This is a genomic window from Ureibacillus sp. FSL K6-2830, assembly GCF_038004145.1.
Taxonomy (GTDB): Bacteria; Bacillota; Bacilli; order Bacillales_A; family Planococcaceae; genus Ureibacillus; species Ureibacillus thermosphaericus.
In genome coordinates this window covers 1,384,119-1,441,789 of the sequence record NZ_JBBOQR010000001.1, presented here as the reverse complement: position 1 = coordinate 1,441,789, position 57,671 = coordinate 1,384,119, and the positions used below count along the sequence as shown (strand labels likewise).

The 57,671-nt window shown below is 37.8% G+C and carries 50 protein-coding genes, 1 tRNA gene, 3 rRNA genes, 5 pseudogenes and 2 riboswitches (1 of these 61 only partly in view); of the genes and pseudogenes, 39 read left to right on the top strand and 20 right to left on the bottom strand.

Going from position 1 to position 57,671, the window contains the following annotated elements; all coding sequences use genetic code 11:
* The 19 genes from rplF to rpsI (NSU17_RS07035) all read left to right on the top strand — a co-directional run.
* Positions 1-490 carry the 3' portion of a 50S ribosomal protein L6 gene (rplF, locus tag NSU17_RS07125; RefSeq protein ID WP_016839383.1) on the top strand. Its footprint begins 50 nt before the window's first position, so only the last 490 of its 540 coding nucleotides appear in the window; the start codon falls outside the window, past its left edge; its stop codon occupies positions 488-490.
* 31 nt (positions 491-521) lie between these two features.
* On the top strand, positions 522-881 hold the full coding sequence (gene rplR / locus NSU17_RS07120) for a 50S ribosomal protein L18 (RefSeq protein ID WP_016839384.1): 360 nt from the start codon (positions 522-524) through the stop codon (positions 879-881).
* A gap of 21 nt (positions 882-902) precedes the next feature.
* Entirely contained in the window at positions 903-1,403 is a 501-nt protein-coding gene (gene rpsE, locus NSU17_RS07115; RefSeq protein ID WP_016839385.1) for a 30S ribosomal protein S5, read from the top strand.
* Between the two features lie 12 nt (positions 1,404-1,415).
* On the top strand, positions 1,416-1,598 hold the full coding sequence (gene rpmD, locus NSU17_RS07110; RefSeq protein ID WP_016839386.1) for a 50S ribosomal protein L30: 183 nt from the start codon (positions 1,416-1,418) through the stop codon (positions 1,596-1,598).
* Positions 1,599-1,633: 35 nt separating this feature from the next.
* Positions 1,634-2,074, top strand: a complete 441-nt coding sequence (gene rplO, locus NSU17_RS07105; RefSeq protein ID WP_016839387.1) for a 50S ribosomal protein L15 — start codon at positions 1,634-1,636, stop codon at positions 2,072-2,074.
* Positions 2,074-3,369, top strand: a complete 1,296-nt coding sequence (gene secY / locus NSU17_RS07100) for a preprotein translocase subunit SecY (protein ID WP_340704678.1) — start codon at positions 2,074-2,076, stop codon at positions 3,367-3,369. Before rplO ends, secY begins: the two co-directional genes overlap by 1 nt.
* 58 nt (positions 3,370-3,427) lie before the next feature.
* A complete protein-coding gene (locus tag NSU17_RS07095; protein WP_096550073.1) occupies positions 3,428-4,084 on the top strand; it encodes an adenylate kinase in 657 nt (218 codons plus the stop codon).
* A gap of 409 nt (positions 4,085-4,493) precedes the next feature.
* On the top strand, positions 4,494-4,712 hold the full coding sequence (gene infA, locus NSU17_RS07090) for a translation initiation factor IF-1 (protein ID WP_016839390.1): 219 nt from the start codon (positions 4,494-4,496) through the stop codon (positions 4,710-4,712).
* A 36-nt stretch (positions 4,713-4,748) separates the two neighbouring features.
* Positions 4,749-4,862 (top strand): 50S ribosomal protein L36, encoded by a 114-nt coding sequence (rpmJ, locus tag NSU17_RS07085; RefSeq protein ID WP_000868344.1) that lies wholly within the window; start codon positions 4,749-4,751, stop codon positions 4,860-4,862.
* A 21-nt stretch (positions 4,863-4,883) separates the two neighbouring features.
* Positions 4,884-5,249 carry a 30S ribosomal protein S13 gene (rpsM, locus tag NSU17_RS07080; RefSeq protein ID WP_016839391.1) on the top strand — a complete coding sequence of 122 codons (366 nt, stop codon included), beginning with the start codon at positions 4,884-4,886 and terminating at the stop codon, positions 5,247-5,249.
* A 24-nt stretch (positions 5,250-5,273) separates the two neighbouring features.
* On the top strand, positions 5,274-5,663 hold the full coding sequence (rpsK, locus tag NSU17_RS07075; protein ID WP_016839392.1) for a 30S ribosomal protein S11: 390 nt from the start codon (positions 5,274-5,276) through the stop codon (positions 5,661-5,663).
* A 128-nt stretch (positions 5,664-5,791) separates the two neighbouring features.
* A complete protein-coding gene (locus NSU17_RS07070; RefSeq protein WP_096550075.1) occupies positions 5,792-6,736 on the top strand; it encodes a DNA-directed RNA polymerase subunit alpha in 945 nt (314 codons plus the stop codon).
* A gap of 42 nt (positions 6,737-6,778) precedes the next feature.
* Positions 6,779-7,159, top strand: coding sequence for a 50S ribosomal protein L17 (gene rplQ, locus NSU17_RS07065; RefSeq protein ID WP_016839395.1), 381 nt, complete (start codon positions 6,779-6,781; stop codon positions 7,157-7,159).
* A gap of 369 nt (positions 7,160-7,528) precedes the next feature.
* Positions 7,529-8,374, top strand: a complete 846-nt coding sequence (locus NSU17_RS07060) for an energy-coupling factor ABC transporter ATP-binding protein (RefSeq protein ID WP_340704677.1) — start codon at positions 7,529-7,531, stop codon at positions 8,372-8,374.
* Positions 8,350-9,219: an energy-coupling factor ABC transporter ATP-binding protein gene (locus tag NSU17_RS07055; RefSeq protein ID WP_340704676.1), complete on the top strand. Its 870-nt coding sequence runs from the start codon at positions 8,350-8,352 to the stop codon at positions 9,217-9,219. The genes NSU17_RS07060 and NSU17_RS07055 overlap by 25 nt, the downstream gene beginning before the upstream one ends.
* The gene (locus NSU17_RS07050; RefSeq protein ID WP_340704675.1) at positions 9,216-10,013 is read left to right on the top strand and encodes an energy-coupling factor transporter transmembrane component T family protein; all 798 of its coding nucleotides are present in this window, start codon (positions 9,216-9,218) and stop codon (positions 10,011-10,013) included. Before NSU17_RS07055 ends, NSU17_RS07050 begins: the two co-directional genes overlap by 4 nt.
* 15 nt (positions 10,014-10,028) lie before the next feature.
* Positions 10,029-10,769: a tRNA pseudouridine(38-40) synthase TruA gene (truA, locus tag NSU17_RS07045; RefSeq protein ID WP_340434444.1), complete on the top strand. Its 741-nt coding sequence runs from the start codon at positions 10,029-10,031 to the stop codon at positions 10,767-10,769.
* Between the two features lie 163 nt (positions 10,770-10,932).
* Positions 10,933-11,370, top strand: a complete 438-nt coding sequence (gene rplM, locus NSU17_RS07040) for a 50S ribosomal protein L13 (protein WP_016839400.1) — start codon at positions 10,933-10,935, stop codon at positions 11,368-11,370.
* Positions 11,371-11,392: 22 nt separating this feature from the next.
* Positions 11,393-11,785 (top strand): 30S ribosomal protein S9, encoded by a 393-nt coding sequence (rpsI, locus tag NSU17_RS07035; protein ID WP_016839401.1) that lies wholly within the window; start codon positions 11,393-11,395, stop codon positions 11,783-11,785.
* Positions 11,786-11,833: 48 nt separating this feature from the next.
* On the opposite strand, the gene NSU17_RS07030 is transcribed toward rpsI (NSU17_RS07035), so the two are convergent.
* Entirely contained in the window at positions 11,834-13,048 is a 1,215-nt protein-coding gene (locus tag NSU17_RS07030; protein WP_340704674.1) for a site-specific integrase, read from the bottom strand.
* 83 nt (positions 13,049-13,131) lie between these two features.
* Positions 13,132-14,061, bottom strand: coding sequence for a hypothetical protein (locus NSU17_RS07025; RefSeq protein ID WP_340704673.1), 930 nt, complete (start codon positions 14,059-14,061; stop codon positions 13,132-13,134).
* 299 nt (positions 14,062-14,360) lie between these two features.
* On the opposite strand from NSU17_RS07025, the gene NSU17_RS07020 reads away from it, so the two are divergent.
* Positions 14,361-15,500, top strand: a complete 1,140-nt coding sequence (locus tag NSU17_RS07020; protein WP_340704672.1) for an IS110 family transposase — start codon at positions 14,361-14,363, stop codon at positions 15,498-15,500.
* Positions 15,501-15,788: 288 nt separating this feature from the next.
* Here NSU17_RS07020 and NSU17_RS07015 read toward each other — a convergent pair whose 3' ends face one another.
* From NSU17_RS07015 to istA, 5 genes are all read right to left on the bottom strand, one after another.
* Positions 15,789-16,358, bottom strand: a complete 570-nt coding sequence (locus tag NSU17_RS07015) for a hypothetical protein (protein WP_016839623.1) — start codon at positions 16,356-16,358, stop codon at positions 15,789-15,791.
* 47 nt (positions 16,359-16,405) lie between these two features.
* Positions 16,406-16,864, bottom strand: coding sequence for a hypothetical protein (locus NSU17_RS07010; protein WP_340704671.1), 459 nt, complete (start codon positions 16,862-16,864; stop codon positions 16,406-16,408).
* Between the two features lie 185 nt (positions 16,865-17,049).
* Positions 17,050-18,174 (bottom strand): IS4 family transposase, encoded by a 1,125-nt coding sequence (locus NSU17_RS07005; RefSeq protein ID WP_339287653.1) that lies wholly within the window; start codon positions 18,172-18,174, stop codon positions 17,050-17,052.
* A 1,079-nt stretch (positions 18,175-19,253) separates the two neighbouring features.
* Positions 19,254-20,009, bottom strand: a complete 756-nt coding sequence (gene istB / locus NSU17_RS07000) for an IS21-like element helper ATPase IstB (protein WP_340704670.1) — start codon at positions 20,007-20,009, stop codon at positions 19,254-19,256.
* Entirely contained in the window at positions 20,006-21,538 is a 1,533-nt protein-coding gene (gene istA / locus NSU17_RS06995) for an IS21 family transposase (RefSeq protein ID WP_340704669.1), read from the bottom strand. Before istA ends, istB begins: the two co-directional genes overlap by 4 nt.
* Positions 21,539-21,940: 402 nt before the next feature.
* On the opposite strand from istA, the gene NSU17_RS06990 reads away from it, so the two are divergent.
* Together NSU17_RS06990 and rpsI (NSU17_RS06985) are read left to right on the top strand one after the other, a co-directional pair.
* A complete protein-coding gene (locus NSU17_RS06990) occupies positions 21,941-23,065 on the top strand; it encodes an IS4 family transposase (protein ID WP_340704487.1) in 1,125 nt (374 codons plus the stop codon).
* A gap of 239 nt (positions 23,066-23,304) precedes the next feature.
* Positions 23,305-23,373 (top strand): annotated as a pseudogene (gene rpsI / locus NSU17_RS06985) (30S ribosomal protein S9); the annotation flags it as partial.
* 287 nt (positions 23,374-23,660) lie between these two features.
* Here rpsI (NSU17_RS06985) and NSU17_RS06980 read toward each other — a convergent pair.
* Positions 23,661-25,021: pseudogene (locus tag NSU17_RS06980) on the bottom strand (IS6 family transposase).
* Between the two features lie 294 nt (positions 25,022-25,315).
* A complete protein-coding gene (locus NSU17_RS06975) occupies positions 25,316-25,948 on the bottom strand; it encodes a LysE family translocator (RefSeq protein ID WP_016839496.1) in 633 nt (210 codons plus the stop codon).
* Positions 25,949-26,098: 150 nt separating this feature from the next.
* Positions 26,099-26,298, top strand: a riboswitch (cobalamin riboswitch).
* Positions 26,299-26,439: 141 nt separating this feature from the next.
* On the opposite strand from NSU17_RS06975, the gene NSU17_RS06970 reads away from it, so the two are divergent.
* The 5 genes from NSU17_RS06970 (at position 26,440) to NSU17_RS06950 (ending at position 31,911) form a co-directional block, all read left to right on the top strand.
* Entirely contained in the window at positions 26,440-27,426 is a 987-nt protein-coding gene (locus NSU17_RS06970; protein ID WP_340704668.1) for an ABC transporter substrate-binding protein, read from the top strand.
* Complete coding sequence (locus tag NSU17_RS06965; RefSeq protein ID WP_096550109.1) at positions 27,392-28,462, top strand: FecCD family ABC transporter permease; 1,071 nt, start codon at positions 27,392-27,394, stop codon at positions 28,460-28,462. The genes NSU17_RS06970 and NSU17_RS06965 overlap by 35 nt, the downstream gene beginning before the upstream one ends.
* The gene (locus tag NSU17_RS06960; RefSeq protein ID WP_340704667.1) at positions 28,456-29,847 is read left to right on the top strand and encodes an ABC transporter ATP-binding protein; all 1,392 of its coding nucleotides are present in this window, start codon (positions 28,456-28,458) and stop codon (positions 29,845-29,847) included. Before NSU17_RS06965 ends, NSU17_RS06960 begins: the two co-directional genes overlap by 7 nt.
* Before the next feature lie 37 nt (positions 29,848-29,884).
* Positions 29,885-30,706 (top strand): cobalamin-binding protein, encoded by an 822-nt coding sequence (locus NSU17_RS06955; protein ID WP_096550111.1) that lies wholly within the window; start codon positions 29,885-29,887, stop codon positions 30,704-30,706.
* Between the two features lie 134 nt (positions 30,707-30,840).
* A complete protein-coding gene (locus NSU17_RS06950) occupies positions 30,841-31,911 on the top strand; it encodes a PQQ-dependent sugar dehydrogenase (protein ID WP_340704666.1) in 1,071 nt (356 codons plus the stop codon).
* Positions 31,912-31,976: 65 nt separating this feature from the next.
* On the opposite strand, the gene NSU17_RS06945 is transcribed toward NSU17_RS06950, so the two are convergent.
* Together NSU17_RS06945 and NSU17_RS06940 are read right to left on the bottom strand one after the other, a co-directional pair.
* A complete protein-coding gene (locus tag NSU17_RS06945) occupies positions 31,977-32,642 on the bottom strand; it encodes a GNAT family N-acetyltransferase (protein WP_168412784.1) in 666 nt (221 codons plus the stop codon).
* A gap of 13 nt (positions 32,643-32,655) precedes the next feature.
* Positions 32,656-33,510 (bottom strand): carbon-nitrogen hydrolase family protein, encoded by an 855-nt coding sequence (locus NSU17_RS06940; protein WP_016839504.1) that lies wholly within the window; start codon positions 33,508-33,510, stop codon positions 32,656-32,658.
* Positions 33,511-33,647: 137 nt separating this feature from the next.
* On the opposite strand from NSU17_RS06940, the gene NSU17_RS06935 reads away from it, so the two are divergent.
* On the top strand, positions 33,648-34,325 hold the full coding sequence (locus tag NSU17_RS06935; protein WP_096550114.1) for an SOS response-associated peptidase: 678 nt from the start codon (positions 33,648-33,650) through the stop codon (positions 34,323-34,325).
* A gap of 345 nt (positions 34,326-34,670) precedes the next feature.
* Here the strand turns inward: NSU17_RS06935 and cobT are convergent, their stop codons facing one another.
* Positions 34,671-35,741: a nicotinate-nucleotide--dimethylbenzimidazole phosphoribosyltransferase gene (gene cobT, locus NSU17_RS06930; protein ID WP_340704665.1), complete on the bottom strand. Its 1,071-nt coding sequence runs from the start codon at positions 35,739-35,741 to the stop codon at positions 34,671-34,673.
* A gap of 88 nt (positions 35,742-35,829) precedes the next feature.
* Positions 35,830-36,004: riboswitch (cobalamin riboswitch) on the bottom strand.
* Between the two features lie 196 nt (positions 36,005-36,200).
* Here cobT and NSU17_RS06925 point away from each other — a divergent pair.
* The 4 genes from NSU17_RS06925 (at position 36,201) to NSU17_RS06910 (ending at position 41,905) form a co-directional block, all read left to right on the top strand.
* Positions 36,201-37,940 carry an ABC transporter ATP-binding protein gene (locus NSU17_RS06925; protein WP_340704664.1) on the top strand — a complete coding sequence of 580 codons (1,740 nt, stop codon included), beginning with the start codon at positions 36,201-36,203 and terminating at the stop codon, positions 37,938-37,940.
* On the top strand, positions 37,933-39,738 hold the full coding sequence (locus NSU17_RS06920) for an ABC transporter ATP-binding protein (RefSeq protein ID WP_340704663.1): 1,806 nt from the start codon (positions 37,933-37,935) through the stop codon (positions 39,736-39,738). The genes NSU17_RS06925 and NSU17_RS06920 overlap by 8 nt, the downstream gene beginning before the upstream one ends.
* A 322-nt stretch (positions 39,739-40,060) precedes the next feature.
* A complete protein-coding gene (cwlD, locus tag NSU17_RS06915; RefSeq protein ID WP_016839509.1) occupies positions 40,061-40,774 on the top strand; it encodes an N-acetylmuramoyl-L-alanine amidase CwlD in 714 nt (237 codons plus the stop codon).
* A gap of 78 nt (positions 40,775-40,852) precedes the next feature.
* Entirely contained in the window at positions 40,853-41,905 is a 1,053-nt protein-coding gene (locus NSU17_RS06910) for an Mrp/NBP35 family ATP-binding protein (RefSeq protein WP_096550118.1), read from the top strand.
* A gap of 352 nt (positions 41,906-42,257) precedes the next feature.
* On the opposite strand, the gene NSU17_RS06905 is transcribed toward NSU17_RS06910, so the two are convergent.
* Complete coding sequence (locus NSU17_RS06905; RefSeq protein ID WP_340705490.1) at positions 42,258-43,538, bottom strand: IS4 family transposase; 1,281 nt, start codon at positions 43,536-43,538, stop codon at positions 42,258-42,260.
* A gap of 379 nt (positions 43,539-43,917) precedes the next feature.
* Positions 43,918-44,538: a spore germination lipoprotein GerD gene (gerD, locus tag NSU17_RS06900; RefSeq protein ID WP_340704662.1), complete on the bottom strand. Its 621-nt coding sequence runs from the start codon at positions 44,536-44,538 to the stop codon at positions 43,918-43,920.
* A gap of 153 nt (positions 44,539-44,691) precedes the next feature.
* Here gerD and NSU17_RS06895 point away from each other — a divergent pair, with 153 nt between their 5' ends.
* Positions 44,692-45,366 (top strand): KinB-signaling pathway activation protein, encoded by a 675-nt coding sequence (locus NSU17_RS06895; protein WP_340704661.1) that lies wholly within the window; start codon positions 44,692-44,694, stop codon positions 45,364-45,366.
* 112 nt (positions 45,367-45,478) lie between these two features.
* Here NSU17_RS06895 and NSU17_RS06890 read toward each other — a convergent pair whose 3' ends face one another.
* Complete coding sequence (locus NSU17_RS06890) at positions 45,479-46,129, bottom strand: hypothetical protein (protein ID WP_339287655.1); 651 nt, start codon at positions 46,127-46,129, stop codon at positions 45,479-45,481.
* 246 nt (positions 46,130-46,375) lie between these two features.
* Here NSU17_RS06890 and NSU17_RS06885 point away from each other — a divergent pair.
* The 4 genes from NSU17_RS06885 (at position 46,376) to NSU17_RS06870 (ending at position 51,894) form a co-directional block, all read left to right on the top strand.
* Positions 46,376-47,928: ribosomal RNA gene (locus NSU17_RS06885) — 16S ribosomal RNA — on the top strand.
* Between the two features lie 303 nt (positions 47,929-48,231).
* A 23S ribosomal RNA gene (locus NSU17_RS06880) occupies positions 48,232-51,158 on the top strand.
* Between the two features lie 68 nt (positions 51,159-51,226).
* Positions 51,227-51,342: ribosomal RNA gene (gene rrf / locus NSU17_RS06875) — 5S ribosomal RNA — on the top strand.
* Together the 16S, 23S and 5S rRNA genes with 1 tRNA gene alongside form the textbook arrangement of a ribosomal RNA operon.
* A gap of 477 nt (positions 51,343-51,819) precedes the next feature.
* Positions 51,820-51,894: transfer RNA gene (locus NSU17_RS06870), tRNA-Asn, on the top strand.
* Between the two features lie 275 nt (positions 51,895-52,169).
* Here the strand turns inward: NSU17_RS06870 and NSU17_RS06865 are convergent.
* The 5 genes and pseudogenes from NSU17_RS06865 to NSU17_RS06845 all read right to left on the bottom strand — a co-directional run.
* On the bottom strand, positions 52,170-52,868 hold the full coding sequence (locus tag NSU17_RS06865; protein WP_340704660.1) for an ISL3 family transposase: 699 nt from the start codon (positions 52,866-52,868) through the stop codon (positions 52,170-52,172).
* On the bottom strand, positions 52,787-53,101 hold the full coding sequence (locus NSU17_RS06860; protein WP_340704659.1) for a hypothetical protein: 315 nt from the start codon (positions 53,099-53,101) through the stop codon (positions 52,787-52,789). Before NSU17_RS06860 ends, NSU17_RS06865 begins: the two co-directional genes overlap by 82 nt.
* Positions 53,102-53,113: 12 nt before the next feature.
* Positions 53,114-53,413 carry a transposase family protein gene (locus tag NSU17_RS06855; protein WP_340704658.1) on the bottom strand — a complete coding sequence of 100 codons (300 nt, stop codon included), beginning with the start codon at positions 53,411-53,413 and terminating at the stop codon, positions 53,114-53,116.
* A 242-nt stretch (positions 53,414-53,655) separates the two neighbouring features.
* Positions 53,656-54,861: pseudogene (locus NSU17_RS06850) on the bottom strand (IS110 family transposase).
* A 549-nt stretch (positions 54,862-55,410) separates the two neighbouring features.
* A pseudogene (locus NSU17_RS06845) lies at positions 55,411-55,641 on the bottom strand (IS256 family transposase); the annotation flags it as partial.
* A gap of 228 nt (positions 55,642-55,869) precedes the next feature.
* Between NSU17_RS06845 and NSU17_RS06840 the strand changes: the two are divergent.
* Both NSU17_RS06840 and chrA read left to right on the top strand, forming a co-directional pair.
* Positions 55,870-56,179: pseudogene (locus tag NSU17_RS06840) on the top strand (PadR family transcriptional regulator).
* Between the two features lie 79 nt (positions 56,180-56,258).
* Positions 56,259-57,464: a chromate efflux transporter gene (gene chrA / locus NSU17_RS06835; RefSeq protein WP_340704657.1), complete on the top strand. Its 1,206-nt coding sequence runs from the start codon at positions 56,259-56,261 to the stop codon at positions 57,462-57,464.
* The last annotated feature ends 207 nt before the right edge of the window (positions 57,465-57,671 follow it).

The following is a 57,671-nucleotide window of genomic DNA, read 5'->3' as shown; positions in this document are numbered from 1 at the left end:
AACAGTTGCTGAGGACAACACTGTAACAGTAAAAGGGCCGAAAGGCGAACTAACTCGTCAATTCAATCAAGATATGAAAATCGAGCAAGAAGGCAACGTAATTACTGTTGTTCGCCCTTCTGATTCAAAAGAACACCGTACAATCCACGGTACAACTCGTGCGTTACTTGCAAACATGGTGAAAGGTGTATCTGAAGGATTCTCTCGTTCTTTAGAACTTATTGGGGTTGGGTACCGTGCTCAATTACAAGGGAAAAAACTTGTATTAAACGTTGGTTACTCACATCCTGTTGAATTCACTGCTGAACCAGGTATCGAAATCGAAGTTCCTTCAAATACAAAAGTTGTTGTTAAAGGAATTGACAAAGAACGTGTAGGTGCATTCGCAGCTGACATTCGCGCTGTACGTCCACCTGAACCATATAAAGGTAAAGGTATTCGTTACGAAGGCGAATATGTACGTCGTAAAGAAGGTAAAACAGGTAAATAATTAGCTTGATCCTTAGAAAGGAGTGACCACTGTGATTACGAAACTAGATAAAAATAAAGTTCGTAAAAAACGTCATGCACGTGTGCGTACAAAAATCCACGGTACACCTGAACGTCCACGTTTAAACGTATACCGTTCTAACAAAAACATTTACGCACAAATCATTGACGATGTTGCAGGACATACACTTGTTAGTGCTTCAACATTAGAAAAAGATTTCGAAGGTGCTGGCAACAATAAAGATGCTGCAGCAAAAGTTGGCGAATTGATCGCAAAACGTGCATTAGAGAAAAATATTACTACAGTTGTATTTGACCGTGGTGGTTATTTATATCATGGACGTGTAAAAGCATTAGCAGATGCTGCACGCGAAAACGGTTTACAATTTTAATAAGAAGGAGGGACATACTTCATGAGTCGTATTGACGCAAGCAAACTGGAACTTGAAGAACGCGTTGTAACGATTAACCGCGTTGCGAAAGTTGTTAAAGGTGGACGTCGCTTCCGCTTCTCAGCTTTAGTAGTAGTAGGAGATAAAAACGGTCATGTAGGATTTGGTACTGGTAAAGCTCAAGAAGTACCAGATGCGATTCGTAAAGCTGTAGAAGATGCGAAGAAAAACTTAATCGAAGTACCACGTGTAGGTGGAACTATTCCACACGAGGTAATTGGTCACTTCGGTGCAGGAGAAATTTTAATGAAACCTGCTTCTGAAGGTACTGGAGTAATCGCTGGTGGACCAGTACGTGCAGTACTTGAGTTAGCAGGAATTACGGATATCCTTTCAAAATCTCTAGGTTCTAACACACCAATCAATATGGTACGTGCTACAGTTGAGGGATTAAAACAATTAAAACGTGCTGAAGAAGTTGCAAAACTTCGTGGTAAAACAGTAGAAGAGCTATTAGGATAAGGGGGGATAATCATGGCTAACAAATTAGAAATCACCCTCAAAAGATCTGTAATCGGAGCTAATGAAAAACAACGTAAAACAGTTGAAGCTTTAGGCTTAAAAAAGGTTAATTCTACTGTAGAACATGCAGATAATCCAGCTATTCGTGGTATGATTAATAAAGTGTCACACTTAGTATCAGTTAAAGAAATTTAATGATTTATAAAATGTACAAGGAGGTGCCACCTATAATGAAACTTCATGAACTTAAACCAGCAGAAGGTTCACGTAAAAAACGTAACCGTGTTGGTCGTGGTATCGGTTCTGGTAACGGTAAAACATCTGGTCGCGGTCAAAAAGGTCAAAACGCTCGTTCTGGAGGCGGTGTACGTCCAGGATTTGAAGGTGGTCAAAACCCACTATTCCGCCGTTTACCAAAACGTGGTTTTACAAATGTGAACCGTAAAGAATATGCAATCGTGAACCTAGATGCATTAAATCGTTTCGAAGATGGTGCAGAAGTTACACCTGCATTACTAATCGAAACAGGTATCGTGAGCAAAGAAAAAGCTGGTATTAAGGTTCTTGGTAACGGAACGCTTAATAAAAAGCTTAACGTGAAAGCTCACAAGTTCTCTGCTTCTGCGAAAGAAGCAATCGAGAACGCCGGCGGAACAGCTGAGGTGATTTAATGTTTCAAACATTCGCAAACTTTATGCGCGTTCGTGATATTCGAAATAAAATCTTTTTCACATTATTAATGCTTATCGTCTTTCGTTTAGGAACATTTATCCCTGTACCTAACGTAGATGCAGATGTATTAAAAGTAACGGATCAATTTAACTTAGTTGGTTTTCTTAACGTGTTTGGTGGCGGTGCATTAGCAAACTTCTCAATCTTTGCATTGGGAATTATGCCTTATATCACTGCCTCAATCATTGTTCAATTGTTACAAATGGATGTCGTGCCTAAGTTTGCAGAATGGGGACGTCAAGGTGAAGTAGGTCGCCGGAAGTTATCCCAATTTACCCGCTACTTTACTGTAGTGTTAGCTTTCATCCAAGCCTTCGCTATGTCGTTCGGTTTTAACCAATTATATGGTGGAACATTAATTACAGATACTAGTGTTTTATCTTATTTGACAATAGCGATAGTGCTTACGGCTGGTACAGCATTTTTGTTATGGCTTGGTGAGCAAATTACTGCACACGGCGTTGGTAATGGTATTTCAATCATTATCTTTGCTGGTATTGTCGCTGCAATACCTACAACGGTTAACCAAATTTATGCTCAACAAATTGAAGGTGCAGGGGATCAACTATTCATCCGCATTGTCGTTTTAGTACTTCTTGCATTAATAATGTTGGCTATAATTGTTGGAGTAATTTACGTACAACAAGCGTTACGTAAGATTCCAATTCAGTATGCAAAAAGAGTTTCCGGTCGAGCAATGAATGTTGGTGCACAACAAACGCACTTACCTTTAAAAGTGAACGCTGCAGGAGTTATTCCAGTAATCTTCGCAGTAGCGTTCATCATTACACCTCAGACTTTAGCTGCGTTCTTCGGTGAGAACAAAATCACCACGTTCATTATCAACACGTTTGACTATACTAAACCTGTTGGAATGATTATTTATATTGCTTTAATTATTGCGTTTACTTATTTCTACGCATTTATTCAAGTAAATCCCGAACGCGTTGCAGATAACCTGAAAAAACAAGGTGCATATATTCCTGGAATTCGTCCAGGGAATGATACACAAAACTACTTAACAAAAGTGTTATATCGTTTAACATTTGTTGGTGCTCTGTTTTTGACTGTTGTTTCGATTTTGCCAATCCTATTCATTAATTTTATGAATTTACCGGCTTCTGCTCAAATTGGTGGAACGAGTGTTATCATCGTTGTCGGTGTGGCATTAGAAACAATGAAACAATTAGAAGCCCAACTAGTTAAGCGTCATTATAAAGGCTTTATGAAATAAATGTTGGTTAGGAAACATTATTGTTTCCTATGCCAGCACTTAGGAGGGAAATAACCGTATGAATATCGTTTTAATGGGCTTGCCAGGTGCTGGTAAAGGTACGCAAGCAGAAAAAATCGTGAATAAGTACGAAATCCCTCATATTTCTACAGGTGATATGTTCCGTGCTGCTATCAGTCAAGGTACGGAACTAGGTCTTAAAGCGAAATCCTATATGGATCAAGGTGCATTAGTTCCAGACGAGGTTACTATTGGCATCGTGCGCGAAAGACTTGCACAAAAAGACTGTGAAAATGGATTTTTACTTGATGGGTTCCCACGCACGGTACCTCAAGCTGAATCATTAGATAACATCTTAGAAGAACTTGGTAAAAAAATTGATCATGTAATCAATATCCAAGTTGAAAAAGATGAACTAGTTGCACGTTTAAGCGGTCGTCGTATCTGTAAAACTTGCGGTGCTACTTATCACGTTATTTTCAATCCTCCTAAAGTGGAAGGAAAATGTGATAAGGATGGCGGAGAATTATACACTCGAGCTGATGATAATCCTGAGACGGTTGCTAATCGCCTGGAAGTAAATATGAAACAAGCACAACCTTTACTTGATTTTTATGAATCAAAAGGTTTATTAACAAATATTAATGGTCAGCAAGAGATTGAAAAAGTGTTTGCTGATCTTGACGCTCTATTATTACAGGGCAGTCGCAGCTGATACCCGTCATTCTTTCGAAAGTCATAATACTTTTCGCGAGGGGTAATCGGAGGCAACATAAAATATTGAGAGTTGCAAAAGCATATTAGTGCCCGGTATACACTACTTGCGAAAGTGCTTATACTTACTTAGAAAGTTCTTTTGTGAAGAGTGTTATGGGTTTCGTGGAAGCATCAAATGAACGGGTGTGAATTTTCCATGATATCCGGACATTTTAACAAAGGAATACAGTTTCCTTACCGGATCTGTTCATTCCCTGGATTGTGTGAAGCGAAACCAGACGAGCGTCTTTCGAACATCTCTCATACAATCCAACGTTTGTTAATGGAGTTGCTTCTAACCTGTAAAATCTGTTGCGAGTGTTCTCTAGGGAGAACGATTTAGCACATATAGAAGGGAGACAGGGTTGATGGCGAAAGACGATGTAATTGAAGTCGAAGGAACAGTTGTTGAGACTTTGCCAAACGCGATGTTTAAGGTAGAATTAGAAAATGGGCACACGGTGCTTGCACACGTTTCCGGAAAGATTCGTATGCATTTCATTCGAATTTTACCTGGAGATAAGGTTACTATTGAGTTATCTCCTTATGATTTAACTCGCGGTCGTATCACATACCGTTTTAAATAATCTTTTGCACTCCGAAGACTAAGGAGGTTGAGTTAAATGAAAGTGAGACCATCTGTAAAACCGATTTGCGAAAAATGTAAAGTTATTCGCCGACGCGGTAAAGTAATGGTAATCTGTGAAAATCCAAAACACAAACAAAAACAAGGATAATTTTTAAGGAGGTGCGAATAAATGGCACGTATTGCTGGTGTTGATATTCCTCGCGATAAACGCGTAGTAATTTCATTAACTTATATTTATGGTGTTGGTAAACCAACTGCTCAAAAAGTATTAGCTGCAGCTGGTGTATCTGAAGATACTCGTGTACGTGATCTTACTGAAGATGAATTAGACAGAATCCGTACAGAATTAGATAAGTACAAAATTGAAGGTGACTTACGTCGTGAAGTATCACTAAACATTAAACGTTTAATGGAAATTGGTTGCTACCGTGGTATCCGTCACCGTCGTGGTCTACCTGTTCGTGGACAAAATACGAAAAACAATGCACGTACTCGTAAAGGTCCTCGTAAAACTGTTGCGAACAAGAAAAAATAATAAGTAAAGGGGGTTCCTTCCGTAATGGCTCGTAAACAACAATCACGTAAACGTCGTGTGAAAAAGAATATCGAATCAGGTATTGCACACATTCGTTCTACATTTAACAATACAATCGTAACGATTACTGATATGCAAGGGAATGCAGTTTCTTGGTCAAGTGCAGGTGCTCTTGGATTCAAAGGTTCTCGTAAATCTACTCCATACGCTGCTCAAATGGCTGCTGAAGCCGCTGCTAAAGCTTCCCTTGAGCATGGTTTAAAAACGTTAGAAGTAACTGTTAAAGGTCCAGGTGCAGGTCGTGAAGCGGCTATCCGTGCACTTCAAGCTGCAGGACTTGAAGTAACAGCAATTAAAGATGTTACACCAGTTCCACATAACGGTTGCCGTCCGCCAAAACGTCGTCGTGTGTAATGGGTGCAACTCTTTGGAGTACATCATTCTTGTGCAAGAAGAATTGTACAAATTTATAAAGTCAAGATTTTTTGACTATTATGATGGTATGACCTATACAGTCGATGTTTTGAAGGAGGGTAAATTGAATGATCGAAATTGAAAAACCAAAGATTGAAACTGTTGAGATCAGCGAAGATTCCACATATGGTAAGTTTGTTATAGAACCACTAGAACGTGGATATGGTACTACTTTGGGTAATTCTTTACGTCGTATCCTTCTATCCTCATTACCGGGTGCAGCGATTACATCTGTACAAATTGATGGGGTATTACATGAATTCTCAACTATTGAAGGGGTAGTAGAGGATGTTGCTTCAATCATTTTAAACTTAAAAAAACTTGCACTGAAAATCTACTCCGATGAGGAAAAAATTCTTGAGATTGATGTGAAAGGTGAAGCAACAGTTACAGCAAGTGATATCACACATGATAGTGATGTTGAAATTTTAAATCCAGATTTGTATATAGCAACAATCGCAAGCAACGGTCATTTGCGTATACGTATGTATGCTAAGAGAGGCCGTGGTTACACTCCTGCTGATCAAAACAAACGTGAGGATCTTCCTATCGGCGTGATCCCGATCGACTCTATTTACACTCCAGTTTCACGCGTTAATTATCAAGTGGAAAATACTCGTGTAGGACAAAATTCCGATTACGATAAATTGTCCCTTGATGTGTGGACTGATGGTAGCATCGGTCCGAAAGAAGCGATTTCACTCGGAGCGAAAATATTAACAGAGCATCTAAATATTTTTGTTGGTCTAACAGATGAAGCACAAGCAGCGGAAATCATGGTAGAAAAAGAAGAGGACCAAAAAGAAAAAGTATTAGAGATGACGATCGAAGAATTAGATCTTTCTGTTCGTTCCTATAACTGTTTAAAACGTGCAGGTATTAATACAGTATTAGAACTTACGAATAAGTCTGAAGACGATATGATGAAAGTTCGTAATCTTGGACGTAAGTCATTAGAAGAAGTAAAAGCAAAACTTGCAGAGCTTGGTTTATCTTTACGTAAAGAAGACTAAGCAATCGTTATTTATTATGTTCGAATAAAGGAGGGAACATTCATGGGTTACAGAAAACTAGGCCGTACAAGTTCTCAACGTAAAGCGTTATTACGTGATTTAGCAACTGATTTAATTATTAATGAACGCATTGAAACAACTGAAGCTCGTGCAAAAGAATTACGTTCAGTTGTTGAGAAAATGATTACTTTAGGTAAACGCGGAGATTTACATGCTCGCCGTCAAGCTGCAGCATTCATCCGTCGTGAAGTAGTGACAACTACTGATGAAGAAGGAAACGAAAAAACGAAATTCGCTCTTCAAAAATTATTTGATGATGTTGCGCCACGTTACGCTGATCGCCAAGGTGGTTATACACGTATCTTAAAAGTAGGTCCTCGTCGTGGTGACGGAGCGCCTGTAGTAATTATCGAGTTAGTTTAATTTTTTAGGGGGTGTCCGGGTTTCCGGTTGAACTCGCCCCCTTTTTTACAAATGTGTGATTTATACGACAATAAAATGGCACATGAGCGTTATGATGATCGAATGAAAAATTCGTATCGTCTAGCTCTCCGCACCTCATTCATCAGATTACGGAACGTTAATAAACCGTACTTCTATAAATGTTATTAGCGCATTTCTCCTGAATGAGGTGCGCGCTTTTTTATTCAAACCCAAATCTATTAAAGAGTATGTAAAAATAAAATACGTTTCTTCATGTAATTTTCAAAATTTTTAAACGTGTTTTATTTTTATATATAGGAGATTCATTTAGAACTAGAAATGTAGAGCCCTGGAGAGAGGAGCATAGATGTGACCGAAATTCTATCATTTCATAATGTATCTTTTTCATACACACCTGACAAACCTGATGCCCGTAAAGCTGTTCAAAATGTTTCGTTTTCAATTAATGAGGGTGAGTGGATTGCCATTGTCGGTCATAATGGTTCAGGCAAATCTACAATGGTGAAGATGGTTTGTGGTCTCCTCTTCCCGCAGGAGGGGGAAATTCACGTCATGCAGAGCATATTAAATGAAGAGACTCTTTGGGATATTCGCTCAAAAATTGGAATGGTTTTTCAAAATCCAGATAACCAATTTGTTGGAGCGACAGTGCAAGACGATGTTGCCTTTGCATTAGAAAACAACGGAGTGCCTTTTGAAGAAATGGTTGAACGGGTTTCTTCGTCTTTAAAGAAAGTCAAAATGTATGAGTTTTTAAACCATGAACCCCATCATTTATCAGGTGGTCAAAAGCAACGTGTTGCCATTGCCGGAGCACTTGCAATGCATCCGAAATTATTAATTTTAGACGAAGCAACTTCCATGCTTGATCCACAAGGTCGAGAAGAAGTATTACAAACAGTTCTAGAATTAAGAAAAGAAATTGGCTTAACAGTTTTATCGATTACGCACGATGTTGAAGAAGCACTTCTCGCAGACCGAGTTATTTTTATGAACCAGGGCAAGAAATATGCAGAAGGTTCACCAGAAGAAATTTTTGCATTAGGGGATAAATTGACTGAATTTGGTTTAGAATTGCCTTTTGCAATGAGGATGACAGAGCTGCTCCAAGCAAAAGGTGTACATTTATCAGGCAATAATTTAACAGAAGAAGAGTTGGTGAATGATCTATGGACATCAAACTTCAGCAAGTAAGCTATGCATATTCAGCAGGTACACCTTTTGAGAAGTATGCTTTATTTGATGTGGAGATGGAAATTCCATCTAAAACCTATCATGCAATCATTGGACATACAGGTTCTGGTAAATCAACAATTCTCCAACATTTCAATGGATTATTAAAACCAACAAAAGGAATCGTACATATTGGAGAACGAAAAATCGAAGCGGGAAAAAAGGCAAAAGAATTAAAACCAATTCGTCAAAAGGTAGGTATTGTATTCCAATTCCCAGAGCACCAACTATTTGAAGAAACAGTATTAAAAGACATTATGTTTGGTCCGATGAATTTTGGTGTTTCTGAAGAAGAAGCGGAGAAGAGGGCTCGCGAAGGCATCAAACAAGTTGGATTGCCTGAAGAAGTGTTGGACAAGTCGCCTTTTGATTTATCAGGCGGACAAATGAGACGGGTTGCAATAGCAGGAGTACTTACAATGAATCCAGATGTGATTGTATTAGATGAACCTACTGCTGGGCTCGACCCTAGAGGACAGAAAGAAATTATGGATTTGTTTTATCGTCTGCATAAAGAGAGAGAATTAACAACCATTCTAGTCACCCATAGCATGGAAGATGCGGCGAAATACGCAGATCAAATTTCGATTATGCATGAAGGACGCTGTGTGTTAACCGGTGCTCCACGGGAAATATTTTCAGATAGTGAAACGCTAAAAAAATATCGATTAGAAATTCCTCGTATCGTGAAATTTCAACAAAAGATAGAAAAGTTAATAGGAAAGCCACTTTCAAAAATTTGTTTAACTGAGGAAGAGCTAGCGGATGAGATTGCTCGGGCGTTAAAGGAGCGTGATCATTCATGATGGAGAAAATGATTTTCGGACGATTTATCCCAGGAGATTCCTTTGTACATCAGTTAGATCCACGTTCCAAACTCATATTTACGTTTATTTTTGTAGTTATTGTATTTTTAGCGAACAATGTGGCTACATATGGCCTATTGTTAATTTTTACATTGTTTGTCATTTTAATTTCAAGAATTCGATTATATTTTTTAATAAATGGATTAAAACCGGTTATCATTTTAGTAATTTTCACGTTTCTCATTCACCTTCTCTTTACTAGAGAAGGAGATGTACTACTGAACCTTGGTTTTCTTGAGGTTTATGAAGGCGGTTTAAGACAAGGAATTTTCATATCAATCCGTTTTGTTGTACTTGTATTTGTTACAACGATCTTAACATTAACAACTTCCCCTATTTCAATAACAGACGGACTTGAAGTACTATTAAATCCTTTGAAGAAATTTAAATTGCCGATTCATGAATTAGCATTAATGATGTCCATTGCGTTACGCTTTATCCCAACACTAATGGATGAAACGGATAAAATCATGAAAGCACAAATGGCGAGAGGGTCCGATTTAGGAGCAGGACCAATAAAAGATCGGATTAAAGCGGTTGTTCCCCTTCTGGTGCCTTTATTTGTAAGCGCCTTTAAACGGGCAGAAGATTTAGCAACAGCAATGGAAGTGCGGGGATATCGAGGAGGAGAAGGACGCACTCGATATCGCCAGTTAAAATGGGATGCGAAAGATACAACCTGTATTTTTGCATTAGTATTGATGACTGCTCTTTTAGTGTTCTTCCGCAGTTAGAAAAAGGTGAGAGACTTGCGACGCTTAAAAGCAATTATTTCTTATGATGGAACGCACTTTTCTGGCTACCAAGCGCAGCCGGGAAAAAGAACGGTGCAATCTGAAATTGAAAAGGTATTAACAGTAATGCATAAGGGCGAACACATACGCATTTTTGCTAGCGGACGTACAGATGCACGTGTTCATGCCACTGGACAAGTCATTCATTTTGATACGACTCTTTCGATTCCAGCAGAAAACTATAAAGTGGCATTAAATGCACAATTGCCAGCTGATATTCGAATACTTGATATGGAAGAAGTTTCCCCTGATTTTCATGCTCGATTTGATGCGAAAGGAAAACGATACCGGTATAAATGGAATTGTGATGAAGTCCAAAGTCCTTTCAAGAGAAACTATACTGTTGAAACGAGAGGAAGAAAGCCGGACGTAAGTAAAATGGAAAACGGCGCAGCTTATTTAGTGGGTACTCATGACTTTACTAGTTTTTGTGCAGCGAGTACGCCTGTTGATGATAAAGTTCGCACGATTTATTCCATCGATTTTGAGTGGCACGATCAGGAACTTCATATGGTTATTGAGGGTAGTGGCTTTTTATATAATATGGTTCGGATTATTGCTGGTACTTTATGGGAAGTTGGGATTGGAAAAAGAGAGGCAAAATCTATTAAGGACATGATTGAATCGAAAAATCGCGAAATGGCAGGAACAACGGCTCCTCCCCACGGGCTATATTTAGAAAAAGTATACTATTAATGCGATAACAACTTTTCCTTGTGTTCAACATTTTTCTTGACTTATGTTTTAAATTATAATATTATAACATATGGTATTTTCATTCCACTTATAAGCCCCGAAACTTATTAGTGAGAAAAATGGAAAATTAACGGTTCATGAAATCGATTAGGAGGATATATACATGCGTACAACATTTATGGCGAAAGGTCATGAAGTAGAGCGTAAATGGTTAGTAGTTGACGCAGAAGGTAAAACGCTTGGTCGTTTAGCTTCAGAAGTTGCTGCTATTTTACGCGGTAAACATAAACCAATTTATACACCACACGTTGACACTGGTGACTATGTAATCGTAATTAACGCTGAAAAAATTCATTTAACTGGTAACAAATTGGAAGATAAAATTTACTACCGTCACTCTCAATTCGCTGGCGGTTTAAAGAAACGTACAGCAGGCGAAATGCTTGAAAGAAATCCAGAAAGAATGATCGAACTTGCAGTAAAAGGCATGCTTCCTAAAAACTCTTTAGGACGCAAAATGTTCAAAAAACTTCATGTTTATGCTGGTCCAAATCATCCACATGCTGCACAAAAACCAGAAAGCTTCGAGCTTCGCGGATAATTAATTAGAGGAGGATATTCACTTGGCACAAGTTCAATATACTGGCACAGGTCGTCGTAAAAGCTCAGTAGCTCGTGTACGTTTAGTACCTGGCGAAGGCAAAATCATTATTAATAAACGTGATGTAGAAGAGTACATTCCATTCGAAACATTGCGTGAAGTGATTAAACAACCATTAAAATTAACTCAAACTTTAGGTAGTTACGATGTATTAGTAAACGTTAAAGGTGGAGGTTATACTGGACAAGCTGGCGCTATCCGTCACGGTATCGCTCGTGCGTTACTTCAAGTTGATCCAGATTTCCGTCCAGCTTTAAAACAAGCTGGTTTACTAACTCGTGACCCACGCATGAAAGAACGTAAAAAATACGGTCTTAAAGGCGCTCGTCGCGCACCACAATTCTCAAAACGTTAATATATCTACGTTTCCAGCCTTCTTCTCAATTCGAGAAGAGGGCTGTTTTTATGAAAATCTTGATTTTTGATGATGTTTTGATGATGTCAGCTCATTTTTCGCATTTTTAGAGTTATCTTGATTCATATATTCAATAAATTTATTTTGCACTTCTTCTTTCACGTCATCCGTTAAATGTGTATAAATATTCATGGTTGTATCAATGCGAGAATGACCTAATCTTTCTTGTACTTCTTTCATAGATGCACCTGCGGCAAATAACATAGAGGCATGAGTATGTCTTAATCCGTGGAATTTTATTTCAGTAAATCCGAACCGACGACACATGGAAGTTAGCACCTCGTTTGGATATGCTAAACGTAAAGGTCTAAAACCATCCCTCATAAATAAAAACTTGTCTTTTATTTTATTCCTCATCCCGAATGATAATATCAATTTATTATTAGCTAAAATCAACTTTTGTAATAATTCCCACGTTTCATCATCTAATTTCACTTTTCGAATGGATTTTTTTGTTTTTGGATCTAATAATTCATACACATTTCCTTTTTTCCAATATAAAGTCTTTCGGACATATACCTCTTTAGTATCTTCCAATAAGTCATCTTCTGTTAATGCTAACAATTCCCCTTTGCGTAAGCCTGAATAAAGAGCTAATCGAAATAAAACATAAGTTTTAAATTCAGTATTCACTTCGGCGATTTCTAAGAATCGATTGACTTCGTCTTTTGTCCAAAAACCATCGAATGGTTCATCTTCATTTTCACCATTTTCCTTCCTCGTTTTAGCATAAACAACATATTCCATCGGATTATTATTAATGTAGCGTTTGCGTTTTGCAAATTTGAATACTAAATTCAACTGAATTCCGTAATCACGAGCGCTTTTAATTTCTTTTTCCAATGATTCAATAAATGCTTGGCAATATTCTTCGGTGATTTCATCTATTAATAATTTTTTGAAATTAGGTAATATTCGACTTTCAAATTTAGATTTTTTAATATCAACCGTCGATTTCTCCCATTTCTTTTCCTCTTCTCTCATCCATTCAATATACACTTCTTCAAAAGTTTTTTTCGCTAGTACATTGACACCACTTTTTAATTCATCTTTAAGATTATCTATAAAATCAATCGCCTCCCCTTTTGTTAAAAATCCACGTTTAGTTTTTGGTTTACTCTTTCCTGTCAGTGGATCCTTCACGTAATATTGTACTAACCATCGTTGCCCCTTTTTTGTTTTATATTTTTGATAAGATGCCATGATATCCCCTCCATATTTAGAATGTATGTTCGGTTTTAAGTTGTAATATTTGCCCGCTTAAAACGGGCAAATAGGTTTTATTCTCAATTTTTTATTTTATATCCACCTAAAATCTTTGGAGAAGCCAGTTCTTTTCCGTAGCTATCTTTAAAATAGACCATGACACTTCCGTCTGTTTTACCAGCTCCCTTTACAACCTGTTCGACAGCAGCTCCTACTTGTTCGGCAAACCTTTCCTTTTCGTGTTCTGGAGAGTAGTACCAAGCATCACTTACAAATACATATACAATACCCCAATCGTCTTCAGACTTAGGTATGATATCTAGGACTACCCCACCACTTACGGCTATCATTTCATCTATAGCTTTATTAAACTCTTTATCTATTTGTTCTTTTACAACTGTTTCGCTAGGATAGGCGACAGTACCACCTTCAATAACAGCATTTTTTCCATTCAAATGATTTTCCGAAGTTAACTCTCCAGTTAAATTTTCTCCAAACTCACCATAAACATCTTTGATATGTTGAGGTTGTGGGTGTTCATCCAGATTAAATCTAAACATTGCATTGTAAGCGAAGTAGGATGGTCCCCAATCAGATGGTATTTCAAAGTCATGGACGATCTTGCCGTCTTTAACCTCTAAAAAGTCACTTTTTATATTTAAATTACCATCTATTACACTTACTTCAAAAATCGCACCGTCTAAAGCATTAGTATCTATATTAACAGTGATTTTTCCTTCTGAAGCTGTAGCCGTCATACTTCCGGTAAATTCTAATATATCGGATAGATCTCTATCTTCACTTTCTTCTTCGTTTTCTATTTCTGTTTCTGATTCAAGTTTGTTTTCTTCTTTAACTTCAGGATCTTCGTTTAAAGAAACATTGTCATTAGTAGTTTCATCCGTAGGTGGAACAGTAATGACCATAAGAATAAAAAATATGACAATTGCACTACCGATGTATTTTAAAATACCTTTTCTTGTCGGGTTGTCACTTTTTCTCAATATCAATTTTGGACTAATCAACCCGACTATAAGAACAATTAAAGAAATAAAAAACAATCATGAATTTTCATTCACAACCCTGGCATGAAAATGGATATTTCTTTCCCATAATGTAGATAACACAAACAGTTAACAATACGTAGGCTTTTATGGTGGATGATACCCTGAATAAAAAACTGTTTGAGTGGATTTGGTGAACAACCCATTGTTAGCTCATTCATTTGGAATGATGACTACGTACAGAAAAATGCTTATATTTCAAATTCACTCGCTGTTTGTGAATCTACTTTATGGGAGGGATTATATTGGATGTACTGATGACACGTTGTGCAGGATTAGATGTACATGCTGAAACAATTGTTGCTTGTGTCATGATTGGCGAACAGGACGATGAATTATTCATTGAAACAGAAACTTTCCCCACTTTAACAAAGGATCTCTTTCGTTTACTAAAGTGGTTGGAAAACCATGGCATTACGCACATTGCGATGGAGAGTACTGGAGTTTATTGGAAACCTGTTTATAACATTTTGGAGGATTACTTTGATATTACATTAGCGAATGCTCAAAGAATCAAGAATGTCCCTGGAAGAAAAACAGATGTTTCGGATGCAGAGTGGATTGCGAAGTTATTGCGTTATGGACTGATTGAAAAAAGTTTTGTTCCACCAGAAGATATACGAAACCTTCGTGATTTAACTCGGCTTTGTAAAAAATGGATCGGCCATTTGACTTCAGAAAAAAATAGGATTCTGAAAGTATTAGAATGCTCAAATGTTAAACTAAATTCAGTTATTTCAGATGTGTTTGGTGTTTCTGGAAGAAAACTTCTATCCAAATTAATTCAAAATGGATATGTTGATTCCATTGATGTAGAAAATAGTATTCACGGAAGAATGAAGCACAAAAAACAAATGATTACAGACTCTTTATTCGGTACTTTAAACGATCATCAAATCTTTCTAATCAAACAATCTTGGCAACACATCGTTTATTTAGAATCATTAATCAGCCAAATCGAGGAAAGAATAGATGAAATTCTGAAGAATTATAAAGAAGAAGTGGAGTTATTACTAACGATTCCGGGTATTAAAAAGGATTCCGCAGCAATTATTATTGCAGAGATTGGGGTGAACATGGAACAATTTCCTACCTCTCAACACTTAGCGTCTTGGGCCGGAGTTGCTCCAGGAAATCATGAAAGTGCAGGAAAACGAAAGTCAACTAAAACGACTAAAGGGAATCCTCATATCAAAACTGTACTGTGCGAAGTAGCATGGGCAATCTCTAGAAGTAGGAATCGTTGGTTAGCTGCTAAATATTGGTCGATTGCTGCAAGAAGAGGAAAGAAAAAAGCACTCGTTGCCATATCGCATCGAATGCTTCGAATCATTTACTCCATGCTAATTAATAAGGAGCCTTATAAAGAACCTTTAATTAATTAGTATAACCAAAGAAGAATAAGTTTAAACAAAGTTACCTTCCATTAGGTAGCTCTGCTTTCTTATTGTCTTTTTTAGGTTATTTATATATTACCCTCAATAGATTGAAGCTATTCATGGGCTAAGTGGAATTAAATTATTTTCACAGAAAAAGCCATCTATTAATGAGAGATGATTTTTTATCTATTTATTTAATAGGGACCATTTCACTTTCTGGGCAGCTGCCTCTGCAATTATATATGAAAATAGGTTAGATGGCATTTAAAAAATAGTTCAAATAATAAATAATACTTATTTTTTTCTTAAATATAATCCTTCAGTTGTAGTAATCATCTCAATAAGCTTTCTAGATTTTTCATCTTGATAATATAGAGAAACTATTAATTCATTTACCCAAGCAATCACCTTTAATTCTGGTAAATAGATTATAGTTTGTTCATACCCTCTAAGGCTCAGTTTTAAGAGACATGCTAATTCTATGGGGGTATTAACTTGAATGAATAGATAATCCTTAATTTTTATAAGGTAATTTCTTTCTTCCTCAGAGAGGTAATCTGGTAATCTTTTTGAGAAGTAAAAAGAGCTTTGTACCCATAACGGACTATAGCAGGACAATATTGTTAAAGTATTGATATATTTTCTTTCAACTTCAAAATATTCATTTACTGTTTGCTCTTTTCGAGTAAAAAAAACATCTAGTGGAGAAAACCATTCCATAGTTTTATTAATTATCATTGGAAAACGATCTATCAATACAAAATTTTCTGGATATAAATTGAAAAGCTCTTCTTCATTAATAAATCCATCACTATCAAATGGAATTGAAAGATTAAATGAAGCAATTATTTCTTTATATGTCATATTATTATAGTTCTCTTTCAATTTATAATAAACACCACTTTTCTATCTTAATATCTATTCAATATTTTTCCTTTTTCATCTAATGAAGCAACAGTATTTCCTTTATTATCTTTTAGTTTCCATTTTCTACCTCCATGTCCTGCTGTATTTTTATCTATTTGCCATCCCGTTTTTGGATCTTTATAGGCAGTTTTCCCATTTACTTTATCGGTAAATTTACCCAAATCTACATAACCATCATTATTTAATAGTTTTTTTGGAATTGCTTTGTATGCTATATTAATATTTTCAACTAAAGTTGGTTCTTTCAACCATAATTGATAAACTTCAGCTGCTACAGTTAATCCTGCTGCTGCCCAAACATAATCAGAGATAGCAATTGCTGGTACTACAAGTAATGGTAAAGCAGCAGGCTGTACTGAGTTATCCGTTTCAACTAAGAACTCTTTTTCGTTTACTATGAAAGATTCCTTTTCTAAGTTATTATTTTCCTGAGCATTAACCATTGGAATGTTTGATACTAATAATATTAAAACTGAAAAATATCAATACCGTCGCATAAATGATGTCTGAATTTTCAGTTTTATTTTTTCTGGACTTTAGAGAAAAAACGAAAACACCTAAGCGAGGGTAGTAAACATCCATTTTTTTACTATAACCTATGACTTGTGCAACAACGACTGGCAAACCTTTATGGGACGCCGTTTCCTTCGATTTTTCGTAACCAAATGTGAGCGGATTTCCACAAAGAAGCCTTCAAATAGCGACTAATTTGTAAGTAACTGCGTTCGCTATTCGTGTTCAGCTGAGCTAAAACATTCAGACAGTACACTATCATGGCTACGTACACTTGATTATGTACAGCTTGTTCACTGTGACCAAAAAACTTTTTAATGTTCAGATGTTGTTTCATCCATTTGAAAAAAAGTTCGATTGCCCAACGTGATTGGTAGATTTCTGCAATTTCATCTGCGTCAATGTCAAACCGATTTGTCAGTAAATGAAGCTCATTTCCTTTTGTATCATGCAATTTGAGTAAGCGAAACACGTTTTCAGAACGATTTTGTGGTGTTCCAATGACAACCATTTCATCAGAGAATACGGGTGAATCTTCTGGTAACGAAAAGGATTCTAACACTCGGACAACAGCGTTTTTACGCAAACGGGTCACAAAGAAATAGCCATCTTCCGTCATTTGATCAAAGCGCCCATAATCCAAGTAACCACGATCAAACACGTACATGCATTCTTTGTCATCCACGAATACTTCTAGTTGACCACGATCATGTTCGTTGGCATTCGTGAGTACGGCTTTATCTGGATAGGAGAGTCCTTTTTCCATAAAAACAAGTCGTAAGTGAAGCTTTACTCCTGATTTTGTTTTTCGAAACTCTGCCCACTTATGATTGGTCAAATTAAGCGGTAATGTACTCGAATCAATGATTTTCAAAGGCGTTGTCACTTTTCTTCTTGTTTGGAAATTGGTTTTCCGATGAATTTGTGCCACTAAATCGAGAAAAATCGTTTGAAAGAACTCAGTTGGGATGGTATTGATTCGTCTCCCTAACTGTGAAAAACTAATCGATTCCAATCCCGTTGCTCGTTGTAATTCTTCTAAAAAGACAGCGTCACTCAACGCCCGTAAACTCTCGGTTTCATGGAGTTGGGCATACAAAAGCAGTTTCATAAATGAAGCCATATAAAGCTTCTTGGTATAGTGATTTAATTGATGTGTTTTCACTAGGTCGTCAAATAATGGACGATTAATCGGTGAAAACCATTGTTCAAATGATGTTTTTCGTGTAAACTTATCCATGCTTTTGTCCTTTGTATTGGATTTGGATGGTTTACTACCACCCAACCATTATAAAGGCTTTTTTTGTGTTTGGATTATATTTCAGAAAATTCGGTTTATTTGAAGGTGTTAAATTATTTTAATGCGACGCTAGTGGAAAAATATATTAAAAATTTTTTATTGTACTCATATTTATCTACCACCCTATAAAAATATTTTAGTTATTACTATGCATAGTACCATTTATAACTCGAGTTATTTATATTATAAAATCAACCAGTTAATACAAGGAATAGTATATAATTACCAATTTTGTAAAATATAGATTATGTAATAAAGTGTAAATCATTTTCTAAATAAGGAAAATATTAGTAATAACAACATTTTTATAGTTTTATAGTAATTGAAAGAGTTTCTATTCTTTCAAGTGTGACGGTTAAAATAAGTGATCCAACATTTAAAGTTTACTTATGTGTAGAAATTATTATAAATTTTAAACTTGCCTCCAACAACATTTTGTAGATGGCATTTAGAATGGCATTTGATGTATTTTGATTTGTGCAAAAATACTTCTAATTATTTATTGATCTGTAGTTATTTTGTGTAAAAGTGGTTCGACTCCCGCCGTTTCCATACATTCATGAAAGTTAATTCGTATGCAAAAATAGCTACACTTTTTAGGTGTTTTTTATCCTTAGTTAAAAAACTCACCCATTCCTATAAACATGCTTACTGATATTTTTTGCCTAAAAATTGCACCAATAAGCACCAGAATAGAACGTTAGTTTGAGTTGTTTTTGAGTTATTCTACATAGAGGAGAATAACTCAAAATGTTGAGGGTATTGGGTCTAATGAATTTTGCGTTATCATTCTACAATGAGACGCTAAAATAACCATGTATACGGATATATCAATATATGGGTATATAAATAAACAAGTCTACAAATATATCATATATAGATATGTAAATATACAGGTATAGGATATATAAATGTATGAATATACAGGTGAATTTATGTAACCGTCAAGTAGAATTAAACAATTTTCCACAAATAATTTTAAACAGTTTTCTACAATTAAGATTCAACAGTTTGCTAAATTAAAATAATACCTTTCTGTATTTCATACGAATGCTATCCGTTTCGTTATCGAAAGTGATAATTTCACTCCTATGTAATAAACGGTCAAGTATAGCTATTGTTAAAGTAGGATCACCAAGAAATTTTCCCCATTCATTTGGCCCTTTATTAGAGGTTAGAATGAATGCTGCTTTATCATATAAATCATAGATAAACTGGAAAAATAGATTGGCTTCCTGAGTCTCGTAAGTCATGTACATGACATCATCAATAATAATTAAATCCGAAGCTATAATACGTTTGTAGCGTATTTTAGATTTATTGATATATTCTTTTGTTTTTAAAATATACATAAGCTGATTCATGGAGACAAAGGATACTTTGTATCCTCTCTCCACAGCGTGTATTCCTAATGCAACGGATAAATGTGTTTTTCCTGCTCCTGTTGGTCCCATCAAAATTAAAGTAAAAAATTCTTCAATCCAATTCAGTTCTTTTAATACATTTAGTTGTTTTTCACCAAGAGCTGTTTGTTCCTTCAAATCATAGGTATCAAACGTCAATATTTCTGGGAACTCTGCCCATTTCATTAATCTCTCATTATTTTTCTGCTCTCTACATCGCATCTCATAGCTTAAGATTTCATAAACCAGTTCATGATATGTCCAATTCTTTGCTTCAGCTTCACGGAGTAAATTCGGTAATTCTTTAGCCGTCTCAGCGAGGCGCAAGGTACGACATTTATCTTGTAAAATTTCATAGGGATGATGATTCATTCATTTTCACCTCCAGATAAGACTTTTAAATAAATGTCTTCGGATCGTTCTGGTGCTGATAAATCTTTATACTTCTCATTCAATTCAACGATTTTAGGTGAACTTTTTTGATATTGTACAGATAATGCATGTGCAATATCCCGAAAATCATTTGCACTGGTCATTCCAAGTTTCTTCATTTCAGATAAAGCTTCCTCACAATGATTTGGGTAAATTCTGATGGCTTGTTGTAGTACTTTGAGTTGATCCACTAAATGACGTGGATATCGTTCTTTCAATTTGTGTATTAACCATTGAATATTCTCTTTATCTATGAATGTTTCTTGAATTTGAAGAATTAAAAGATCTCGTTTACTTGTGCTATGTTCCCGATGGGAGGGATCTGTAATAATCAATCCTTTTCCTTCGGATATTCGGTGCTTTGCTAACTCCATCCCAGTTTCTTTCAGTCGAATAATTAACCAACCATCCTCTTCTTGTAAATAAGCAAGATTTGGGGCATCTGCTCTATATGTTCCTTTAGGAACGCTATATCGATTTCCTTCATAACGAATAACATTGTCCTTATGGATATTTCTTGTTATACTTGGAGTTGAAACATTTGCGAAAATGTAAGTACCAGAGACTTTCTTTAAGTGTTGCTTTTCCAGGGCGTGCACTTCAGAAGGTCTCTTTTTCGTATTATGATGAACTTTATAGTTTCCTGTTCTTTTCAACCAAGCGTGGCACGATTGATTCCAATCTGAAAGATGATCGAATACTCGATTTTTGCTAAAATTATTTTTTACAAATTTCACAACCTGTTCAATTTTACCTTTTGATTCCGGATTATTCTTTCTACATAAATAAACATTAAATTTACGGGTATGATGATATTTAGTAAATTCAGCTGTAAGAATTAAATCACCTGCATTTTCACTAACTGCTAATAACGCATCTTGGTCATAGACCATTTCTTCTGGCATTCCTCCAAAGTATTCAAATGCATTTTCATGCATTCGAATCATATCGGAAGTACGAAAAGGTCGATCGAGCCATTCTACATATTTATATCTTGAATGTGATAAAACAAATGCGATAAAATACAACTTTTTATTCTCACCTTGTCTGTTTTTGACGGTAGTTTGTCCAAAATCCACTTGAGCCTGTTTTCCCATTGGTAATTCTGGAACTACACTATATGTCCTCTGAACCTTTACCTTTGGAATCCGATAGTAATCCCTCATTTCGTTTAAATAATTTCGTACAGTGTTCTCAGCGACTTCCCTGAAACCTAACTTTTCTTCCAACCAATCATAAACTTGTGCAGCAGTTAAATCAGGATGTTCCTTCAACCACCCTAGAATTTGATCATGATAAGGGTCTAGTTTCTTTTCTCTTGTACGTAATGTACTTAAAAATTCTTCAAACTCATCAGTACTCATATTCAAATAATCTATCACTCTATTTCTTGAAATATTTAGTTTTCTTGCAATAGCACTCTTGGAGAATCCCTCTTTGTATAAACGATGAATCTCGATGTAAAGCATAAATCTGTTCACTCCTAATTCCTCACTTTCAATAGACTAGTAACAGTATATTTGAAAGTGATTGATGGTGGGGAAACTGTTTAATCTTATTTGGGGAATTCTGTTGAGTTCTATTTGTGGAAAACTGTTGATTCTAGTTTAGCGTTTACAATTTAATATACGTATATATATTTGTGGATATATTAAAATGTCTTTATGTGAATAAAAAGAATGAATGTAGGGGACTATAAATTGAATGTAAATTGACTGTAATTTTTATATTAAAATCACTAGCGTCGCATTAAAATAATTTAACACCTTCAAACAAACCGAATTTTCTGAAATATAATCCAAACAAAAAAAAATCCTTTATAATGGTTGGGTGGTAGTAAACCATCCAAATCCAAAATAAAGGACAATCGCATGGATAAGTCTACACGAAAAACATCATTTGAACAATGGTTTTCACCGATTAATCGTCCATTATTTGACGACCTAGTGAAAACACATCAATTAAATCACTATACCAAGAAGCTTTATATGGCTTCATTTATGAAACTGCTTTTGTATGCCCAACTCCATGAAACCGAGAGTTTACGGGCGTTGAGTGACGCTGTCTTTTTAGAAGAATTACAACGAGCAACGGGATTGGAATCGATTAGTTTTTCACAGTTAGGGAGACGAATCAACGCCATTCCAACGGTTTTCTTTCAATCGATTTTTCTTGATTTAGTGGCTCAAATTCATGAGAAAACACATTTTCAAAAGCGAAGAAAGCTGACAACGCCTTTGAAAATCATTGATTCGAGTACATTACCGCTTAATTTGACCAATCATAAGTGGGCAGAGTTTCGAAAAACAAAATCAGGAGTAAAGCTTCACTTACGACTTGTTTTTATGGAAAAAGGACTCTCCTATCCAGATAAAGCCGTACTCACGAATGCCAACGAACATGATCGTGGTCAACTAGAAGTATTCGTGGATGACAAAGAATGCATGTACGTGTTTGATCGTGGTTACTTGGATTATGGGCGCTTTGATCAAATGACGGAAGATGGCTATTTCTTTGTGACCCGTTTGCGTAAAAACGCTGTTGTCCGAGTGTTAGAATCCTTTTCGTTACCAGAAGATTCACCCGTATTCTCTGATGAAATGGTTGTCATTGGAACACCACAAAATCGTTCTGAAAACGTGTTTCGCTTACTCAAATTGCATGACACAAAAGGAAATGAGCTTCATTTACTGACAAATCGTTTAGATTTAAGTGCAGTTGAAATCGCTGAAATCTACAAGTCACGCTGGGCGATTGAACTGTTCTTCAAATGGATGAAGCAGCACCTGAACATTAAAAAATTCTACGGTCACAGTGAACAAGCCGTCCACAACCAAGTGTACGTTGCGATGATTGTGTATTGTTTAAATGTATTAGCACAGCTGAACGTAAATAGTGACCGAAGTTATTTACAAATTAGTCGTTATCTAAAGGCATCTTTATGGAAATCGGCTCACATTTGGTTACGAAAAATCGAAGGAAACGGCGTCCCATAAAGGTTTGCCAGTCGTTGTTGCACAAGTCATAGGTTATAGTAAAAAAATGGATGTTTACTACCCTCGCTTAGGTGTTTTCGTTTTTTCTCTAAAGTCCAGAAAAAATAAAACTGAAAATTCAGACATCATTTATGCGACGGTAGTGTATTAAAATATAAAAATTATGATTTATTCTACAAAACTATAAAAAATTGATATATCAAGGTCCTGTGTAAGTTTATATAAAGTAGTAAAATTTGCGAATAAAAGAACGTAAAAAATACGGTCTTAAAGGCGCTCGTCGCGCACCACAATTCTCAAAACGTTAATATTATCAACGTTATCAAACCCTCTTCTCGCTTTCGGGGGTAGTGTCAAAAGTTCTATGAAAACTCAGTATTGGAAGGATGTGTTCTAACGAAAATAGAGAAAATGCCGCCGCAATCGCTCTTGACAAACACGTCAATGGTTTGATTTCGAACCAACAAGGGCGAAGGGAACAAAAAGAAGGCACACCAAAGAAGCCCTTGCCAATTCCCATTTTAAACCATTGACTGGTTCGGTTTGTCAAGAGTTCGCTTCGCCGATGCTGGTAAGGGCTCTGCTAAACAAAAAGTTAGGCAGTTTGCTCTACTAGCCATTGTTGAGCTAAACCAATCAGTTTTATCCAACGTGCAGGCATATTCGGCAGTTCTTTTAGTTCTGGAATGACTACAGGCACTTTGCCTTCCAGGGCTGAATGTGGCCGCAAGAAGTTAAAATAAGCCACAAACAAAGTCACATAAGAAACGGATCCGTGATCGGATCCAAATCCGTGTGTCGATCTGTAATTACCCTTAAATGTTCGATTCAGTCTTTCAATAATTTGTTTTAGCGGTCTGTATTCCGTTGAAACCGGGTCTTCGTTGGTTAGTCCAATGACCTGCTTCACATCAAACGTAATACCGTGCTGGGCAAAAAAGTGTTGTGCTAAAAGGTAAATCGGATTGCCATCTACGACAAAGGTGAGGTCTTCAGGAATCTCTTTCATCTTCCATAAGACCTCATCAATCGCGCGAATGGCTGATACTGTATCACGATTTGGAGAAACAGGGTAGGACAGAATAATTTTCTTTACCGCATCAAAAAAGAAAAAAAGATAATGCCAACGGCCATTCACCTTAATGTATGTTTCGTCTCCGCAGAATTGATCAGAAAGCTCGTAAGGATAATGATCCACATAAGGTTTGAGCAGAAGTGCTACGCTGTTTTCGTAATTCAATATACTCTGGTGAGAGATGGGTACACCATGAACATCCTTCATCAGTGCAGCTGTTTTCCGAGCCGATAAGCCATAGTTTACATGGTAGGTTAAAATGACAATGTGTGCGGTGACACATGAAGCCTGGACAAATCCACTTTTGGCTTCTTAGGTGAATGTTTGGCTAACGGCTGATAATCAATTTGAAACTGACGGAATATGTATCGAACTTTAAAAGACTGAGGATCCTTTTCGAACTGCTTTTTCTCTTTTTTAGACATTCCTCGCAGTTTCTTTTTGTAATACGGACAGTCATTGTTTTTGCACTTAAATACGAGAAAATCTTTTCTTTCCTTGATCTTCTCGAGTGTTTTCGAACAGTGTGGACATTTTAGTACAGCCTCCTTGGCATATTGATTCTTTTTATTAAACAGACACGCACACACCTTGCATTGATAAGGTACTTTACCTTTTGAATTGGAGCGTCTCTGAACAGGTTTGAGAGGTTTCCCGTTCTTCTCCAAATATTCTTTGAGAAGAATTTGATAATCAAGCTTTTGTAGAGTTTCAATGATTGGCAGCTCATCCACCTGGAGTTTTTGATAAGGCTTATTGACAGGCTTTTCAGTTGGCTTATCAAACATGTTTTTTCCAATCAGAAGGGTAAGTAATGTTCGAATCATTTGATCTTGGTACTTGATATATTCAAGCAAATAGGTTAATAATTGAGGTAACAACTTGTCACTTCCTTCATTAGGGATTTTTGAGTGTGTGGTTACCTCATAAATACCCTAATTTTAAGGGGGTGGCAAGTTTTTTGTTTATAAAACCTTATATATCAATAAATCATCTAGATTTTATCTATAAATTTTTGACAATACGCTTTCGGGAAGAGGGGTGTTTTTATGAGAAATTTGTTTTGCTGATACCGCTTAAATTTGTATTTTTAACGTGAGCCGTAGACATTCATTTCATAAATTTTTATCCGCTAATAAAACAAAGACCCTCGACTAATTCGAGGGTCTCAATTATTATGGGTTGGCTTTTTCAAGGGCAAGTCTTAAACCAAAACCAATCAAGATGGCACCAGTAATTCCTTCGATAACTTTTTGAGTGCGAGCATTTTTTATAAATGCACTAATATGATCGATTAAATAAATATAGAAAATGAACCACAGGGCCGTAAGAATGGTATAAGTAATTCCCATAATAAGGAACGGCATAAATGTATCGCTACTAGTATTTACAAATTGAGGGAAGAAGGTTAAGAAAAATAGTGCAACTTTAGGGTTTAATATATTAGTTAAAAATCCTTGTTTGAAACAAGATGTATTACTCAATGTACCTTCTTGCACAAATTCTACCTCTACTTCATCTTTCTTTTTTCTCAAAGACCAAAAAGTTTTAATTCCAAGATAAATTAAGTAAATGGCTCCAACATACTTAAAAATAGAAAATAAAAAGGCTGATTTTACAATGAGCGCAGATAATCCTAATATCGCGGCAGTAGTGTGAATTAGCAGGGCACAACAAGTACCTAAAGCAGTTTTCATTCCGCCAAATTTGCCACGAGTAACAGTGTTTTTAGTGACGATGGCAAAATCAGGGCCAGGTAAAAGGATTAACAAAACACACATCAAAACAAATAGAAAAAAGTTTTCCATCATTTCATTCCTTTCGAACACGAAATTTCAGAATATTTATTGTTAAATTGTATTCAGTATTAGTGTTTTTTTCAATGGCCAGAAGCAAGATAAAAAACAATTATTTTACAAGGTACGGTTATTCTACTATAATGGCACTAGAACGAATAATTGAATAACAAACAAATAGGTTTCTTAAATGTAAATTCATTACATTTAAGACTAAGAGGGAAGTTGGTGAAAATCCAACACGGTCCCGCCACTGTAATCGGGTAGGTAGTTGCAATTATCCACTGTGTTGTTGAACATGGGAAGGAGTAACAAACCGATGACCCGTAAGTCAGGAGACCTGCCTATTTGTATTTAAACATCCTTCGAGGAAAGGAGAGTTTAAAAAGCAGAGGCCTTTTTCGGGTCATGCATACAGAATTCACATACATATCTGCTTTTTACAACGCTTTTCGAGAAGGAGAAGCGTTTTTTTTGTTTTCAAAAAAAGGAGGAGATAAAAGATGTTGAAGTGGAATCGAGCAATACTTCTAGCAGTGGTTCTATTATTAAGCATCACAATCATTGCCGGTTGTGGTAACAAAGAAAGCAAAGAAAAGAATGAGCAAGCAGGTGGAACTGGGACAGAGGAAACGGAAACAACAAAGAAAGCTGATTTCCCAGTAACACTAACGGATGATGCAGGAAGAGAAATAACGATTGAAGAAGAACCTGAAACAATCGTATCCATCCAAGCAAGTAATACGGAGATTGCTTTCGCCTTAGGATTGGGCGACAAAATAATCGGTGTTTCAGATTATTGTAATTACCCGGCTGAAACAGAAAATATTACAAAGGTGGGAGGACAGGACATTAATGTGGAGCTAGTTCTATCTCTCCTTCCAGATATAGCACTAGTGACAGATTATCATTACAAAGCTCATCCGACAGTATTAAAACAATTTGAAGAGGCGGGTATTCAAACCATCGTCGTTGGTAGTGCAACATCTTTTGAAGATGTTTATGAAAACATTGAAATGATTGGTTTAGCCACTGGAACAAAAGATAAAGCTTTAGAGATTATTGCTGATATGAAAAAACGTCATGAAGCCATTAAAGAGAAAGCGAAAGCCGTTGTAGATAAAAAAAGAGTTTGGGTTGAAGTATCACCAGAACCAGATATTTTTACGACTGGAAAAAATACCTTTATGCATGAAATGTTAGAATCCATCCAAGCCATTAACGTAGCAGGTGATCAAGTAGGATGGGTAAAGATGAATGAGGAAGAAATAGTAAAATTAAACCCGGATGTGATTATAACGACATACGGCCATTATATAGAGAATCCAAAGGAACAAGTACTTGCTCGTAATGGTTGGCAAGCGGTTCCTGCGGTAAAAAATGGCGAAGTTTACGATGTGGACAGTGATACAGTAACAAGACCAGGCCCTCGTTTAATTGAAGGAGTCGAGACTCTTGCGAAACTTATTTATCCTGAAATTTTTGAATAATAAAATTGGTTGGATTTATGTAGGGAGTGGTATTCTTTTTGCCGCGGCAATCATTTTAGGTTTATTTATAAGCAGTGTACCCGTTGCTGTGGAAAAAATTATCCACATAATATTTGAGAAAACCCTCCATATCACTTGGATGGAAGTACCAAAAAATGAGGAAATGATTATTTGGAATATTCGATTGCCGAGAGTCATCCTTGCCTTTTGTGTTGGGGCATCCCTATCGCTAGCGGGGGCTGCTTTCCAAGGCCTTTTACGAAATCCATTAGCAGATCCATATACAATTGGTGTATCATCAGGCGCCTCTTTAGGAGCAGTGTTAGTTATATTTTTCCAAGTTACCATAATAGGATTAGGAAATTTTACGCTTCCAATCGTCGCAATTGTAAGTGGTTTTATCACTTTATTAATTGTATTTGGGTTGGTAAGGCTAAGCAGTAGAAGTTTAGCAATCGAAACGATTGTGCTTGCAGGTATTATCGTCAGTTCCTTTATCAGTGCCATTGTCTCTCTAATCATTTCATTGGGAGATCGAGATGCAATGACCCAAATTCTTTATTGGTTATATGGGAGCGTTGGAATGAGAGGTTGGGAATACATACAACTCATCATCCCGTTTATGATATTGGGGACATTCATTTTGTTAATTCATTCTCGAGAATTAAATGCCTTTGCACTTGGTGAAGAGGCTGCAGATCATATTGGTGTCAATGTCAAAAGAGGCAAGACTATGATATTAATTGGTGCATCGTTATTAACTGGTGCATCGGTTGCTGTTTCTGGTTCCATTGGTTTTGTTGGTCTCGTCATCCCTCATCTTGTACGACTCCTTGTTGGACCAAATCATCGACATGTATTACCGTTGTCATTTATCATTGGTGGTACTTTTCTAATGTTTGCGGATTTGCTGGCTCGAATTGTTATTGCACCGCGAGAATTGCCAATTGGAGTTATAACAGCGATTATCGGTGCACCGGTATTTGCGTTTCTGCTAATAAGAGAAAAGATTGGAAGGGGCAAAAATAGATGCTAAAGATTCAAAATGTGACGGGTGGATATAGCAATAACCCAATCCTAAGAAATATTGATATAGAAGTACAAAATGGTGATTTTTTTGCCCTTCTCGGCCCAAATGGAAGCGGAAAAACAACGCTCTTTAAATTAATTACCGGTCAGTTGCCTATTCAAAAGGGGAAAGTATTGTTATCGGGTAAGGATCTCTCATCTTATTCAAAATTAGAAAAAGCAAAGAAAATCGCAGTTCTTTCCCAAGAAACTTCTGTTTCTTTTGACTATACAGTTGAAGAAATCGTCAGTCTTGGGCGATACCCTCATCAAAAAGGAATATTGAAAAATTTATCAAAAAAAGATTGGCATATAATTGAAGAAGTAATGGAACTAACGAAAGTAACCGAATTTAGGCATACTCAATTTCGAAAGATTAGCGGCGGTGAAAAGCAACGGGTGCTATTAGCAAAAGCGTTGGCTCAAGAACCGGAGCTACTACTGTTAGATGAGCCTACAAATCATTTAGATATAAAACATACCTTTCAACTATTAGATTTATTAAAAAAGAGACAAGAAGAAAAAGGATTAACGATTTTTTCAATTTTACACGATTTAAATGTGGCATCGCTTTATGCAGACCGATTCGCACTGCTGTACAACGGTAGTTTATTAGAAGTTGGGGATGCAAGCTTACTAAAGGAAGTAGATACTTTAAATAAAATATATCAAGTACAAATCCATGTCCAACCGCATCCAACAGTCCCTAAACCGCAACTATTACTAGCACCAAGTTTACCGAATTCAACACATTCTACGTTCTTTAAGGGAAATTATAAAATAAACAACAATGAACAATTTGTTCATGTTCAATTTCAAAAACCACTACGAACGATATCAAATGGAATGGTAGGAAATGGTATACAGTGGATAAAAGATTATTGCATCTTTTCGTGTAAACAATATTCCACAATTCCCCCAGAGGAAGAAATACAAACCATCATGGAACAATATTCTATTACTCCCGAACAAACGGTTGCAACAATTGTTGAAGGGAACATAGGTGATGTCGTTGAAGTTGAGAGAGAAATTGAGGATACAAAAATTCTCATCATCGTTACACCTACGAAAATGAATGAAAAAATTCGCGGATTCAATATGATGGTTTTTATGGATGGACATTTTAACGAGGGAGCTTTAGTTAATAGTTTGCTTATTGCAACAAAAGAAAAAATGAAAGCAATGCAACAATTTGGAATGGATGAAGCTAATGAAACAAATGAGGCTCTCTATTTAGCGGTTACGCAAAAAGGTGATAAGTCAGTAACGCAAAGAGCTGTCGAGGCAACTTTGCGAGAGATGGTACAACTTGCTGTAAAACAAGTATATCAAAAAGAAAAAGTTGTTGTTTGATTGAACAATTGAATACTTTCAATAAAGGGGGAGTATGGTGAGATTAATCTCCATTTGTCCAAGCAATACAGAGCTAGTAGGTTATTTAGGTTTGACACCTTCACTTGTTGGAGTAGATGACTACTCCGACTGGCCAGAAGATATTCATCAATTGCCGAGATTAGGTCCTGATTTAGATATTGATATAGATAAAGTAGAAGCATTGCAGCCTGATTTAGTATTGGCATCCCTCTCAGTACCGGGCATGGAAAAGAATATTGAAAGGCTGGAAAAACGGAATATTCCATATTGTATAGTACCTAATCCAAACACATTAACGGAAGTGGGAGAAAGTTTATTATTCGTTGGCAATGCAACAAACACAAAGGACAAGGCCAAGGAATTGTACGATCAATATATTCATTTGCTTGAACAATATCGCAGTTTATCAGAACAAGTTGATAATCCAAAAACCGTTTACTTCGAATGGTGGGCAAAACCGATTTTTACCCCTGGTGCAACGAATTGGTTAACCGAAATGTGTGAGCTTGCTGGAGGGCGAAATATTTTCCAAGATATACACAAATCAAGTGTCCAAACAGATTGGGAAGAAGTGAAAAGCAGAAATCCAGACGTATTTTGTGTGGCTTGGGTAGGAGTTGAAACGAAAAGAGTCAATCCAAAAGTAATATTAAAAAGACCAGGTGTACATGAGATAAAAGCAATTCAAATCAATGAATTATATATTTTAGAAGAATCTTTATTTTGCCGTCCTTCACTAAAACTCGCACAAGGTTTAGTGAAATTAGGTTCTATCTTACATCCTCATATTTATCCTTCATATGATCAAAAGAAAGATCCATTATTAGATAATAAGTAAATCCTGCTCATAGAGAGTAGGATTTTTTGTTTGGTTGCAATCATTCAATTATAGCTATTAAGATTCATCTTAAAGGATTAGTGTATCAAAAAATGGTTAAAGTTAATGATAGAAAAAACTCAAGGGGGACGGACATGAAGATTTATATTCCTTTTTTAATAATTGCTTTAGTCTTAACTGGTTGTTCACCTAAACAACCACCGAAAGCAAATGAACAAAAGACTGAAACTACAGCAAGCCAACAAATAGAAATCATAGCAACTGATCTTCTTATTCCGTGGTCCATCAACAAAATAGGGAATACATTCTACCTTTCTGAGCGTGGCGGAAATATTGTAAAAGTAGAAAACGGACAAGTGGAAAGACAGCAAGTACAACTCGAAAAACCTCTTTCAACGGCATCGGAAGCTGGTTTTTTAGGATTTGTCTTAGCACCAGACTTTGTCGAATCAAATCAGGCTTACGGATATTACACTTACGAAGATGATACAGGTCAATTTAATCGCATTGTTCGCTTAAAGCTAGAAAATGATACTTGGAGAGAAGAGGAAGTACTACTAGATCAAATTCCAAGTGGACGGGTTCATCATGGAGGTCGACTTAAAATTGGCCCAGATGGTAAACTTTATGCAACAACTGGCGATGCATTACAGTCTGATAGCGCTCAAGATGTTAACTCATTAGGTGGAAAAATTCTCAGACTTAACTTAGATGGATCGATTCCATCCGATAATCCTTTTCCTAACTCTTACGTATATAGTTTTGGACATCGAAATCCTCAAGGTTTAACATGGGCACCAGATGGAACGATGTATGCAAGTGAACATGGCAATAATGCGAATGATGAAATAAACCGTATTGAACCTGGTAAAAACTATGGTTGGCCAGAGATTGAAGGAACTAGAGAAAAAGAAAATATGGTTGCTCCTCTCTTTACATCAGGCTCAGACAATACGTGGGCTCCTTCCGGAATTGCCTATTTTGATAACAAGCTTTACGTTGCCGCTTTAAGGGGTAGTGCTGTATTGGAATTTAACTTAAATACTGGTGCAAATAGAAAAATCGTTAATGGACTTGGTAGAATTCGTGATGTCTTAATTGAGGAGAATAACTTGTACTTTATCACCAATAATACAGACGGTCGTGGAAACCCAGAAAGAAATGATGATAAATTATATCGCATTTCGCTATCAGCTATCGATTAAATCGAAAAGATTGGAAAAACATGGGGCTGCTCACAGTCATGATTCCTTGAGAGCCCCATTATTGCTCACTTTTTAAACGGATTTTTCCACTCCATTAACACTCCATAATTACAGGATTCTTCATCTTCTAAATAGTTTTCAACAATCGCAATAGGGACACGCCCGCAACTTAACAGAAAAGTGATAACGGGATCTTGTAATGTTCCGTTGATGACCGCCTCTAAATACTCTTCCACACTCATCTTATCCGCATATTTGCTATAGCCCGGTATTCTTCCACCACCTAAAAGGCGATCTAGTTTCTTTTCGATTACAATATGATACATTGTCTGCATCATGAGTTTACCAAGGCCTAATGAACGAAAGCTTGGTCGAACACAAATATCGACAATGTATAAAGTATTTCCATTTGCATCATGATTTGTAATATAACCATTGTCGGTTATTTCTGCCCAAGAATGTTTTGGTTTGGCAGGGTCAAATTGTACACAGAGACTTGTTAAGGAACTAGCTAGTTTTCCATCAATTTCAACACATATAGCACCTTCGGGAAAAATATTAATATGATTTTTTAATTGTTTTTCATTCCACAATAGTTCTTGTGGAAATGGTGGAGGGAAAGATTCAACTTGAAGGTCGATTAGCTGTATAAAATCTTCTTTTCTATAATTACGAATGACGATAGGAACGGCTTTTTGTCCGATAAAAATAAACTGTTCGCTCCTGTACATGGATTCACCTCCACTACCAATCCGTATATAAATCGGTTCTACGATCTTTCCATGTTGTTACTGAACCATGGTTCCTTACTTCATAGAGAAGGTTTAAATCTAAATCAGCGGTAATAATCATATCTTGATTGACTTCTCCTTCTGCTAAAACCCCTTTTGGAGGGAAAGGAATATCATTAGGAGTGATAATAGCTGCTTGACTAAAGTTCGATCTCATAAAGTCAACAGTCGGAAGTGAACCTACTGTTCCAGATAGAACGACATATACTTGATTTTCTATTGCCCGAGCATGACTTGTATATCGAACACGATAATACCCGTGTTGGTTATCGGTACAGGAAGGACAAAAAATGATATCGGCTCCTCGCGCTTTCGCTATACGTACAATTTCAGGAAATTCAATATCGTAACAAGTTAAAATCGCAATCTTTCCATATTTGGTGTCAAAAATTTTTAATTCTTCTCCTTTTGCCATATTCCAAGCGCTGATTTCAACTGGCGTGATATGCAGCTTTTCTTGTCGCATAATGCGGCCTTCAGGGTCAAAGAAAAATGCGGTATTTCGTAGTTGATTGTTAACTTCTACTACATGTGTTCCGCCGATAATATGGATATTGTATTTTTTAGCTAATTTAAGAAATAAATCTTCATATTGTTCTGTATAACTAGGTAAATCATGGATTGTTTGATTTGAACCATTTTGTTTTTTGAAAGAAAGTAATTGAGTTGTTAAAAATTCTGGAAACACGATAAAATCCGAATCAAATTCCAAAGCGGTTTTGATGTAGTGTTCACATTGCATGGCAAAATCTTCGAATGATTGAATCGTGTGTAAATGATATTGAACTGCAGATACTCTTAATTTCATATGCTTTGCTCCTTTATTACAGTAATTGAAAGTTCGGATATTGCTTTCCATACTGTATTTTTATCATACTGTTTTTTTATGATGAAATGAAGTAGAAAATACTTATAATGGAAACTTTAATTTTTTGGGGGATGGCTATGTGCGGTCGATTTACGTTGTTTTGCTCGTATCATCAGTTGATTGAAGAATTTGATGTAGCAGAGGCTTTTTCCGAGGAGTTATATAAGGAAAGTTATAATATTGCTCCAAGTCAACAAATTGTAGCAATCATTAATGATGGAGATAAAAATCGTATGGGGTTCTTAAAATGGGGATTCCTTCCTTCGTGGGCAAAAGATGAAAAGATAGCATCGAAAATGATCAATGCTCGTTCTGAAACTGTCGACGAGAAACCAAGTTTTAAAAAATCATTTTATGAACGGAGATGTATTATCCCGATGGACTCCTTTTACGAATGGAAAAGGGAAGGAAATTCGAAAGTCCCAATGCGAATAAAGAGGAAAGATGACGCAGTATTTGCAGTTGCGGGATTATGGAATACATGGCGGAGTCAAGAGGGAGAAAAGATTCATACGTGTACGATCTTAACAACGAAGGCAAATGAATTAATGGCCCCAATCCATGACCGAATGCCGGTCATTTTAAATAAGGAACAGCAAAAAGAATGGTTAGACCCTCATTTAAAGGGGCGAGAGAAATTAAAATCGCTGCTTAAACCTTGCCCTTCAGAGTGGTTAACTGCCTATCCAGTATCTAATCTAGTAAATTCTCCGAAAAACAATTCAAAGGAATTAATTGAAAGAGTTTCTTTATGATAATAAAGGAGGCGGGGACATAAACAAAAAATGAAAGGGGGAGTTGAAATAGTTTTGATAAAAAATTGAACTAACGAAAAATTGATTGAAGTGACGGGCGAGTGCTCCTGTCGCGCACGCTTAGTCGCAAAGCGGAGCAAGCTCAAGGAAGTAAATTCAAAGCTTTCCTGCGACGAGCCCTCTCGAGACACCGCAGGAGCGAAACGATGAGCTCCGAGGAGGCTCGAGCCGGGCCCGCGGAAAGCGTCCCCGGAACGGAAATCAATTTTAATAACATATCAAAAAAACATCATTTTCTCCAAGGAGAAAATGATGTTTTTTTAGATTTGTCCCAACCTCTATCTTTTAAACTGTTTGACTCCCCATGATTTTTAGCATATATTGATGGGATTCTTCTAAAGTAGTCATGGTGTTCATCATAGAACATGCGGCATCAAGAATAGGAAAAGCAAGGGCTGCTCCTGAACCTTCGCCTAATCGCATATTCATATTCAACATAGGCTCTAACCCTAATAACTCGTTTACAATTTTTGCTCCAGGCTCTTCTGACAGATGGGATGGAATAATGTAATCCTTCACTTTCGGTTCTAATTTATAAGCAATAAGTGCAGAAACTGTGGAAATAAAACCGTCCACTACTACAGGAACACGATTTGCTGCAGCACCTAGGACTACGCCTGCCATTCCCCCTAATTCCAAACCGCCAACTTTCGCTAACACATCAATTGGGTCATTTGGATTTGGCGTATTTATGTCAAGAGATCTTCGAATGACGTCAATCTTATGTTGAAGACTATCTACCCCAGCTCCCATACCTGTTACAATAGCCGGGTCACAACCACAGAATGCTGATAGGACAGCACTACTTGGAGTGGTATTACAAATTCCCATTTCTCCAGTTGCTAAAACATGGATACCTTGTTTCACTTGTTCATCGGCAATTTCAATACCTACTTCAATCGCTTGAATCGCTTCTTGTCGTGACATTGCTGGTCCCTTAGCCATATTATCCGTTCCGTATTTCACTTTTTTGACGATGACTCCAGAATCTTTTGGTAAATCTTCTTTAATGCCAATATCTACTGGAACGACTTTTGCACCTACTGCTTTTGCAATAGCACATACTCCTGTAAACCCTTTAGCAAAGCCAATTGCCTGCATTACCGTTACAAATTGGGGGTTATTTGAAACATTTTCTTCATATACTCCGTGATCCGCAGCTAATGAAATAACCGCTTTATTGGATACATCAAGCTCTAGTTTCTCAGATATTCCAGCAAGTTGTATCGCGATTTGTTCTAATTTTCCTAAACTGCCTGGCGGTTTACAAAGAGCATCTACTCTTTCTCTTGCTTTTTCCATCACTTCTTTATTAAGTTGTTTAATGTTTTGTAATGTCGATTGCAATAGTTCCAATTGAATCTCCTCCATTGATTATTGAAATAAGAAAAGTCTGCAGTTTATTGGCATGCCAAATAAACTACAGACTTTACCATCGTACTGTATGTTTTCAAGTAATTAGGCAGGTCTCCTGGCTTAGGTTCATCGCAAATATAGGCCTTCCCAGTTTCCCAGTGGCATTTTCTATATTGCTCCCCGATACAGTGGTGGGTCCGCTAAAGATTCTCACTTTATTCCCTATTCTCCCTAAAAAGGGCACCTAATTACATAGATATACTTTTTAAATAATCTAAAATGAAATGAAACTTTAGTCAAGTTTTTTGAAAACTTCCATTGCCTAAATGATTATTTTAGTGGTGAAATATTATGGAATCTATTCAGTTATAGTTGGAAATGTAAGGGTATCAACTTGACGGTTAGTATACAATTGTATACAAAAATTAAACGATGGTAATAAAGAAAAGGAGTAACAAAATGCGTGCAGCGTTAAAGCTTTCAAAATATTTAAAGCCCTATAAGCATTTTGCGATTTTAGCGCCGATACTTATGGTGTTGGAAGTAGCGATGGATTTAATTCAGCCAACGATTATGCAGAAAATAATCGATAAAGGAATTGCAACGAATGATACACAGTATATCATTATGATGTTTGCTGCAATGATTTTGTGTGCAATGATAGGATGGCTTGGAGGTGCAGGTTGTACATATTTCAGTTCGAAAGCGGCGGTAAACTTTGCATCTGATGTTCGAGCGGATTTATATGAAACTATTACATATTTTGCGAATAGCAATAAGGACAAGTTCACTTTAGGAAAATTGATTACCAACTTAACAAATGATATCGAAAGGTTGCAAAGGGCCTTAAACATGTTATTAAAAATATTCGTTCGCGGGCCTTTTATGTTTGTTGGGGCGGTCATTGTCGTATTTTTTACGGCAAGAGATTTATTTCCAGTACTGTTTTTTGTGGTGCCTGTATTAATCATCAGTTTATATATTTTTATTCAATTATCGATTAAGCTGTTTCGAAAGGTGCAGGAATCAATCGATCAAGTGAATACACGTGTGCAGGAGAGTTTGGCGGGGATTCGTGTCATTAAAGCATTTAACCGTATGCGATATCAAATGAAGCAATTTGCAACTGTCAATCATCAATTAACGAAACGCAATATGACGGCAGATCAAGTAGTAGCTGCCTTAATGCCGATTACCCAATTTGTTGTCAACATCGGAATTGTACTTGCACTTATGCTTGGTGTCGTGAAAGTCGATGCAGGAGCTATTGAAATTGGGGTAATTGTTGCATTCATCAACTATTTGATGATGATTTTGAACGGCCTTATGAGTTCCAGCAACGTACTGATTCAAATTGCGCGGGCTATACCAAGTGCAGAACGTGTCGTTGTCGTATTGGAAGAGCAGCCTGATATTACGAATGTTGAAAACCCAGTGAAAAAAGAAATTCAAGGAAATGTGAAATTTGACAAGGTTAGTTTTTCTTATAACAAACACGTTGAACCGGTGTTGAAAGAGATTTCCTTTGAAGCGAAAGCCGGCAGTACAGTAGGGATTATCGGTATGACAGGCAGTGGAAAATCGACATTAATCAAATTGATCGGTCGACTCATGGATGTCGATGAAGGAACTATTTACATTGATAACATTCCAATACAGCAATATGACATTGACATGTTAAGAAATGCTATGGCTTTTGCCCCACAAAAGGCAACATTGTTTTCAACAACGATTGAAGAAAACTTAAAGTATGGGAAAATTGACGCAACTAAAGAAGACATTCAAGAAGCGCTCTTTGCATCAAACGCCTTTGAGTTTGTGGAAAAATTGGATCATAAAGAACAACATGAATTAACGCAGGGAGCTACGAACTTATCCGGTGGGCAAAAGCAACGTTTGGCAATGAGTCGTGCAATTATAAGAAAACCAAAAATTTTAATATTAGATGATACAACATCAGCGGTAGATAGCATCACTGAAAAGATTATCCAGCGAAACATGAAAGAAGCTCTTAAAGACAGTACGAAATTTATCGTATCATCAAAAATTTCTTCTATTAAACACGCAGATTTGATTCTTGTGCTAGAAGACGGTCGAATTGTTGTCCAAGGAACCCACGAAGAATTACTGAAAATGAGCGAGCATTATAAAGAGATTGTAGCAACTCAAGTTGAAAGGGGAGGTGCGATTGATGAATAGGCTACAAGAATCCCTTACTGGTAGAGGGAGTGGTCGAGGCCGTGGTCCAGCAGCAAAGGCTAAAAATCAAAAGGCTACAATTAAAAGGATTTGGAGTTATTTAAAGAAACAAAGACTCAGCATCAATTTTGTTATTATTCTTGTGCTGATTACATCGGTGTTAAATATTTTAGGGCCTTTGATGATTGGTGTTATTATAGATAACTATATTCTTCCCCTCGACATTGAAGGAACTATTCGGATGGGAATGTTACTTGCAGCAATTTTTATCGCATCATCCTTATTAACTTGGTTGCAAACTTTTGTCATGATTCGAGCATCTTTAAAAACAATTCAAAATTTGAGAATCGAACTGTTTGAGAGAATGCAATCATTGCCGATTTCGTTTTTCGATCAAAAACAGCAAGGCGATTTGTTGAGCCGCATGACGAACGATATCGACAATTTGAATTTCGCTCTTTCACAAAGCGTCATTCAAATCGTATCGTCTGTATTATCTCTTGTAGGTACCGCCATTGCGATGGTGTATTTAAATTGGATATTAGCCATTGTTACCCTTTTGGTCGTTCCGTTAATTGTTTGGGCTACAAAACAGGTTGTGAAACGTAGTAGCATGAATTATCGAAATAGACAACGAGATTTAGGCAATTTAAATGGATTTATTGAAGAAACGATTTCTAATTCGGAAGTTGTGACGCTCTTCGGAAAAGAACAACAAACTATTCAACAATTTAAAGAAGCGAATGAGAAGTTGCGTTATTCTGCAATGCAATCAGAAATAGTATCTGGTTTGTTAGGACCAACGAATAACTTTATCAATAACCTCGGATCAGGTTTAATTGTTGGAGTTGGTGCTATTATGACGGCCAATTCTCTCGTTACGGTAGGTGTTATAACGTCATTTTTAACATATGCAAGACAGTTTTTCCGCCCAATTAACCAACTTTCAAACTTATTAAATACTTTTCAATCTGCAATTGCTGGAGCGGAGAGGGTATTTGAAGTACTAGATGAACGAACTGAATTAATGGATTCACCTCATTCTCTGCCTAGACGATCTCTAGAAGGAAATGTTGAATTTCGAAATGTCAGTTTTTATTATGTAAAAGATAAGCCGGTGCTAAAAAACATTTCGTTTCAAGCGAATGCTGGTGAAATTGTTGCTCTTGTTGGCCCAACTGGTTCAGGGAAGACAACCATCGTACAGTTATTAAGCCGTTTTTATGATGTAACTGAAGGTGAAATTTTAATAGATGGTGAAAATATTCAATCTTACTCAATGGAACATTTACGAGATTCAATAGGTGTTGTATTGCAAGATACGTATTTATTCTCAGGAACGGTAAGAGAAAACATCCGATATGGAAAACTAGATGCTACCGATGAGGAAGTAGAAATGGCAGCAAAAATCGCCTATGCCCATTCCTTCATAAAATATTTGCCGGAGCAGTATGATACATTGCTTGAATCAGGTGGTAAAAACTTAAGTCAAGGGCAAAGACAACTGATTGCGATTGCACGAGCTATTTTAAAAGATCCGGATATTCTAATTTTGGATGAAGCCACTTCAAGTGTTGATACAATGACAGAAGTGCATATTCAAAAAGGATTAAACAATTTAATGCAAGGCCGCACGAGTTTCGTCATTGCCCACCGTTTAAAAACAATCGAAAATGCAGATCGAATCTTAGTCATAAAAGATGGAGAAATAATCGAGCAAGGAAATCATAATTCCTTAATGTCCTTAGATGGATTTTATGCCCAATTGCAAAAACAATATCATCAAGCAGAAATTTAGCAGTAAACTGTCCCACTAATGTTTACAAAGCATAGGGGGCAGTTTTTTTCTATCATCATCAAATTTCGGATACATGAATAAAATATTTGAGTTTAGTAAAGTATACAGTTTGTGTCTTTCAGGAATCATTTTAAATCTATTCGTTTCTTAATAATCATTTGAATTTTAAGATGACTGAAACAAAGATTAGGATGAACAAAGTCTTTTAACAAGCAAGTTGGGTAATAAAAATAATCAACTTTTTATAGAAATTCTTTACGCATACAAGCCTTCCTTTCAGCGTATAGTAGTGCAAAAGGTTGCAAAAGGCGGTGTAGTAGATTTGAAACGATGGATTGCACTAATTGTCATTTTGCTCTGCTGTTTTTTAGTGGTTATGTATGAGACAAGCGCATCGGACAATCGATTTTTCCTTCCTGAACCATTAGGAGGAGTTAAAATCGTCGTTGATGCGGGCCATGGTGGGATTGATGGAGGAGCATCGGCAGAAAATGTTATTGAAAAAGATATTACGTTAGCAATTGCAAAAAAGGTTGAACAAAAATTAAAACGAATGGGTGCGGAAGTTGTGATGACAAGAACTTCAGATGGCGATGTTCTTTCGGAACACGCACCAAGTGAAGAGTTCTCTACATTAAGAGAAAGGAAAAAACAAGATATTTTCTTAAGAGAAAAAATTGTAAAAGAAAATGAGCCCGATATTTTCATTACGATTCATGCAAATGCTATCCCAGAAGAAAAGTGGCGAGGCGCTCAAGTATTTTATCATAAAGAAGGGCACCCAAACAGTGAGCTGCTAGCTAAAGCCATTCAATCTTCAATAAGAGAAAAGTTACAAAATACAGATCGAGAGGCTTTGGCAATCAAACAAATTTATCTACTGAAAAAAACCGAAGTTCCTGCGGTTTTGGTGGAAACTGGATTCTTAAGCAATCCTGAGGAAAGAAGTTTATTGGCAGATGAAAAGTATCAAGACAAAATGGCAGATGCAATTGTTAACGGAATTGAAAATTATGTAAATTTGGAGATTGAATAAGCAATATCGCTATGATTAAACACTTGGTATGTTATACTTATACTATCAATCGGAAGCTAATATAGGGGAGTGTTTATCGTGATCAATGAACAACAAGTCCGTGAAATTTTAGGACAACTACAAGACCCGTTTTTACATAGAACGCTTGAAGAAACAAACGGTATTGTCAATGTATCAATAAAAGAAGAAAAAAATCATGTGAGTGTAAAAGTTGCGATTGCTAAAACGAATACCCCAGAACAATTACAATTGCAAATGAAAATTGTTGAAAAATTAAAAGAAGCCGGTGCTTCAACTGTAGGAATTCGATTCGAAGAGTTGCCAACGGAAGTTCTTGAACGTTTCCGTGGAAAAGCAAATGAAGCCGAGTCCCGAGATATTTTATCACCATTATCTACAGTAAAAGTGATTGCCATTGCATCAGGAAAAGGTGGTGTAGGTAAGTCCACAGTATCAGTAAATTTAGCTGTTTCTTTAGCTCGTTTAGGGAAAAAAGTGGGCTTAATTGATGCGGACATTTATGGGTTCAGTGTCCCAGATATGATGGGAATTGAGGAAATGCCGATTGTAAAAAATGATCGAATTTATCCTGTGGAACGTAAAGGGGTAAAAGTCATATCCATGGGATTTTTCGTGGAGAACAATGCACCGATTATTTGGCGTGGTCCAATGCTTGGTAAAGTATTAGATCAATTCTTCCGTGATGTAGAATGGGGAGATATTGACTATCTATTATTAGATTTACCACCAGGTACTGGAGACGTAGCATTGGATGTTCACCAAGCGTTGCCTACATCCAAAGAAATTATCGTCACAACACCACATCCAACAGCAGCATTTGTTGCAGCACGTGCTGGTGCAATGGCCGTTCAAACTAACCATGAAGTTCTTGGTGTTATTGAAAATATGGCTTGGTATGAGTCGAAAACTGGTGAGCGAGAATATGTTTTTGGTAAAGGCGGAGGACAAAAGCTTGCTGAAGAATTGCGCACAGACTTATTAGGACAAATTCCGCTTGGACAACCTGACTGGGATAACGAGGATTTCGCTCCATCAATCTATGAAGAAAACCATCCAACAGGAAAAATCTATTTAGATATAGCTCAAAAAGTTATTAATAAATTGGAGTAGGATAGTAAAAGAGGCAGGGACAAAAGATAAAAAAACACCATTTTCTCCCGTGAGAAAATGGTGTTTTTTTGATAGATAATTGAAGAAAATTGATTTCCGTTCCGGGGACGCTTTCCGCGGGCCCGGCTCGAGCCCAATGTCAGAAACTTATACAACCAATAATTTACAGTTAGTAGGCAACCATCTGGCTGTCTACTTTTAAAAATACTATTCAACCTACAAAGTGTTGATAATTTTCTAAAATCGGCTAAAAAAGGCAATAGGATGCCCGGGGCTTAAATTTTTATTTTTTTAAGCCCCTAATTTATTTACATTTAATAAACAAATAGGTTATATTTATCCTATGTATTGTTTATAGACACCTTTTTTGGTTTAGGGGATACTTTGTTGAGGACAGACCATTCCTTCGTGGGTAGCTTCTCCCAGATCGAATAGGTGTCTTATTTCTTATAATCACTTTCATGATTTTTGTAAACATTCTCTCTCTTTTGATTGGACAATCTTCTAATAATAAGTGAACCATCCTATCTTTTAATTTTCCTATTAAGATATTTGTGTTTACTTGATAATCATGTTTTCGTCTTTTTTTCTTACTCTCCTCATTAATTGTTTCATTGGCATCATTTCTCAATAAACTGACCATATTCGATAAATATATTGATGCATAGAAATCTTGTTCAATTGCGATTTTCGAACTACCCGTGAAATTTTCTATTTCGATTTTATTTTTCACATCATTATATTCTGTTTCAATTCCCCAGCGTTTAAAATAAAGAGATTTAAACTCAGAGATACCAAACTCTTCCTCGGTTAAATTTGTGACAAGTATTTCTTCCGTGCCAGAATCCAGTGGGAATCTAACTACACGAGCAGTAATCACTTGTTTCCTATGTATTATATGAATGTTTTGATCAGCATCTTTCGCTTCGACAATTTCCTTTATCGTATTTTTTTGACATCGCATCACATATTTGATACCAAGGGCATCTAAATAGGCAATAAAATCTCTCGATGGATACCCTCGATCAAATAAAAAAAGATCATTTTTTAATCCAATTTGTACGAGTTCTTCAATCATATCCTTTGCACTATCTCGCTCAGCTACCTTATATGGATTGATTCTAGAAGTAATAATGATTCCATTCTCAAGATCGTAAATACAAGAGGCACTAGCTCTTGCATAACTTGTCTTATGATTTTTTCCATACCCAAAATAATTTCGAAGCTCCTCAGTATCAGGGATTTGGAGCACACTTCCATCGATTGCGCAAAGTCTAAATCCACGATAAGTTTTAAAGGAATTTTCTTCATAATACCAATTCACAATCGCTTTTGTAAGTTTTACAAAAGCGAGAGGAGAAATCTTTTTTCGTGCGGCTGAATAGCCTTGTTTGGAAATACTAATTTCTGATAAATTAAATTTGTCGAAAAAGTCGTCAAGTTCAATTTGGAGGCTCTTTTTAACAAAGTTTAAGCTAAATAGAATAGTATTTTTAAAATTTAACTTCTTTTCTTTTCGTGTAAAATACGTTTCTTTTGTCCGAGATTCAAGCATAAACATCACATCATTCAGCAACTTTCGAGTAATCTCAATCGCCCCTAAAAAAGTACTTTTTGTTTTCAAAAAAACCACCATCCTCGTTTTATTAACCAAAAATTGGATTCTAAAACGATTTTTGGTGGCCTTTTTAAAATTACAAGAGGCTTATTACCTAATTTTATAAAAGTTAAATTAAATATTATTTTCCATTAAATGTAACGTTAAGTTGATGACATTGGGCTCGAGCCTCCTCTGATTCAATCATTCGCTCCTGCGGGGTCTTGAGAGGGCTCGTCGCAGGAAAGCTTTGCTTTGCGACTAAGCGTGCGCGACAGGAGCACTCGCCCCGTCACTCCAATCAATTTTTTACAAAAAATCTTTTTGCAGCTCGTTCACTTTATTAGTTACGTCCCAACCTCTAAAATTTTGAGTAGCGAGTATATAATCGCAATTTCTTTTTCTTATTAAATAATTAACTGCTGCCACCTTGGTCTTGACCTGGCTCATCTTGCCCCCCACCACTACTTCCTTTACCTTTTTCTTGTGAACCGCCAGATTCACCGCTCTTTTTAATTAACTCTTGCCATTTTGTTTGCAGCAACGGATTTTCAATTGTCTCCATTACAACTTTTTCAATTTCTTTCCTTAATTCTGCACTTTTTAAGATGGATTCTAATTCTTTTTTCATTTCAGGTTGTCCAAAAAATGCAATTAAGTCTTCTTGAAAAGAGGCGTCTTTTATTAATTGCTTCATAATTTCAGTTTGCTGTTCTTTCATGCTTTTAGCCATTGATTCCTTAAATTTTGGATCCTCAAAGGTTTTTTTCCAAAATTCTTGGGCCTGCTCTGACAATAATGAATTATTGATTGATGTTTCCACTTCATCGTGTTCTAAAATAACTAACTCCCTAAAACTAGGATCTTCCAATAATTGTCTAATTGCTTTTTTTCCATCTTCTGTTTGAATAGCATCGACGACAATTTTCTTTACTTCTTCATAAGACGGTTGGGCATTCGGTGAATCGGAACAACTCGCGAGCAATATCAACATGAAGAATAGGATCAATAATCGATTAAACAGGGGATTTTTCAACTTTCTCAGTCCTTTCTATATAAAGGCTCTCTTTTTATTTATTCTTCACAATTCTTTTCATAATATGTACATGTTTATAACTTCGATAGCTTTTTTAAAAAACCATTGATAAAATAATGAAGAGATTGAAAAAAATAAAGGGAGCATTGTGTCGTGACAATACGAAATTGGATAAAATTTTTCTCAATGTGTATGTTAATTGGCGGTGTTGTCACAGGAGTGGCAGGCATCATCATTCGATGGAATTTTTTTAGTTCATATTTAGCCGCAGGAGAAATAGTAGAGTTTTTTGCCGCATTTGTATGGATGATTTTTTTAGGTTTTACAATGAGCGTAATTGCCCAAGCAGGCTTCTTTGCATATTTAACAATTCATCAAATTGGAGTCGGTGTTTTTAAAACATTAACTTTATGGAATTGGGTACAAGTTCTTTTGATGATCGTGGTTGTCGGAGATTTAATTATTTTCCGTTTTGCTCCGGTTGCCGAGAGCGCGAAAGATTGGCTCTTCTATGGAGGACTATTAATTTTTCTAATCTCTAGTGCTATTGCAACTGCTATAAAAAAAGTTCAATTAACTGGAAAAAAACATATTTTAATTTCATCTTTGTTCTTTATGATTGTTATTACTTGTTTAGAGTGGATTATTCCGTTGATGGGGCGTAAGGGCAATATTGATACATATATAGCCCTATTATTATTCCCTCTAATTGCAGTAAACGCTTATCAATTATTAGCTTTGCCAAAATACAATCAAAAATCCAATGAAGATCGAAAAAAATTAGATGAGCGCAAAAAAACAAGAAAGCAGAAGAATGTTGGTAAGTAATGATATTTAGAAAATAATTAAGGGCATCCAACTACACAAGTCGGATGCCCTCAATTTTTATTTAATATTTTTTCTGTTGGATGTAATGAGGATGTAATGTTATTAATTATTTTCATGGCATTTTTGTCGATTTAATGGAGTAACCGAAAATGTTTTCTTCTAATGAAATGAATTTATGTTGCTGAATAAATTTTGAAATATTTTTGAAATTAGGGTTTGATTGTTCATCTAGTTGTAAACTAATGATAGCACCTTTTACATCATGATAGTGGTTACCTTCTTCATAAATGTGAGATGGTGATAATAAATTGATTTCTTCGTGAAAGGCAGCTTGTTTCAACTCTCCAGGAAATTCATAATCCTTCGTCATAAACCATAGAGGCTTCTGATTAAAATATTTTTTATAAATCTCCACTTCTTTATTAAAAGTTTTTATGCTATATTCTTCTTTACCATAACCTCCGAGTAAGCCAGTGGAAATGTTTTTTTTCTGAATTAACTCTACTAGCTTTGGAGAACGTTCAATCCATTTTGCATCCAGCATTAATATAGGATAAGGAGCATGAAGTGATTCCAACCATTCAGGCAATCCTTCGTGAGTAAAAGAAATTTCCACTATTAATGATTGTCCATAATTACCCTTAGATATAACTAGCGGTTCATGGGTCATTCGAAAAACGGAAACAATCGAACTTTTCTGAGGATAAATTAAAAAGGAAATCACTATTACTATAAATAGTGCCAATATCATTTTACGAAACATCAGTTTGTCCCCTTTTTATAGGATTTTGTTTAGTAAAAATGGTTCCTAAAAAAAACTTATGAAAAAGTGTTGACTTTCATGAATGAAAGATGTTAATATATAAAAGTCGTCGAAAGACAGCGAAATATGTCAAATGAACCTTGAAAACTGAACAACAAAACGTTAATGCAATAAATTATCTAGTTTGTTAACCCTCGTTGACAAACTAGATTCGGACATTCAATTTTTGAGCAAATCAAATTTTCTTTTATGGAGAGTTTGATCCTGGCTCAGGACGAACGCTGGCGGCGTGCCTAATACATGCAAGTCGAGCGAACCAATTGAAAGCCTAGCTTTCATGAGGTTAGCGGCGGACGGGTGAGTAACACGTGGGTAACCTGCCCTATAGACTGGGATAACTCGCGGAAACGCGTGCTAATACCGGATAACACATCAAAGTGCATGCTTTGATGTTGAAAGATGGTTCTGCTATCACTATAGGATGGGCCCGCGGCGCATTAGCTTGTTGGTGGGGTAACGGCCTACCAAGGCGACGATGCGTAGCCGACCTGAGAGGGTGATCGGCCACACTGGGACTGAGACACGGCCCAGACTCCTACGGGAGGCAGCAGTAGGGAATCTTCCACAATGGGCGAAAGCCTGATGGAGCAACGCCGCGTGAGCGAAGAAGGTCTTCGGATCGTAAAGCTCTGTTGTAAGGGAAGAACAAGTGCAGTAGTAACTGGCTGCACCTTGACGGTACCTTACTAGAAAGCCACGGCTAACTACGTGCCAGCAGCCGCGGTAATACGTAGGTGGCAAGCGTTGTCCGGAATTATTGGGCGTAAAGCGCGCGCAGGCGGTTTCTTAAGTCTGATGTGAAAGCCCCCGGCTTAACCGGGGAGGGTCATTGGAAACTGGGAGACTTGAGTGCAGGAGAGGGAAGCGGAATTCCATGTGTAGCGGTGAAATGCGTAGAGATATGGAGGAACACCAGTGGCGAAGGCGGCTTCCTGGCCTGTAACTGACGCTGAGGCGCGAAAGCGTGGGGAGCAAACAGGATTAGATACCCTGGTAGTCCACGCCGTAAACGATGAGTGCTAAGTGTTAGGGGGTTTCCACCCCTTAGTGCTGCAGCTAACGCATTAAGCACTCCGCCTGGGGAGTACGGTCGCAAGACTGAAACTCAAAGGAATTGACGGGGGCCCGCACAAGCGGTGGAGCATGTGGTTTAATTCGAAGCAACGCGAAGAACCTTACCAGGTCTTGACATCCCGCTGACCGCTATGGAGACATAGCCTTCCCTTCGGGGACAGCGGTGACAGGTGGTGCATGGTTGTCGTCAGCTCGTGTCGTGAGATGTTGGGTTAAGTCCCGCAACGAGCGCAACCCTTGTCCTTAGTTGCCATCATTCAGTTGGGCACTCTAAGGAGACTGCCGTACAAATACGGAGGAAGGTGGGGATGACGTCAAATCATCATGCCCCTTATGACCTGGGCTACACACGTGCTACAATGGACGGTACAAACGGTCGCGAAGTCGCGAGACGGAGCCAATCCGAAAAAACCGTTCTCAGTTCGGATTGCAGGCTGCAACTCGCCTGCATGAAGCCGGAATCGCTAGTAATCGCGGATCAGCATGCCGCGGTGAATACGTTCCCGGGCCTTGTACACACCGCCCGTCACACCACGAGAGTCTGTAACACCCGAAGTCGGTGAGGTAACCCTTTCGGGAGCCAGCCGCCGAAGGTGGGACAGATGATTGGGGTGAAGTCGTAACAAGGTAGCCGTATCGGAAGGTGCGGCTGGATCACCTCCTTTCTAAGGATATTTACGGAAGCATTAGCGTTTTGTGTTCAGTTTTGAAGGTTTATGACCTTCAAAGTTATAGTGTTGTTCTTTGAAAACTGGATAAACGACATTGAAAGCAAGCAATTTACTGTAAAGCGCAAACAACTAGGCTAACACGACGTAAATGCGACGTGGATTAAAGCCGTAAGGGTTGCGAGACGCAAGCAAGACAAGGGAATGAGCGAGTGAGAACCGGAGTGTACTATATGCGTACATGAGGATTCGAACGAGCGAAATTGACGAAGTATTGCGCAGCGTATCGAAAACCGTAAAGGTTAAGTTGTTAAGGGCGCACGGTGGATGCCTTGGCACTAGGAGCCGATGAAGGACGGGACTAACACCGATATGCTTCGGGGAGCTGTAAGTAAGCTTTGATCCGGAGATTTCCGAATGGGGGAACCCACTGTTCGTAATGGAACAGTATCTTAACGTGAATCCATAGCGTTAAGAAGGCACACCCAGGGAACTGAAACATCTAAGTACCTGGAGGAGAAGAAAGAAAAATCGATTCCCTGAGTAGCGGCGAGCGAAACGGGAACAGCCCAAACCAAGAGGCTTGCCTCTTGGGGTTGTAGGACACTCTATACGGAGTTACAAAAGGATGGATTAGATGAACCGTTCTGGAAAGGACGGCCAGAGAAGGTAAAAGCCCTGTAGTCGAAAATCCATCCTCTCCTGAGTGGATCCTGAGTACGGCGGAACACGTGAAATTCCGTCGGAATCCGGGAGGACCATCTCCCAAGGCTAAATACTCCCTAGTGACCGATAGTGAACCAGTACCGTGAGGGAAAGGTGAAAAGCACCCCGGGAGGGGAGTGAAAGAGAACCTGAAACCGTGTGCCTACAAGTAGTCAGAGCCCGTTAACGGGTGATGGCGTGCCTTTTGTAGAATGAACCGGCGAGTTACGATTACGTGCAAGGTTAAGCAGAAAATGCGGAGCCGCAGCGAAAGCGAGTCTGAATAGGGCGTTTTGAGTACGTGGTCGTAGACCCGAAACCAGGTGATCTACCCATGTCCAGGGTGAAGGTGAGGTAACACTCACTGGAGGCCCGAACCCACGCACGTTGAAAAGTGCGGGGATGAGGTGTGGGTAGCGGAGAAATTCCAATCGAACTTGGAGATAGCTGGTTCTCTCCGAAATAGCTTTAGGGCTAGCCTCGTGTGAAGAATACTGGAGGTAGAGCACTGTTTGGACTAGGGGCCCACCTCGGGTTACCGAATTCAGACAAACTCCGAATGCCAGCTATTTATACACGGGAGTCAGACTACGAGTGATAAGATCCGTGGTCAAAAGGGAAACAGCCCAGACCACCAGCTAAGGTCCCAAAGTAATCGTTAAGTGGAAAAGGATGTGGCGTTGCTTAGACAACCAGGATGTTGGCTTAGAAGCAGCCATCATTTAAAGAGTGCGTAATAGCTCACTGGTCGAGTGACGCTGCGCCGAAAATGTATCGGGGCTAAACGATTCACCGAAGCTGTGGATTCGTGCGTTGCACGAGTGGTAGGAGAGCGTTCTAAGTGCGTCGAAGTCAGACCGGAAGGACTGGTGGAGCGCTTAGAAGTGAGAATGCCGGTATGAGTAGCGAAAGATGGGTGAGAATCCCATCCACCGAATGACTAAGGTTTCCTGAGGAAGGCTCGTCCGCTCAGGGTTAGTCGGGACCTAAGTCGAGGCCGAAAGGCGTAGACGATGGACAACAGGTTGATATTCCTGTACCACCTCCCCGCCGTTTGAGTGATGGGGGGACGCAGGAGGATAGGGAATGCACGCCGTTGGTCGAGCGTGTCCAAGCAGCAAGGCGTGGAAGTAGGCAAATCCGCTTCCTAATACGCCGAGCTGTGATGGGGAGCGCGTTATGCGCGAAGTTCCTGATTTCACACTGCCAAGAAAAGCCTCTAGCGAGGCGGGAGGTGCCCGTACCGCAAACCGACACAGGTAGTCGAGGAGAGAATCCTAAGGTGAGCGAGAGAACTCTCGTTAAGGAACTCGGCAAAATGACCCCGTAACTTCGGGAGAAGGGGTGCTCATTGGGGTGCAAGCCCTGATGAGCCGCAGTGAATAGGCCCAGGCGACTGTTTAGCAAAAACACAGGTCTCTGCAAAACCGTAAGGTGAAGTATAGGGGCTGACGCCTGCCCGGTGCTGGAAGGTTAAGAGGAGGAGTTAGCGCAAGCGAAGCTCCGAATTGAAGCCCCAGTAAACGGCGGCCGTAACTATAACGGTCCTAAGGTAGCGAAATTCCTTGTCGGGTAAGTTCCGACCCGCACGAAAGGCGTAACGATCTGGGCACTGTCTCAACGAGAGACTCGGTGAAATTATAGTACCTGTGAAGATGCAGGTTACCCGCGACAGGACGGAAAGACCCCGTGGAGCTTTACTGTAACCTGATATTGAATTTCGGTGCAACTTGTACAGGATAGGTAGGAGCCGTAGAAGGGGGAGCGCCAGCTTCCCTGGAGGCGCCCTTGGGATACTACCCTGGTTGTACTGAAATTCTAACCCGCAAGCCTGATCGGCTTGGGAGACAGTGTCAGGTGGACAGTTTGACTGGGGCGGTCGCCTCCTAAAAGGTAACGGAGGCGCCCAAAGGTTCCCTCAGAATGGTTGGAAATCATTCGCAGAGTGTAAAGGCATAAGGGAGCTTGACTGCGAGACCTACAAGTCGAGCAGGGTCGAAAGACGGGCTTAGTGATCCGGTGGTTCCGCATGGAAGGGCCATCGCTCAACGGATAAAAGCTACCCCGGGGATAACAGGCTTATCTCCCCCAAGAGTCCACATCGACGGGGAGGTTTGGCACCTCGATGTCGGCTCATCGCATCCTGGGGCTGTAGTCGGTCCCAAGGGTTGGGCTGTTCGCCCATTAAAGCGGTACGCGAGCTGGGTTCAGAACGTCGTGAGACAGTTCGGTCCCTATCCGTCGTGGGCGTAGGAAATTTGAGAGGAGCTGTCCTTAGTACGAGAGGACCGGGATGGACACACCGCTGGTGTACCAGTTGTCTTGCCAAAGGCACCGCTGGGTAGCTATGTGTGGACGGGATAAGTGCTGAAAGCATCTAAGCATGAAGCCCCCCTCAAGATGAGATTTCCCATTGCATAAGCAAGTAAGATCCCTCAAAGACGATGAGGTAGATAGGTCCGAGGTGGAAGCACGGTGACGTGTGGAGCTGACGGATACTAATCGATCGAGGACTTAACCAATCATTTCAATGTCGTTATCCAGTTTTGAGAGAACAACCTCTCTGTAATTACATACATAATCAAATGAGTCTAGTGACGATGGCAAAGAGGTCACACCCGTTCCCATACCGAACACGGAAGTTAAGCTCTTTAGCGCCGATGGTAGTAAGGGGCTTCCCCTTGTGAGAGTAGGACGTTGCTAGGCTCAAAAAGCTATTACTGACGGAAGGTCGGTAGTGGCTTTTTTTATGCCTCTTACTACCAAGGACTGAAAGTCCGTTCGGCGCGATAGAGGAGTGGTATTTAAAACGAAAGGAAAACAATAATTTGGAGGAAACGAGAAGCACGGAGACCAAGAAGTTCAAGGAAGCGAGGCAGCCCGGAGCGGAGCGTACTGTGTACGTGAGCACCGGACTGCCGAAGGTGACGCAGAAATTCGCCGGTCAACGTGCTTCGGAGTTAGCGCCGATGGTAGAAAGGGGTCCCCTTGTGAGAGTAGGACGTTGCTATTCCATAATACCACTGCAAAGTGGTGCATATTTCACAAGTAAAAATCTAACGGTTTAAAAGATGGGAGCAAAACAACATTTAGTGGCAAAAAATTATAATAATCCACTTGTAAAAATAAAAAAAATGGATATAATATATTTTGTACGCAATAACATTATAAATATATCATTGTTCCGAAGTAGCTCAGTGGTAGAGCAATCGGCTGTTAACCGATTGGTCGTAGGTTCGAATCCTACCTTCGGAGCCATTTTTTTTGCATTTTTTTCAATAACAATGCTTCTATCAATTTTCGGTTCTTTGTCAAATAGTGTTGGTGAAAAAATTTTGTGACTCTCCTGGTATATGCAACCGCACAGCTTAGAGGAACTTCGAATCCTCTAAGCTTTTTTCATTGTGATTAAATTTTAGGTAATCAGAATCCGATTTTTACAGGTTCTTTGTCAAATGGTGTTGGTGAATAAATTTTAGTGACATTATTTGGTAATATGTAATCGGATGGCTTAGGGGAAATTCGAGGTTCCCCTAAGCTGTTTTTATTTTCGCTAAGTTTTGGGTAATGAATATTCGGTTTCTAAAGTGATAGAAGGATCGATAACCGAAAGAAATGCGTTTAATCACTTTGATTTTGTTATTAATCCCCTCTAAAATGCCGTTATTATAATCGTACTTTAGCGTATTCTCGACGTAATTGATGTATTTGTTGATTGTCTTGATGGCGGTTTTCATATAGCTGGAAACGATATTTTGTTTATTCTCTAATGTTTTCTTTAGGAGCTCAAAGTCTTTGGTTTTGATGCAATGTTGCACGTATTGATATAACTCATAGGACGCTTTTAATTCAGAATCTAAATCAATGAGATAGTGGAGAATCTCCACCTCACACATATGCTTTTTAAAGCAACGATGATATGTATAGTTCTTATAATCAAGTTTTGTTTGATCTTTCAGAAGGAGCTTCCAGTATTTTTTCAATTTATTGTAATTCTTTTTATCCCGATTCATGACGTTGATGCGCGTTTTGTTTAAAGCTCTGCTAAATAGTTGGAGGATATGGAATTTGTCGAGTATGATTTCCGCTTTAGGGAAAACTTCTTGGATTAAGGAAATATAAGGGCTGTACATATCGATGACAATCGTTTTTACCGCATCTCTCGCCTTCTTGGAATACCGTAAGAAATACTCTTTGAGGACATGTAATCTCCGGTCCTCCACGATATCCATAAGGACATCGCTCCAGCTGCGGATTTCACTGATTTAAACTCGTCAAAACACAAATGCTTTGGAAGGTAGTGAACATTTGGTTGATAGTAGCTATAAAAGCTGTCAATGACACGACTGACAGTGGCATGAGAAACATTATGTTTCATCGCAATATCTTTTTCGGATATTTTATCTTTGGCGTTTAAAGCAATTGATTCTTTGGTATTGTTGGAAATACAACAGTTTTTAGCCACGACGCTCGTTTTTCAAGTAAACGAGGAATGACAATGTTTACAGAAATAACGCTGTTTACGCAATTTTAAGTAAGTATGAAAACCTGAAATGCTAGGCATTTTAATGAGAGACGTTTTAAAACCGTGTTTAATGATTTGATTATCGAAGACATGGCCACAAGCATAGCACGCTTTTGGTTGGTAAGTTAATTGGCCATAAAAGACTTTTGATTGAACCCCTTTAATGAGTTCTTCTGCACAAAAATTTTCATCAAATGTGATATTTTTATCTTTTATATTGAGTAGGTTTCGTATAGAATGATGGTGAGACATGTGACACAACTCCTTTGGAAAATGTGTTTTGGCGATTACATTTTACCAGAGTTTTGTCACTGTCTCATTTTCTTACGATCAGTCAAGTATATTTTATTAATTTGTATATGTTTTTATTTTAGTTGTAGTTGTGAGGGGGTACCCCCTCACAACTACAACTAAATTTTGGCATGCCAAAAAGACCTAACGATTTTTAATTTTTTCGAAAGGTCATTTATGGTATAGTGTAGTTAATCGATTATTTAACTTAAGGCAGTTTCATAATCGTATAAAATGCCATGTGTCAGTAACTGGAACGTCACTTTTAAAAATTTATTGATACAGGCGATAATCGCAACCTTATGAGGCTTTCTCTGAGGTTGTGTTTTTAATTGATAATAGTAATCTACAAAATGATTCGGTTTATCTTTTTTCTTCATAATCATGGCACACACTATAAAATATAAAAGCTTTCGCAAGTGTTTGTTACCTCTTTTATTAATACGATCACGATACTGTGTATTCCCCGATTGATAGCGCATAATATCAATTCCCGCATAAGCCTTCAATTGTTTAGCATTTTGAAAGCGACGAATATCCCCCATTTCCCCAATTAATCTACAAGCAGTAGAATCACCGATACCAGGGATGGAACGTAAAACCATATACTCTTTTCGATCTTTTGATAAAGTAATCATTTGTTGGACAAGTGCTTCTTTTTTATCCTTTAATTCTGCTATTCGATTTGCGTAATCACGGACTTGTTCACATCACACATCGGTAGATTTAATCGCTGGATCACTATTTTGAGCAGCTTCTAATAAAGCAATTGCTTTTTTCTCTGCACGTTCTAAAGAAAGGTTCTTTCTTGTATTCGCTTTTAGGCGATTCTTAATGACAGTTTTAGAGTGAGCTAAAACAAGTGTTGGGTGTGGGGATCGTTGTACTATATTTAAAAATAGTGCAGAATTTGGTGTCAGTATTTTTTCTAATTCTGGAAAACTCAATTGTAAAATGGAATGCATACGATTTTTTAATAAAATCATTTCTTCATCAATTTCATCATCATAACGTGTCAATGCACGCATCTGCTCATAATAATCATCTTGGATATAGGTTGGTTCTCTCTCCATTTTAAAATGTGTTTTGGCGAATTCATGAGCATCGCTTATATCGGTTTTATGTCGACGCATCTTCGCCATTTGTCAGTTGGCTTCAAGGGGATAATATGCATAACCGTAATCTTTTAAAAATGCTTCCATCGGTTTTGAATAAACACCTGTTGCTTCAAATACAATGTCTGGTGCTTGGTCATCAAGTGATGTAATATCTACTATTCGCTTATGTAATTGTTCAAAAACTCTTCGTGTATGATTGATTTCACCTTCATATTTGCACTGACGATAACTATCATAGATCGTTACTGTACTCTTTCCTTTACTAACATCTAAACCAATAACATGTTTCATTCCATTACTCCTTCTTTGCCAATTCATAGAAGTCTTCACATTACCTTATCGATTCCACTTTCTTATACACGATCTCTATGGACCCAACATACTAAACTGATTCGCATAAGGGTGTGAAGTTAGCCAGTTTTTAATACGGATTCAAAGATCCCTGAGACTGGTCGACTTTTCTTCACTTCTACTATAAAAAATAGTAGCACAAACCTTGGCCTTGGTTTGTACTACTAATCTTAGTATGTTTTTGTTCAAAAAAATTGGTGCTGGTTTTTACTCACCAACACCAAATATTATAGAGCCGTTATTTTTTGTACTTTAAAGTTTCTTGATAATTTTTGAGAAGCTAATTTTAGTTGGGCAGGTGTCGAAAAACCGAAATTAGGAAGTTGATCGTTTTTATTTTAATTACGGAAGTTGTGAGTCGAATGGGCATTTTACTTGCTTACTTTTGTCATTAAATCCACAAGAAACATGAGTCCAGTAAACTGTTCAACATAGAAAAAAACTAGGCCTATTCAAGGATTTGGTTCTAATCATAAGTATTCAGATATAAAAAATATGGTTTCGTTCTCTTGGCACCAAAAGCCCCTCAATCCGGCCATATTGCGTATCTCGATTTCGTTGATCGTAGTCGTTTCTCATATTCGGCGTTCCAGCCTGTTCAATTTCGAGGAAATGTTTGATTTCTTCCCGCATGATCAGTTCGAATTTTTCTTTCACAAAGTGACGAATGGCATTTTCCAGTCGATTTGCCCAGTCGACATTCGGTATCTTTTTAGTCATAGGTAGGGTACTCCTTTCTCTAAGATTTTTGGTCCAATCAGAAAATCCCCTACCTTTTTTCTTTTGGTCTAGCAAAATGCTTTACACAAACTTATACATCATCTTGTTAAGAGAGAGGTACACAAAATTAACCTTATCTTAATAATGTCTCTCTTGAAAAACACCATATAGACGTGATACGATGCTATCGATTTTCGATATCGAAATTCGATCATGAAGGGGAACATGATGGAAAATAAAGTGTTGCGTAAATGGCTCCTTGGTTTTATTCACATACACATTTTACATCACGCTAAAGAAAGAACCCATATTTGGTTCATGGCTGTTAAAAGAACTGAAGAAACACGGCGATCAGATGAGCGCTGGAACCTTGTATCCTTTACTGCACAAGATGGAGTTAGCGAATCTATTAGAAAGAGAAGAAAAAACGGTTGAAGGGAAGAATAGAACAGATTACAGAACAACCGAAAAGGGACATGAGGTACTTATGAAAGCGAAAGAAAAAGCTTATGCGCTATTTAAAGAAATAAAGGATTAACGCGCTTAAACTTGGTGAGTTTGTTACATGTGGTACAGTACGTCATAGCAGGATATTATATCATTAGGAGGAATAGGCGTTGAATCGAGAAATTAAGTTGCAACAGGAACAAAGAGGTTCTGTTTGGGAAGTGTTGAAAACAGCTACCCGGTTAGGATTGACTTCTTTCGGGGGGCCTATTGCTCATTTAGGATATTTTCGCGAGGAATATGTGAACCGGCGAAAATGGTTAGATGAAAAAACATATGCTGATTTGGTCGCGCTGTGTCAATTCTTACCGGGGCCGGCGAGCAGTCAGGTTGGAATGGGGATTGGATTTATGCGGGCTGGTTTTTGGGGCGCGGTGGCCGCTTGGTTTGGATTTACCCTCCCTTCTGTCATTGCACTTGTCTTGTTTGCCTACTTTTTAAAAGGAACTTCCTTTAGTGAGGCTGGCTGGCTCCGTGGATTACTGGTTGTGGCAGTTGCTGTCGTCGCTCAAGCTGTGTGGGGCATGGCAAAAAACTTTGCATCCGATCGTCCGCGTGCCACCATTGCCATCGCAGCAGCGATTTTGACGTTGATTATTCCGAGTGTCTTTAGTCAAGTAGGAATCATCATAGGTGCTGGAATCCTAGGATGGTTTTTGTTCCGAAGCACGCCAGATTCAAAACCAGTTCCGATTTCGATCTCGATGCATAAAAAGACAGCAAGTATCTTGCTTATGTTATTTTTTGTTTTGTTAGGGGTACTTCCTATAATCCGACAGTTCACTGACTCGAATCTGTTTGCGCTCTTTGATAGCTTCTATCGCTCTGGCGCCTTGGTATTCGGTGGAGGGCATGTTGTCCTTCCATTATTACAAACAGAAGTGGTTCCTACAGGTTGGCTAACAGCGGAACAATTTTTAGCCGGTTACGGAGCAGCACAAGCAGTGCCCGGACCGTTGTTTACATTCGCATCGTACTTAGGAATGGCTAGTTTCGGATGGGAAGGAGCTGTAGTGGCGACTCTTGCGATCTTTCTACCTTCTTTTCTGTTAATCCTTGGAGCCCTTCCTTTTTGGAATTGGCTTCGTCATCATCCTCGTTTTCAAGCAGCACTGTACGGCATCAATGCAGCTGTTGTGGGAATTTTACTCGCAGCACTATATCATCCTGTATGGACGAAAGCGATTAAAAGTCCGTTCGATTTTTGCCTTGCTTTAGCCGCGTTTGGCTTATTAACGGTCTGGAAGTTTCCGCCTTGGATTGTCGTTGTATTTTCCGCCGTCGCAGGAGTTTTTCTTTCCTTTATTTCATCATAATCTATCCACTAGCAAAGTCGGGTTCACAGGAACTCGGCTTTTATTCTTTCGTTTAATAAAAGAGAAAAGGAGCGTACAGATTGGTTGTGTATAAGATGTGCGCCCCTTTATTTTTTAGGCTTTTATCATTTCGTTCTTGATAAGACCATTCTCCAAGCTTATTTTTTACTGAAATTTGTTTTGTACAGTGTGAAAATTTAGCTAACG

What these genes read in the sequence shown, in the direction of transcription:
- rpmJ (WP_000868344.1), top strand. Translation starts at nt 4,749, where the DNA reads ATGAAAGTGAGACCATCTGTAAAACCGATTTGCGAAAAATGTAAAGTT.
- NSU17_RS06945 (WP_168412784.1), bottom strand. Translation starts at nt 32,642, where the DNA reads ATGTACAGGAGCGAACAGTTTATTTTTATCGGACAAAAAGCCGTTCCT.
- NSU17_RS06950 (WP_340704666.1), top strand. Translation starts at nt 30,841, where the DNA reads ATGAAGATTTATATTCCTTTTTTAATAATTGCTTTAGTCTTAACTGGT.
- rplM (WP_016839400.1), top strand. Translation starts at nt 10,933, where the DNA reads ATGCGTACAACATTTATGGCGAAAGGTCATGAAGTAGAGCGTAAATGG.
- NSU17_RS06970 (WP_340704668.1), top strand. Translation starts at nt 26,440, where the DNA reads ATGTTGAAGTGGAATCGAGCAATACTTCTAGCAGTGGTTCTATTATTA.
- istA (WP_340704669.1), bottom strand. Translation starts at nt 21,538, where the DNA reads ATGCTTTACATCGAGATTCATCGTTTATACAAAGAGGGATTCTCCAAG.
- NSU17_RS06960 (WP_340704667.1), top strand. Translation starts at nt 28,456, where the DNA reads ATGCTAAAGATTCAAAATGTGACGGGTGGATATAGCAATAACCCAATC.
- rpsM (WP_016839391.1), top strand. Translation starts at nt 4,884, where the DNA reads ATGGCACGTATTGCTGGTGTTGATATTCCTCGCGATAAACGCGTAGTA.
- NSU17_RS06935 (WP_096550114.1), top strand. Translation starts at nt 33,648, where the DNA reads ATGTGCGGTCGATTTACGTTGTTTTGCTCGTATCATCAGTTGATTGAA.
- istB (WP_340704670.1), bottom strand. Translation starts at nt 20,009, where the DNA reads ATGAATCATCATCCCTATGAAATTTTACAAGATAAATGTCGTACCTTG.
- NSU17_RS06925 (WP_340704664.1), top strand. Translation starts at nt 36,201, where the DNA reads ATGCGTGCAGCGTTAAAGCTTTCAAAATATTTAAAGCCCTATAAGCAT.
- NSU17_RS07070 (WP_096550075.1), top strand. Translation starts at nt 5,792, where the DNA reads ATGATCGAAATTGAAAAACCAAAGATTGAAACTGTTGAGATCAGCGAA.
- rpsK (WP_016839392.1), top strand. Translation starts at nt 5,274, where the DNA reads ATGGCTCGTAAACAACAATCACGTAAACGTCGTGTGAAAAAGAATATC.
- NSU17_RS06855 (WP_340704658.1), bottom strand. Translation starts at nt 53,413, where the DNA reads ATGTCTCACCATCATTCTATACGAAACCTACTCAATATAAAAGATAAA.
- NSU17_RS07005 (WP_339287653.1), bottom strand. Translation starts at nt 18,174, where the DNA reads ATGGATAAGTTTACACGAAAAACATCATTTGAACAATGGTTTTCACCG.
- NSU17_RS07010 (WP_340704671.1), bottom strand. Translation starts at nt 16,864, where the DNA reads ATGGTTAATGCTCAGGAAAATAATAACTTAGAAAAGGAATCTTTCATA.
- NSU17_RS06865 (WP_340704660.1), bottom strand. Translation starts at nt 52,868, where the DNA reads ATGGATATCGTGGAGGACCGGAGATTACATGTCCTCAAAGAGTATTTC.
- NSU17_RS07050 (WP_340704675.1), top strand. Translation starts at nt 9,216, where the DNA reads ATGATGGAGAAAATGATTTTCGGACGATTTATCCCAGGAGATTCCTTT.
- secY (WP_340704678.1), top strand. Translation starts at nt 2,074, where the DNA reads ATGTTTCAAACATTCGCAAACTTTATGCGCGTTCGTGATATTCGAAAT.
- infA (WP_016839390.1), top strand. Translation starts at nt 4,494, where the DNA reads ATGGCGAAAGACGATGTAATTGAAGTCGAAGGAACAGTTGTTGAGACT.
- rplQ (WP_016839395.1), top strand. Translation starts at nt 6,779, where the DNA reads ATGGGTTACAGAAAACTAGGCCGTACAAGTTCTCAACGTAAAGCGTTA.
- NSU17_RS06920 (WP_340704663.1), top strand. Translation starts at nt 37,933, where the DNA reads ATGAATAGGCTACAAGAATCCCTTACTGGTAGAGGGAGTGGTCGAGGC.
- rpmD (WP_016839386.1), top strand. Translation starts at nt 1,416, where the DNA reads ATGGCTAACAAATTAGAAATCACCCTCAAAAGATCTGTAATCGGAGCT.
- rpsE (WP_016839385.1), top strand. Translation starts at nt 903, where the DNA reads ATGAGTCGTATTGACGCAAGCAAACTGGAACTTGAAGAACGCGTTGTA.
- rplO (WP_016839387.1), top strand. Translation starts at nt 1,634, where the DNA reads ATGAAACTTCATGAACTTAAACCAGCAGAAGGTTCACGTAAAAAACGT.
- NSU17_RS07030 (WP_340704674.1), bottom strand. Translation starts at nt 13,048, where the DNA reads ATGGCATCTTATCAAAAATATAAAACAAAAAAGGGGCAACGATGGTTA.
- NSU17_RS06975 (WP_016839496.1), bottom strand. Translation starts at nt 25,948, where the DNA reads ATGGAAAACTTTTTTCTATTTGTTTTGATGTGTGTTTTGTTAATCCTT.
- NSU17_RS07055 (WP_340704676.1), top strand. Translation starts at nt 8,350, where the DNA reads ATGGACATCAAACTTCAGCAAGTAAGCTATGCATATTCAGCAGGTACA.
- NSU17_RS06990 (WP_340704487.1), top strand. Translation starts at nt 21,941, where the DNA reads ATGGATAAGTCTACACGAAAAACATCATTTGAACAATGGTTTTCACCG.
- NSU17_RS07015 (WP_016839623.1), bottom strand. Translation starts at nt 16,358, where the DNA reads ATGACATATAAAGAAATAATTGCTTCATTTAATCTTTCAATTCCATTT.
- NSU17_RS07095 (WP_096550073.1), top strand. Translation starts at nt 3,428, where the DNA reads ATGAATATCGTTTTAATGGGCTTGCCAGGTGCTGGTAAAGGTACGCAA.
- NSU17_RS06940 (WP_016839504.1), bottom strand. Translation starts at nt 33,510, where the DNA reads ATGAAATTAAGAGTATCTGCAGTTCAATATCATTTACACACGATTCAA.
- NSU17_RS06890 (WP_339287655.1), bottom strand. Translation starts at nt 46,129, where the DNA reads ATGTTTCGTAAAATGATATTGGCACTATTTATAGTAATAGTGATTTCC.